The organism is Rhodoferax sp. P1_F3 (assembly GCF_056405715.1).
Window position 1 is genome coordinate 1 of the sequence record NZ_JBFUBO010000017.1, and the last position, 46050, is coordinate 46050.

Here is a 46050-nt window from a genome sequence, read left to right on the forward strand (position 1 = left end):
TCCACCACCAGTGATTTGAAGGTGATGACACCCCCCAAAACACCGAGCAGAATGCCCAGCACCAAAGGGAAGTAGCCTGGGCCCATGCGTGCCCCGTTGCCGATGGTGTAACCGCTGGCGCCCCAGGCAAAGGCCACGCCAACGCACATRAACATCAGGCCCGAGAAAAAGTCTTTTTGGCTTTGGATTTTCACGTTATGTCTCACTGATTATTTTTTGAAACGTGAAAGTGCTTAGTTTTTGATGGAGTTCAGCACCCGGTCGACCATGACGCCGGCCTGTCCGAGGTTGTTCATCGGGTCACAGAAGCCTTCCAACTGTTCGCGGGTCACGTGCTTGTTGATTTCGGGGTGCTCGGCCAACAGCTCGATCAAGTGCCGCTTCTGCTTGAGCGCTTCGCGGCAGATGTCGTACACCAGATCGTGCGCATATTCACGCCCGATGTAGGGGCCCATGCCCATCATCACGGCTTCGGACATGACGAGGCCATGGGTCATGTCAATGTTGCTGCGCATTTGCGCGGCGTCCACTTCCAATCCGGCCAGGATGAACTTGGTTTGCTTCAGCGCGCCGGACATCAGGCAGAAGATTTCGGGCATGGCCACCCATTCGATTTCCCAGGGGCCGGTGGAGCGCTCGTGGTCGGCCACCATGGCATCCATCAGGGATGCGGCCAACTGGCGCACTACCGAGATGTTGGCGTGAATGTAGAGGCAGGAAATCGGATTGCGCTTTTGCGGCATGGTGGAGGACGAGCCGCGACCGGGTGCATAGGGTTCGAACACCTCGGCGACCTCGGTTTGCATCAGCAGCTTCACGTCCATGGCGATCTTGCCCAGCGAGCCGCCCACGATGCCAAGGAAGGCGCCCACTTCTGCGAAGTTGTCGCGCACGGTGTGCCAAGAAATCAGCGGTTGGCCCAGGCCTAGTTCCTTCATGAGGCCGGCCTGGGTTTCCATGGCGCCGGTTTCCAGTGAGGACAAGGTGCCCGATGCACCGCCGAACTCACCGACCAGTACGCGGGGCTTGAGTTGTTGCAAGCGCTCGCGGTGACGCTCGATGCCCGCGAGGATGCTGGCCATCTTGTAGCCGAAGGTGATGGGGGTGGCTTGCTGCAGGTTGCTGCGGCCGATGATGGGCGTATCGCGGTGGGCCTTGGCCAACTTGGCGAGGGAGGCAGAAATGTCTTTCAAGTCGGACTCGACCAGGGCCAATGCCTCACGGATCTGGAGCACAGCGGCTGTGTCGGTGATGTCCTGGGTGGTGGCGCCCCAATGGCAGTACTCGCCCAGCTTGTCGCGGCAGTTGGCGTTGATCTGGTTAACCACCGCAATGATGGGGTATCCGATCTGCTCGGTTTTGGCTTTGAGCTTGGCCCAGTCGATCTGACTGAGTTCGCAGTTCTTCATGATTTCATCCGCTGCTTCTTTGGGGATGATGCCCAATTCCCCCTGCACTTTGGCCAAAGCACGTTCAATGTCGAGGTACTTTGCAGTGCGGTTTTCATCTGACCACACATGGCGCATGGCGGCGTCGCTGAACATATCGCTGAAGATTTTGGAGTCAATGATGGTGGAAGACATACTTTTTTCCTTCTGGTGAGACGTAGTAAATGGGAGGGGCGGCGTCAGGCGCCAACTTGGGAGAATTGCTGGAGGTCTAGGAGACGCAGGGCGCGCAAGTACACAGGCTTGTCGACCATCTTCCCGCTCACTTGAAGCGCTCCCGTGGGGCCATTGACTGCGTGGGCAGCATTCCAGGCAGCGACAACCTCCTGAGCCCATTGGACTTCTGCAGGCAGCGGCGCCAGGGCGTTGCGCACGCCGGCCAATTGCGAAGGATGTATGCACATCTTGGCGCCGAACCCGATGCGCAGGGCCTCTCGCATATCTGCTTGGGTGTGCTCGGCCAATAGAGAGGGTGTGACGCCAGCGACCGGCGCGGCAAGCCCTGCAGCCCGCGAGGCCAGCACCAGTTGCGAGGCTGCCAGCGTGAGCGTGGGGCTGTCGGCCGGAATGTTCAGGTCCACCATCAGATCCAATGCTCCCAGAGCGAGTCGTGTGACCGCTGCGTGGCTGGCTATGGATTGACAGGCTGCGATGCCGGCAGCGGTTTCGACCAGTGCAAGCAGTTCTGTGTCGGGGTGCATGGCGTCGCGCACCGCTTGCAGGTCCGCAGCGGTTTCTGCTTTGGCCAGCATGACCCCGCAGGCTGGCAGCGTGCGCAGCAGGGCGAGGTCGGCTGCAAAGCAGTCACTGCGGGTGTCATTGATGCGCACCATCAGCTGCTGGCGTGACAGCGTTGCGGTGGTGGTGTCTATCCATGCGTGGATCGATTGCCGGGCAACCGCTTTGTCTGCCGGGGCAACAGCATCTTCCAGATCCAGAATGACGCGCTCAGCCCCACTGGCCACCGCCTTGGAGAACCGCTCCGGGCGGTTGCCGGGAACGAAGAGGTAGGTGTAGGGGGAGGCAAGGCTCATGCTGCTCTCACACCGCGCCTTCGGTGCGCAAAGTCTCAATCTGGGCCGCCGTATAGCCGTAGTGGTTGAGGATGGCCTCAGTGTGCTGGCCCAGTGCTGGCACCGGGTCCATGCGCGCGGCGCCGTGCTGCCAACTGCCGGGGGGGATCAGGGCGGGGACCGTGCCTTTGGCCGTTTCTACCGTCGTCCAGCGCTGGCGAGCCTTGAGTTGGGGGTGTTCCCAGACTTCAGCCATGGTGTTGACTTGTGCATTCGCGATGCCGGCTTCTTCCAGGCGCTGTGCGACATCGGCCGCGGTGAGGCTGGCAAATGCTTGCAAGATCAGCGCTGATAGCTCCGCTCGCTGTGCGCTGCGCTTAGCGTTGCTGGAGAAACGCTCTTCGGTAGCGAGGTTCGGTTGGAGCAACACTTTGTCGCAGAAGATCTTCCATTCCCGCTCGTTCTGAAGTCCTAGCATGACGGTCTTGCCGTCACCTGCAGCAAACGGCCCGTAGGGATAAATGGTGGCGTGGCTGGCGCCGGTGCGCGCTGGCGGCGCTGCGCCTTCGAACGCGTAGTACAGCGGGTAGTTCATCCACTCGCCCAGGGCTTCGAGCATGGAGATATCGATGCGCTGCCCCTGCCCGGTTTGCTGGCGATGCATCAGCGCAGCCAGGATGTTGGTGTAGGCATACATGCCGGCAGCGATGTCGGCTATGGAGGGTCCCGCTTTGGAAGGGGTGTCGGGCGTGCCGGTGACCGAGACGAAGCCGGCCTCACTCTGGATCAGCAGGTCGTAGGCCTTTTTGTCCCGGTAGGGGCCGTCGCTGCCATAGCCTGAAATGTCACAGACGATGATGCCGGGCTTCACCTTGGCGAGCGCTTCGTACGACAGGCCCAACCTGGCTGCGGCACCGGGGGCCAGGTTTTGCACCACCACGTCAGCTTCTTCGATGATGAGGCGCATCAGGATCTTTTGCGCTTCTTCGTGTTTGACATCCAGGGTGAGGCTCTCTTTGGAGCGGTTGGTCCAGACAAAGTGGGAGGCCAGCCCGCGTACGCGTTCGTCATAGCCCCGGGCAAAGTCGCCGGTACCTGGGCGCTCTATTTTGATGACACGGGCACCCATGTCTGCCAGTTGCCGGGTAGCAAAAGGGGCCGCAATGGCGTGTTCCAGCGTGACAACGGTAATGCCTTGGAGTGGTTGCATAGCGATGAGAAGAAGAGATCAGAGTGCGGGTTTCAGGCAAGCGTTGCCGTGGCGTCCATGGTCAGATAACCCTCATGGTCTCTGCCCCACAAGCGCACAGTCTTGCCGTCGGCAGACGGCTCTGCGTGGACGGAGAAAGGATGGATGTCAAACGTCGGCCGTACGGCCTTGAATTCGAAGTGGCTCACAACGGCGTCCGGCCGCTTGCTGCGCAACAGGTCCATCAGCAACGTGGCAATCAGCGGGCCGTGGACGATGAGGCCGGGGTAACCCTCCACTTCGGTCACGTATTTCCGGTCATAGTGGATGCGGTGGCCATTGAATGTGAGCGCCGAATAGCGGAACAAGAGCACGTCATCCGGCACGATGTGGCGCTCCCATGCTGAGGCTGCCGGGGCAGGCGTGGGTGCGGGCACCACGTCATCCGGCCGGGGCGTATCACGGTAGACGATGTTGTGGTGTTCGGTCAGTGCGGGGCGGGCTTCGCCGTTGCGGCTGATCTCGTGGCGAACCTTCACGAAGATCAGATTGCCGGTGCGGCCCGACTTTTCTTTCACATCCACAATGGTCGAGGTGCGTCGCAGCGCATCACCGACCAACAGGGGCGCATGAAACGCGAAGTCACTGCCAGCCCACATTCTGCGAGGCAGTGGTACGGGAGGCAGGAAGCTCCCGCGCTTGGCATGCCCGTCGGCCCCGATCTCGGATTGCGCATACATTGGCAGAAAGTACAACCAGTGCCAGAGGTAAGGCAGTGGCGTGCCACTGGTGGGGCGCAGCCCGGCCAAAGGTGCGGGCCAATCGAGGGTGGCGGACAGCGCGGCGTACGGTGTTGCCGTTGCAAAGTCATCCACAGTCTCGCTGCGGCCGATCCAGTCTTGCAAATTCATGAGGGTCACCTGCTGTTCAATCGATCTGGATCTTGGCAGCAGTCACCACGGATTTCCAATGCGCGGCTTCTTTCTTGACAAAGGCTTTGAGTTGATCGGGCGTGCCGGTTTCGACTTCAGCCCCTTGGTCTTCAATCTTTTTCTCTGTGGCTTTGTCGTTGAGGACGGCGTTCATCTCCTTGTTCAGTTTGTCGATGATTGCCTTGGGTGTCTTGGCGGGTGCAAACATGGCGTACCACTGCGACATATTGACATTGGGAATACCTTGTTCCGTCAACGTGGGCACGTCAGGCATGACGATGGAGCGCTTTTCGCCTGCGATGCCCAGAGCGCGCAACTTGCCGCCTTTGATTTGCGGGTAGGCGGTGAACATGCTGGGGAACATGTACTGGGTGCTGCCGGCGATGGTGTCGACGATGGCAGGTGCCGAGCCTTTGTAGGGGATGCCCTGCACCTCCAGGCCTGCCGCCAGCCGGAACATCTCTCCGGCAATGTGGGGGGCGGTCCCGTTGCCGGCACTGGCGTAATTGAACGTGTTCGGTTTGGACTTGATCAATTGGACCAACTCTTTTACGTTCTTGGCGGGGACGCCGTTGTTCACCACCAAGACGGTGGGTGACGCAGCAACCATTCCAATGGGCTCGAAGTCGGCAACCGGGTCGTACTTCAGTTTTTGCAGGGCGGGGTTGATGCCGTGTGTTGCGATGTACCCGAACATGAGGGTGTAGCCGTCCGGGTTGGCTCGGGCAACGGCTTCCGATGCAATGGCGCCCGCAGCACCTGCCCGGTTTTCAATGATCACTGGTTGGCCCAATCGTGTGCTCAGCCCCTGGCCAATGATGCGTGCAATCGCGTCATTGGCGCCGCCTGCTGCAGTGGGGACCACGATGGTGATGGTTTTCTCCGGCCAAGCCTGGGCCAGAGCAGAGGTGACGGGAACGGCAAGTGCGCAGAACGCAACGGTGCTTGCAAACAGTTTTTTCGATGGCATGGCGTTGTCTCCTGGGTTTTGTGGATTGGATATTGCGCCTGGCCGATGGTTTTGTGAATTGCAACTTTTGCTAGTATTAGTGCATGGTACGCATTAATTTCGATTTGCAGCAACTGCAGGCTTTTGTGGCGGTGGCTGAACGGGGTAGCTTTCGCGCCGCCGCAGATGAGATTCATTTGTCCTCCCCAGCCTTGAGTCGGCGTATTGAAAGGCTGGAGTCCATCCTGGGCGCCAAGCTGTTCAACCGCACCACCCGGGAGGTGAAACTGACTCCTTTGGGGCGAACATTTCTGGAGCGTGCGCGTGCGGCACTGGATGATCTGGAGGCCGCCATGCTCGGCATTTCCGACATTGCCGGAAGCCGTACCGGCAGGGTCACCGTCGCATGCGTGCCCTCTGCCGCTTTGCACTTTCTGCCATCCGTGGTCAGCTCCTTCAGCGATAAATTTCCCGAGATCCGCATCCGTTTGATGGATGAAGCGGCCGGTCAGGTGCTGGCGAGTGTGCTGGCCGGTGAATGCGACTTCGGCATCAGTTTTATGGGCAGCCAGGTGCCGGGCGTGGATTTCCACCCGATTCACGATGATGAGTTTGTATTGGCAATGCCCCGGGGACATGCCTTGTCCCAACGGCGTTCTGTAGCCTGGGCAGACGTGTTAAAGGAAAAGCTGATTGCGGTAGCCCGCAGCAGTGGCAATCGTCAGCTGTTGGACGATGCATTGGCCAAGGCCGGGTGCAACCCTTCGTATCGCTTTGAGGTCAGCCACATTGCGACATTGCTGGGCATGGTGGAGGCGGGCCTCGGAATGGCGGCGGTGCCGAGGCTGGCACTGCCTGCAAGTCATCCTACGCTGGTGGGCGTGACCCTGCGAAAGCCTTCGGTATCCCGCCAACTTGGCCTCACTACTTTGCGCGGAGCGACGTTAAGCGCACCGTCGCAGGTGTTTTATGAGCACCTGCGTACGGCACTCCAGTCCAAGAAAAAGCCTACGGTGTCAGCGTGGTGGGCACCGCCTGGTCCAGAAGCCCGGGGTAGTCGCGGCTGAAGTGCAGGCCGCGGCTTTCGTGGCGGGCCTGGGCGCTCTTCACGATCAGGTCGGCCACCTGCACCAGGTTGCGCAGCTCCAGCAGGTCGCGCGAGACGTGGAAGTGGGCGTAGAACTCCTGAATCTCACCCTGCAGCAGCGCAATGCGGTGGGCCGCGCGCTCCAGCCGTTTGTTGGTGCGTACGATGCCCACGTAGTCCCACATGAAGCGGCGCAGCTCGTCCCAGTTGTGGGAGATGACCACGGACTCGTCCGAGTCGGTCACGCGGCTGTCGTCCCACACGGGCAGAGCCTGCGCCGGGGTGGTGGCAGTCTTGGCCAGTTCTTCGGCAATCCAGTGCGTGGCCGAGCGCGCAAACACCATGCACTCCACCAGCGAGTTGGACGCGAGGCGGTTGGCCCCGTGCAGGCCCGTGCAGGCCGATTCGCCCACGGCGTACAGGCCCGGCACATGGGTGCGGGCGGACAGGTCGGTCTGCACGCCACCGCAGGTGTAGTGCGCGGCAGGCACCACGGGAATGGGGTGTTTGGACATGTCGATGCCCAGCTCCAGGCAACGCGCGTAGATGTTGGGAAAGTGCTCCTGGATGAAGGCCAGCGGTTGGTGAGAGATGTCCAGGTAGACACAATCAAAGCCGCCCTTCTTCATCTCGAAGTCGATGGCGCGGGCCACCACGTCGCGCGGCGCGAGTTCGGCGCGCGGGTCATGCGCGGGCATGAAGCGCGTGCCGTCGGGCAGCAGCAACCGGCCGCCTTCGCCGCGCACGGCTTCGGTAATCAAAAAGCTTTTGGCATGCGGGTGAAACAGGCAGGTGGGGTGGAACTGGATGAACTCCATGTTCTGCACCGCGCAGCCCGCGCGCCAGGCTGCGGCAATGCCGTCGCCGGTGGCGGTGTCGGGGTTGGTGGTGTACAGGTAGACCTTGCCCGCGCCGCCGGTGGCCAGGATGGTGTGGGGCGCCTGGAAGGTGAGTACCTCATCGGTGTCGTCGTCCAGCGCGTACAGGCCCACACAGCGGTTGGGCACATCGGTCTGGCCGAGCTTGGCGGTGGTGATCAGGTCCACCAGCGTGTGGTGTTCAAACAGCGTGATGTTGGGGCTTTGTTTGACGCGCTCAATCAGTGTCTGCTGCACAGCCGCTCCCGTTGCGTCGGTCACGTGCACGATGCGCCGGGCGCTGTGGCCGCCTTCGCGCGTGAGGTGCAACTGTCCAGCATGGCCGGCTTCTTCCGAGAAGGGCACGCCCAGCTTTTGCAGCCAGGCAATGGCCTGCGGTGCCTGCTCCACCACAAACTGCGTGGCGGCCAGGTCACACAGGCCGGCACCCGCCACCAGCGTGTCGTCCACGTGGGCGGCAAAGCTGTCGTCCTTGTCCCACACCGCGGCAATGCCGCCCTGCGCCCAGCCGCTGGACCCTTCGCGCACCGCGCGCTTGGTCAGGATGGCGACCTTGTGCGTGGGCGAGAGCAAGAGCGCGGCACTCAGGCCGGCCAGGCCGCTACCGACGATGAGCACATCAAACGTTTGCTGGGAAGGAGAAGTGGGTGTGGTCATGCAATGGGAAGAAAAAGAGGGGAGGGCCGCCTAGAGGGTGCCCTGGTGGGTACGTTTGTACCAGCGTGTGGTGTCTTGCCACAGCGGTCGAGCCACCAGCAAGAGCAGCGTCAGTGCCAGCGGCACGGTGGTAATGAAGCCAATCGTCTTGAAGCCCATGGCGCCAGCCAGCGCACCGGCTACAAAGCTGCCAATCAGCAGGCTGTGCAGGCGCAGTTTCTGGATGTTGGCCTGCACGCGGTGGCCTTGCGGGTCGGCGTTGATATAGGCCATCTTGCCGAGTTCAATGCCCACGTCGGTGACCAGGCCAGTCAGGTGGGTGGTGCGAATTTCAGCGCGCGATATTTTGGTGATCACCGCGTTTTGCAGGCCCATGATGAAGCACAGCAGCGTGACGGTGAGCGGGGCAAAGAAGTAGGTGGCGTAGTTCATCACGCCACCAAACACGCCAAACACCAGCAACAGTGCGGCCTCCAGCACCAGCGGCAGGCCATAGGCCGCGTAGAGCTGGTGGCGCAGCCCCCAGTTGACGAGGATGGCCGTGGCCATGGCCCCCAGCACAAACGAGATCAGCATGGCCAGCCCGCTCAGCATCACATCGGTGTGGCCCAGCACCAAAGAGTCCACCACGGTGGAGACCACGCCGGTGACATGCGAGGTGTACTCGTGCACCGCCAGAAAACCGCCGGCGTTGGTGGCGCCGGCCACAAAGGCCAGCGTCATACCCAGGCGCGTGTTGGTCTGCGGCGTGCGCTCCGTATCAACCCAACCGTGGATCCAGGGGAACATGCGTCTGTGGTCCGATCGGGTGGCAGGGTTGTTTAGTGGATGCGCATGCCAGGCTGTGCACCGGGCCATGGGTTGAGGATGTAGATGCCGGGGTTGGCCTTCTCATCGCCATGGCTGGCCGCCATAACCATGCCCTCGGACACACCAAACTTCATCTTGCGCGGCGCCAGGTTGGCCACCAGCACGGTGAGCTGGCCCACCAGCTCTTCGGGCTTGTACATGCTGGCAATGCCGCTGAACACATTGCGGTGCCGGCCTTCCCCGGCATCCAGTGTCAGGCGCAGGAGTTTGGTGGAACCTTCCACCGCTTCGCAGTTGACGATTTTCGCAATGCGCAGGTCGATTTTGGCGAAGTCGTCGATGGTGATGGTCGTGGCAATCTCCTCGCCGCCAGGCACGGTTGCTACAGTTTCAGGAGCTGCTGGCACAGATTCCACGGGGGCTGAAGGCTCAAACAATGCATCCAATTGCTCGGGGGTGACGCGTTGCATCAGGTGTTTGTATGTACCGATTTGATGTCCTGCGGGCAGGGTATTGTGGATGTCTTCAAACCCTTGAGGGTTCTTCAGTTTTAGGAATTTCTCTGCCTCGTCGGACAGGGCGGGAAGAATTGGCTTGAGGTGCAAAGTGAGCAACCTGAACCACTCAACTACAACTGAGCAAACTCGATGGAGCCAAGCGGGGTCTGACGGATGTTCTGGATTTGCAAAATTCTTTGAGAGAACCCAAGGCTTGGCCTGATCCCAGAATTCATTGACTTCATCAGCCAGCTTCATGATCATTCTTGTCGCTAGGCCAAATTCGCGGGCTTCATAGGCCCTCAAAATGTTTGAACTTGTACTGCGAAAGTTCTCGATTACTACGTCGAAATACGGGCCGGTGGCCACATTATTTTGATATACCTGCCCAAGCTTCAATTCAGCAATACGACCATCAAAATGTTTGTGCAAAAAGCCTGCCGCGCGGCTTGCAATATTCACGTACTTGCCAATCAAATCTGAGTTCACACGCGCCATGAAGTCATCGGCATTGAAGTCGATATCTTCATTGCGCGCCGACAGCTTGGCGGCTAGGTAGTAGCGCAGCCACTCGGCGTTCATTCCCAGGCTCAGGTACTTGAGCGGGTCCAGGCCGGTGCCGCGGCTCTTGCTCATCTTCTCGCCGTTGTTCACGGTCAAGAAGCCGTGCACGAAGACGTTGTTGGGCGTCTTGCGGCCGCTGAACTTCAGCATGGCGGGCCAGAACAGCGTGTGGAAAGTGACGATGTCCTTGCCGATGAAGTGGTACTGCTCGGTGTCCGCCGCGGCCATGTAATCGTCAAAGCTGCGTGTGTCGCCGTGCTTGGCCTTGGGGCCGCCTTTGTCGAACCAGTTTTTCAGCGAGGCCAGGTAGCCCACGGGCGCGTCCAGCCACACATAGAAGTACTTGCCCGGCGCATCGGGGATCTCGATGCCGAAGTAGGGCGCGTCCCGGCTGATGTCCCAGTCGCCCAGGCCTTCGCTGGTAGTGCCGTCCGGGTTGGTGCGCACCGTGAACCATTCCTTGATCTTGTTCGCCACCTCGGGTTGCAGCTTGCCGTCTTGTGTCCAGTTCTCCAGAAACTCCACGCAGCGCGGGTCGGACAGCTTGAAGAAGAAGTGTTCGGAGTTCTTGAGTTCGGGTCGGGCACCGGACAACACCGAGAACGGGTTGATCAGGTCGGTGGGCGCATAGACGGAGCCGCACACTTCGCAGTTGTCGCCGTACTGGTCTTTGGCGTGGCACTTGGGGCATTCGCCCTTGATGTAGCGGTCGGGCAGGAACATGTTCTTCTCGGGGTCGAAGAACTGCTCAATAGTGCGTACTTCGATCAGGCTGCCATCGGCACGGTCGCGCAGGTCACGGTAGATCTGGCGGGCCAGCTCGGTGTTTTCGGGCGAGTGGGTGCTGTGCCAGTTGTCAAAGCTGATGTGGAAGCCGTCCAGGTACTGCTTGCGGCCGGCGGCAATGTTGGCCACGAACTGCTCGGGCGTGATGCCAGCCTTTTCGGCCGCAATCATGATGGGCGCGCCGTGGGTGTCGTCCGCGCCCACAAAGTTCACCGCATGGCCCTGCATGCGCTGAAACCGCACCCAGATATCGGCCTGGATGTATTCCATGATGTGGCCGATATGGAAGTTGCCGTTGGCGTAGGGCAGGGCGGTGGTGACGAAGAGTTGGCGGGGCATGGGGAAATCGACTTTCACGGAGGAACTGGGGATTTTAGTCGGGGGGGCCGGGTGCTTAGCCTGTGTGGGCTCTGGAGTGGAGTGGCTGGCTGTTTTGCTCCGTGTCCCCCGCCCGCTTTGCGGGCTCCTCCTTTACCTGCGCAAAACAGCCAACCACCCCACTCCTGACGTGGCGGAGTTGGTTCACCCGCAAAAAAACTTCGTAGCGGATGGGGTGGGGTGCGTGCCAAAGCGAGGTCAAGGAGGAGGCCGCAGGCCGGGGGACACGAGCGGCGGCACGTACCCCAGCCCAGCTGCGAGCCCAGAAAAGCAGCATCCTACAATCCCGCCCACCTTAACTCTACGTAGACGTCTATGCATGCAATGACCGCCATCAGCCCTTCTGACTTTCTGGCCCGCACGTTCCACACCATCGTGTTTGCCGGCGGTGGCAACCGCTGCTGGTGGCAGGCAGGCGCCGTAGAGCGGCTGTGTGAGCAGGCCAACTGGCAGGCGAAGCGGTTGATTGGGGTGAGTGCGGGTGCGGGTATTGCCACGGCGTTTGCCACGGGGCGGTTGAAAGAATCGTTGCGTGCAGGCGTGGAGCGTTTCAACAACACGCCCAAGAACATCATTTGGAGCGACCTGTTTAAAGGCAAACGTCCGTTTGTGCTGCCGCGCATTTACCCGGACTGGATTGAGAGCTTTCTGCAGACGGCGGATTTAAAAAAGCTACAAGGTGGCACGCTAAAGGTAGATGTGGCCATCACCCGCCCCATTCCCTTTTTGCCCGTGACCTTCTCCACCGTGGTGGCGCTGGCCTTGTATTCCACCGAGAAGTTTTGGCTCAAAACTTTCCATGGTCGCCTGCCGCACTGGGTGGGCCTGCGCTCGGAGTACCACGATTTGACTGACTGCCAGCATCTGGACGATGCGCGCAGCCTGCTGCTGGCCTCTGGTGCGGCGGTGCCCATCACGCCCACCCATAAAGTGAATGGACGCGCGGCGCTGGACGGTGGTTTTTACGACAACGTGCCACTACCGCAGGACCGCGCCGACGACGCCGGCACGCTGGTGCTGCTGACGCGCCACCGGGCCGACTTGCCCCAGGCGTTTGACTTCCAGGGCCGCACCTACTTGCAACCCAGCCGCCCGGTGGCCGCCATCAATATGGACTGCACCAGCGGCACCAATGTGCAAAGCACCTATGACCAGGGCCTGGAGGACGCCGGCACCTGGCTGCAGCGGGCTTAGTCCTTGAAGACAGGCGCCCGCTTCTGCATGTTCGCCGTCATCGCCTCGGTCAAGTCCTGGCTCATTAGCATGGCGGCGTTCCAGGTGGCGATGTAGTTCAGGCTGTCGGCCACGCTGTGGTCGCGGGCGTAGGTGATCATTTCCTTGGTGCCGCGGATGGACAGAGGGGACTTGGCGGCGATGGTGGCCGCGATCTCCTGCACGCCGGCGTACAGCGCCTCGCGGCTGTCAAACACGCGGTTCACCAGGCCGATCTGGCGCGCTTCTTCCGCGTCCAGCTTGCGGCCGGTGTAGGCCAGCTCGCGCGTGATGCCGTCGCCCACCAGCTTGGGCAGGCGCTGCAGGGTGCCCACGTCGGCGGTCATGCCGATGTCGATTTCCTTGATGCTGAAGTAGGCGTCTGCGCTGGCGTAGCGCATGTCGGCGCAGGTGATGAGGTCGATGCCACCACCAATGCAACCACCGTGGATGGCGGCCAGCACCGGCTTGCGGCAGCGTTCCAGGCTGGTCAGTGTGTCCTGCATGTCCAGAATCACGCGGCGCATGGCCTCGCGGGAGCGGCCGTCGCAGTCGTTGGCAATCTGGGCATTCATCCCCATCATCATCTGCAGGTCGATGCCCGCGCAGAACAGCTTGCCTTCGCCCTGCAGCACGGCCACACGCGCCTCGGGCGTGCGGTCCACCCACTCAAAGGCCTGGCGGATTTCCTGCCACATGGTGGCGTTCATGGCGTTGGCCTTGTCGGGCCGGTTCAGGCGCACGGTGGCGATGTGCGCGTCCAGCGTGACGCTGAGGGTTTCAAATTGCATGTCTGTCTCCTGTTTATCAGTGTTTTAGGCCGCTAGCCCCCGTGGAATATGCGCGAGCAGCTAGCAAAACCATAGCGTTTAATGCGAGTGCACTCAGACCTTGGCAGGCTTCATCATCGCCAGGTAGGGTGCCAGGCGCTTGCCCATCTCGTCGCCCAGGGCCTGCAAGCCACTCAGGGGCCGCACCATCACCTCAAAGTCCACGATCTTGCCCTCGGCGTCGAACTGCACCATGTCGATGCCCTTGAGGTCCTTGCCGTTCACTTGCGCGCTGAACTCCAGCACCAGGCTCAGCCCGTCGGCGCTGGCCAGCTCCCGGTGGTATTTGAAGTTCTCAAACACCTGAATCACATGGCCCAAGATGAGCTGCACCGCCTGCGCGCTAGGGTAGGGCGTGTGCGCCATGGGCGAGCGGAACACGGCCTTGGGGTGCAGGATGCTGGCCAACTCGCCCAGGTTCTTCTCCTCCACCATCTGGTGCCACAGCTTCAGGCTGGCGGCCACGGGCGCGGGCAGAGTTTGCTCTAGCGTGGGCGCTGCGCCCGCCTTGGGCGCCTCGGCCTTCTCGGCACCAAATGCCAGGGCCAGCTCGGTGCCCTGCTTGATGGCGCGCTTGGCGTCCAGCTCGGCGGCCACGTCGGCGCCGCCAATCAGGTGCACGGTCACGCCGGCCGCTTGCAGCGCGGCCTGCAGTTCACGCTGCGGGTCTTGCCCTGCGCAGATCACCACGTTGTCCACCGGCAGCACCATGTCCTTGTCGCCTACGGTGATGTGCAAGCCCGCGTCGTCCACCTTGCGGTAGGTCACGCCGTTCACCATTTCCACTTGGCGGTTCTTGAGGGATGTGCGGTGGATCCAGCCCGTGGTCTTGCCCAGGCCGTCGCCCACCTTGCTGGTCTTGCGCTGCAGCAGGTAGACCTTGCGCGGCGTCTTCTCAATGTGCGCGGGCTTCAGGCCACCGGCGTGGGCAAACGTGGTGTCCACACCCCATTCGGCAAAGAACTTGGCCTGGTCCAGGCTGGGGCTGGTGCCTTCGTGCAGAAGATATTCGGCGGTGTCAAAACCAATGCCGCCCGCGCCAATCAGCGCCACGGTCTGGCCCACGGGCTTCTTGTCGCGCAGCACATCCAGGTAGCCCAGCACCTTGGGGTGGTTGATGCCCTCGATCTCGGGCTTGCGCGGGCTCACACCCGTGGCCAATACCACCTGTTGGAAGCCAGCGGCCGTCAGGTCTTGCGCGCTCACGCGCTTGCCCAGTTGCAGCGTCACGCCCGTGGCCTTGATCTGCGTGCCGAAGTAGCGCAGCGTCTCGTAAAACTCTTCTTTGCCGGGCACCTGCTTGGCCACGTTGAACTGGCCACCGATCTCGCTGGCCGCGTCAAACAGCGTCACGTCATAGCCACGCTTGGCCGCTTCGGTGGAAAACGCCAGCCCCGCCGGGCCTGCACCCACCACGGCAATGCGCTCTTTGAGCGGCGCGGGCGTGGCCACCATCAGCGTCTCGTGGCAGGCGCGCGGGTTCACCAGGCAGCTGGTGATCTTGCCGCCAAAGGTGTGGTCCAGGCAGGCTTGGTTGCAGCCAATGCAGGTGTTGATGGTGTCGGCCTTGCCGGCCGCAGCCTTGGCCACAAAGTCGGGGTCCGCCAAAAAGGGGCGGGCCATGCTCACCATGTCGGCCATGCCGTCCGCCAAAATTTGTTCGGCCACCTCGGGCGTGTTGATGCGGTTGGTGGCCACCAGTGGAATCTTCACCTTGCCCTTGAGCTGCTGCGTCACCCAGGCGAAGGCCGCGCGCGGCACCTTGGTGGCGATGGTGGGAATGCGTGCCTCGTGCCAGCCAATGCCGGTGTTCAGGATGGTGACGCCGGCTGCTTCCAGCGCCTGCGCCAGCTGCACCACTTCTTCTTGGGTGGAGCCGCCTTCCACCAGATCCAGCATGGAGAGGCGGAAGATGATGATGAAGTTAGCGCCTACCCCCGCACGTGTGCGGCGCACGATCTCCAGCGGAAAGCGGATGCGGTTCTCATAGCTGCCGCCCCAGGCGTCGTCGCGGTGGTTGGTTTGACGGGCGATGAATTCGTTGATCAGGTAGCCCTCAGAGCCCATGATCTCCACGCCGTCGTAGCCCGCGCTTTGCGCTAGCACGGCGGCGTTGGCGTAGTCCTCAATGGTCTGCTCCACTTCCTCTGTGGTGAGCGCGTGCGGGCGGAAGGGGCTGATGGGTGCCTTCAGCGCACTGGGCGCCACCAGCTCGGGGTGATAGGCGTAGCGGCCAAAGTGCAGGATCTGCATGCAGATCTTGCCGCCCGCGGCGTGCACGGCCTCGGTCACCACCTTGTGCTTGTCGGCCTCTTTCTGGCTGGTCATGGCCGCGCCGCCGGGCATGGGGCGGGCGCGGTCGTTGGGGGCAATGCCGCCGGTCACGATGAGCCCGACACCGCCCTTGGCGCGCTCGGCATAGAAGGCCGCCATGCGCGCAAAGCCGTCGCGCGCTTCTTCCAGACCCACGTGCATGGAGCCCATGAGCACCCGGTTTTTGAGGGTGGTAAAGCCCAGGTCCAGCGGGGCGAGCATGTGGGGGTAGGTGGCGGTAGCGGTGGTCATGGGGCGGTCTCCTTCGTTGTTCGCGGTATTGTTTGAGTAGGCTGCGTAACTATGCAACCAGTTGCAGCAGTGTAGAAGTCTAGCTAAGTTTATGCAACTGGTTGCATAGTTAGAGTGCTGCCCTTAGACTCGCCCGCATGTCGCTTGCCCATGCCGTGCTCACCTCCCTCATCGAAAAACCGTCCTCCGGCTACGAGCTGGCGCGCCGCTTTGACAAGTCCATCGGCTACTTCTGGCACGCCACCCACCAGCAGATCTACCGCGAACTGGCCCGCATGGAAGAAAAAGGCTGGATCGTCTCCGACACCGCCCCCGACGCCGGCGCCACCCGCAAACGCGAATACAAAGTGCTGCCGGCCGGCCGTGCAGAGCTGGTGCGCTGGACGCAGGAGCCCACGGCCCCCATCGACCTGCGCGATGAGTTCATCGTGAAGCTGCGTGCCGATGCGGCGCTGGGCGAGGTGGATTTAAGTGGCGAGCTGCGCGCCCGCATTGCCCAGCACACCGAGAAGCTGGCGCACTACCGCGCCATTGAGGCGCGCCACTTTGCCGGAGGTGACGCCATGCCGCGTGCTGCAAGGTTGCAGCACCTGATCCTGAAGAAGGGGATCATGTATGAGGAGGGGAGCATCGCCTGGGCGCGGGAGGCGTTGGGGGTGTTGGAGGGCAGTTAGCTAGGGGCTTCCTCCAGTCACCTCATTCGGACAGCCGTATGGCACGTGGCTTGCTCGTCCGTTCGTAACGATTCGTTACGATTGCAATCCAATGCGGCCCATTTGAGGCTGTTCCAAAGAGGTCAAGGGCCAGCGCCATGTTGAACATTCTGAAAGCCTTGCTGCTGGTGATGGCGTGGGCCCTGTGCGGCTCCAGCCATGGCCAGCCCACCGAGATTTCCTTCTACTTTCCCATCGCCGTGGGCGGGCCCGTTGCCAAAAGCCTCTCGGCGCTGGTGGCAGATTTTGAAAAAGACAACCCTGACATCCGCGTCAAGCCGACCTACACCGGCACTTACAAGGACTCCATCGTCAAAGCGCTGACGGCCCATAGAAGCGGTACACCGCCGGATGTTGCCGTGCTGTTTGCGGTGGATATGTTCACGCTGATCGATGCCGGCGCCATCGTGCCATTCGACGATCTGGTGAGCAATGCCGACGATGTTGCCTGGATGCGCGGCTTCTACCCTGCGCTGATGGCCAACAGCCGCGCCGCCGGCCAGACCTGGGGCATTCCCTTCCAGCGCTCCACCATCCTGCTGTACTGGAACAAAGAGCTTTTCCGGCAAGCTGGGCTGGACCCGGACCTCCCACCGGCCAACTGGACCCAGATGGCCGACTTTGCGCAAAAGCTCACGCGGAGCGACGATGCGGGCAACGCCACACAGTGGGGGATACAGATTCCCTCTTCGGGTTTCCCGTACTGGTTGTTCCAAGGTCTGGTGACCGGCAATGGCGCTCAGCTCATGAATGAGGCCGGCACTAAAACCTGGTTCGATCGTCCCGCCGTGGTCGAGGCCCTGCAATACTGGGTGGACCTGTCGCGTACGCGCAAGGTCCACCCGCCCGGGGTCATTGAATGGGGGAACACGCCCAGCGATTTCCTCAGTGGCAAGGCCGCCATGATCTGGACCACCAGCGGCAACCTGGCCAATCTGAAGGCCAAGGCAGGGTTTGCCTTCGGCGTCGGCCCGCTGCCCGGCAACAAGCAGGCCGGTTCGCCCACGGGCGGTGGCAATTTTTACGTGTTCCGCAAAACCACGTCGACGCGGCAAAAAGCGGCGTTCCGATTCGTCCAGTGGATGGTCGCCCCCGAGCGCACCGCGCGCTGGAGCATAGATTCCGGCTACATCGGCGTGAGCCCGGCCGCCTGGGACACACCCACCATGAAGGACTACCTGATGGCTTTCCCGCAGGCGGCTGTCGCACGCAACCAGTTGTCACACGCCGTGGCGGAACTGTCTACGCACGAGAACCAGCGCGTCACACGGGCCCTGAACGCGGGGCTGGTCTCGGCACTCACTGGCGCCAAGACGCCACAAGAGGCCCTGAAGGACGCGCAGACGCAGGCCGAGCACATCCTGCTGCCCTACCAGCGTTAGGGCCTGTTCACCTATGCAAAACACCGCCCCCGCGCCATCCAGCGCACCCCGCAAAGCCCTGCCAGCACTCGGGCGCCTGCGTTTTTTGAGCTATATGCTGCCGGCTGTGGTGCTGGGCCTGGCGCTGACCGCCACCTGGTTTTTCTGGGAGCGCGAACGCCGGGAGATCGGGCAGGTTCTGCAGGGCGAATTCGACGCGCGCGTGCGCGAGACCACCAGCCTGTTCCGGGAGCGCATGCTGGCCTATGAGCAGGCGCTGCGTGCCACCCACGGCCTGTTCTCCACGTCTGACAACGTGCAGCGCGGCGACTTCCAGTCCTTTGTCGCCAACCTGCGCATCCAGAACCATCCGGGGCTGCAAGGCATGGGCTTTGCGCTCATCGTGCCGTCGGACGAACGCGAGCGGCATATCGCCGCCATACGCAGCCAGGGCTTTCCGGCTTACACGGTGCAGCCGCCAATCGATACCGGTGCCAGCACGTCGGCGCTGTATTTCGAGCCCAGCGGCTCCTCGTTCCTCAGCACGCTAGGAACGGATTTTTTTCTGGAACCCTCGCGCCGGCCCGCGATGGAGGCCGCGCGCGACAGCGACAGCATCGCGATTTCCAACAAGGTGAAGCTGCCCGAAGAGGATGCCGCCCAGGTACAGGCCGGCTACCGCATGTACCTGCCGGTCTACCAGAACGGCAAGCCCCACAGCACCTTGGCCGAGCGCCGTGCCCACATCAAAGGCTGGATCTACGCGGCCTTCAGCATGGATGGCTTGATGGACAACATCCTGGGCGAGCGCGCCAACATCACGGTCGAGGTCTATGACGGCGCCGGGCAGGACGATGACCAACTGATAGATACCTACAGTGACCGGGTGGGCGGCGAGTCGACGCTCACGCTGTTCTACACGACGCAGCAGGTCGAAGTGGGTGGCTATGGCTGGACTCTGACGGCCCACTCGCTGCCCAACTTCACCACCGAGATTGCCATCAGCCGGCTGCAATGGGTTGCGCGGCTGGGCGTGGTGGCCAGTGTGATGGCGGCGCTGCTCACCTGGTTTGTGCTGAGGCGCCGCATGCGGGGAATGCGCACCGCCGCCGCCCTGCGCATTGCCAAGGAGCAAGCCGAGGCGGCCAGCCATGCCAAGTCGCAGTTCCTGGCGGTGGCCAGCCACGACCTGCGCCAGCCTATCCAGGCGCTGAGCCTTTTTGTTGCCACGCTGCAGGCCATGTCCAAGCGCGTCGAGCTGACAGGCGCCGAGGTGGGGCACATCGCCGCCCGCCTGCAAATGGCGCTCAACGGCCTGGGGCGCCTGCTTAACGGCCTGTTTGATCTGTCGCGCCTGGACAGTGGCACCGTGACCGTCACCCGGCGGCCGGTGGACATGGCCGACTTGCTCACTGAAGTCGGCAACGCCTTTGCAGGCCCCGCACAGGCCAAGGGACTGGACTTCCGGGTGGTGATGCCGCACGGTTTGTGGGTCGAGACCGACCCGTTGGTGCTGGCGCGTGTGCTATCCAATCTGGTGGCCAATGCCGTGCGCTATACCGAACAAGGCCGCATTCTGGTGGGTTGCCGACGGCATGCGCAGCATGTGGAGCTACAGGTGCTGGACACCGGTATCGGCATTGCGCAGGAAGAATGCGACCGGATCTTCGGCGAGTTCTACCAAGTGCCCAATGTGGCGCGCGACCGCGAGCACGGCCTCGGCCTGGGGCTGGCCATCGTCTCGCGCTCGGTGCAATTGCTGGGCGGGCAGATCCAGGTGCGGTCCGCGCCCGGCAAAGGCTCGGTGTTTTCCGTCATGCTGCCGCGTGCCCCTGCGCCCGAGCTTCCGGTTTCACGCCCCGCAGACCCGCAGGGGCCATTTGTGGGCAGTGTGCTGGTGATCGACGACGACCCCGAGCTGCGCGAATCCATGCAACGCCTGTTGGTGGAATGGAAATATTCCGTGCTGGTGGCCGCCTCGCTCGAAGACGCGCTGGCCCTTGCCGGCAGCCACCAGGATGACATCCGGCTCATTCTTTCGGACTACCGCCTGGCAAGCGACGTCACCGGCATCCACGCCATCGAAGCGGTGACGCGCCGCTTGGCACGCAAAGTGCCTGCGGTGATCATCACCGGTGACACCTCGGCGCAGCCGATTGCTGAGGCCGCGCAGCACGGCCTGCGGCTGGTCTATAAACCGGTGGAGCCGCAAGTGCTGGCCGACCTGATGAGCAGCATTCAATGAGCAACTTCATGACTTTCCCAACCGGCGTTGCCACCCACATCATTCTTGCTGAAGACCACGTGCTGATGCGTGAGGGTCTGAAGATGCTGCTGTCCACCCAGCCCGGCTTCGAAGTCGTCGCGGAAACCGGCGACGGCCGGGCCGTCGAGGCGCTGGTGCGGCAGTTCCGCCCCCAGTTGCTGCTGCTGGACCTGGGTCTGCCGGGGCTACACGGTGTGGACGTCGCCGCCGCCATCAAGGCCGAGTTCGCGGAATCCGTCAAGGTGCTGGTGTTGACCGGCGACCTGCAGCCGCATTCCGTGGGGCAGGCGTTGGCGGCGGGTGCCGACGGTTATGTGCACAAGAGCGAGGACAGCACAGAACTGCTGCAGGCGGTACACGCGGTGCTGGCCGGTCGTCAGTACGTCAGCCGCAACATCGCCGCAGTGTTTCTGCCGCGTCCCCTGCGTTCTGACGCCACGGGCCACGAACCGGTGGCCACCCCGCGCGAACGCGAAACCATGTCGCTGGTGGCGAGCGGGCTGAGCAACCTTGAAATCGCGGAGCGGCTGTTCATCGGCGTGGAGACGGTGCGCACGCACCGGAAGAACCTGATGGAGAAATTCTCGCTGCGCAACGCGGCAGAGATTACAGCCTACGCTGTGCAGCGCGGTTACTACACGTTGTCCTGAACGAGGAGCTGATGGATGACAGAAACAACAAAGCCCGGCGAACCGGGCTTTGTTGTTTTTGCAGTGCCGGTTAATGTGGACCAGCGCCGCTTTATCCGCCTATCAGGCAGCCAGCTTGGCGATGCTGTTCGCAGCTTCGCCCAAGGCTTCTGCCTTCTTGGCGTCGCCCATGGCCACGCCTTCGGCGCGCACAAAGCGCACGTCGGTGATGCCCAGGAAACCGAAGACGGTTTGCAGGTAGCTCTCTTGGTGTTCAGCGGCACGGCCCCAGTCGTTGGTGGAGTACACGCCGCCGCGGGTGGAGGCCACGATCACGGTCTTGCCGACGGCCAGGCCTTTGGGGCCGGTCTCGGTGTAGGCGAAGGTGCGGCCGGGTTGGGCGATGCGGTCAATCCAGGCCTTGAGCTGGCTTGGGATGCTGAAGTTGTACAGTGGTGCGCCCACCACGATCACGTCGGCGGCCAGGAATTGGGTCACCAGCGCTTCGGAGATGGCGTTTTCACGCTTTTGCACGTCGCTCTGCGCAGCGCCCGCGGGTGCGCGAAAGCCCAAGGAATCGGCAGACAGATGGCTCGGGGTGTCCACGGCCAGGTCCAGATAGTCCACGGTGGTGCCGGGGTGGTTGGTGACCCACTGGGCCACAGTGTCTTTGGTCAGTTGGCGGGAAATGGAGCCGCCGCTGAGGATGCTGGAGTCGATGTGCAAGAGTTTCATGACAGGTCCTTGAAGAGGGAGTGGTTCAATGGGACTAGTGTCTTTGAAAGTCGAATAATTGATAAGTCGGCACATTTGCGTTAGATTGTCCTGAATTTGGAACAATGAAGGGCTGGATATGCACGACACCAACGACATGCTGTACTTTGCCGAGGTGGTGGAGCGGGGTGGCTTTGCGGCCGCCGGACGGCACTTGGGGCTTCCCAAATCCAAGCTTTCGCGCCGCGTGGCCGAGCTGGAGGCGCGCCTGGGCGTGCGCCTGCTGCAGCGCACCACGCGCAAGCTGTCTCTGACGGAGGTGGGCGAGGTCTACCTGCGCCACTGCATCGCCATGCGCGATGCGGCCGAGGCCGCTGCCGAGGCGGTGGAGCAGGTGCAGACCGAGCCGCGCGGCACGCTGCGCATAGCCTGCCCGGTGACGCTGGCCCAAACCACGGTGGGCCCCATCATGGCGCTCTTCCTGGCGCGCTACCCGCAGGTGCGGGTGGACATGCGCGTGAGTAACCGCGTGGTGGACCTGGTGGAAGAGGGTGTGGACGTGGCGCTGCGCGTGCGCGGTACGCTGGACGACAGTGGCAGCCTGGTGGTGAAGAAGCTGGGCGAATCGGCCACCGTGCTGGTCGCCAGCCCGCTGCAGCTGGAGCGCCAGGGGCGGCCCACGTCCATGGATGACTTGGCGCGCATGGACACGATCTCCATGTCAGCCGTGGATGGCCGTGCCACTCTGGTGCTGCAGGGGCCCGATGGCGCCATCCACCCGCTGGTACACCGCCCCCGCTACGTGGCCGATGACCTGCTGACCCTGAAATACGCAGCGCTGCAGGGCACGGGCATGTGCTTTCTGCCCGACTACATGTGTCGCCGCGAGATGGAGGAGGGCCGCCTGGTGCACGTGCTGCCGGGCTGGGCGCCACCGCGCGGCATCTTCCACGCGGTGTACCCATCGCGCCGCGGCATGGTGCCGGCGGTGCGGCGGTTTCTGGACTTCTTGGGGGAATACACCAAAGGCGAAGGCATGCCCATGCTGCCGCCGGGTTGCCCGTCCACTGTGTGATCGCTTAGCGCAGGCGCAGCGGGTCCTGGCGGCGCTCGGGCCGTTTGGGGGGCTCGGCCGGGGTCAGGCTCCCGGGGCTGGTCACGGCGTCGGGGTCCACCCAGTTAAAGAATTTACAGACTTCGGCGCGCTGCGCCTGGGCGTCGGCGTAGCCCAGCGACATCAGCTCAGTGGTGTAGCCACTCTCAAACAGCAGGTAGCTGGCCAGTGCGGCGCCTTTCACATCGGCCTTGGCAGACGACACGCCCACGCCGCCCAGCATGGTGCGTACGGCGCGCGGCAGGTCGCCCACGTGGCGCGCGGCCACCGCGTCCAGCCGCTGGCTGGGGGCAATCACCAGCAGTTCCACCGGGCGCAAGGCGCTGGCCTTGCGGGCCTCGGCAGGCACCAGGTTGATGGTCTGGTTGATGCGGCGCACCCGCTCCACATCCACGGCCAGCGCGTCCAGAAAGATGTTGGACAGCGCGTGGCCGGCAATTTGTGCAATCGTGGGGTAGCTGTTGGTGGTGTGCAGGTGGGCCTCGTTCTTGGGCTCATGCATGCGGCCAGCCCCCACCACCAGTATGCGCTCTGCTCCTAAATGAATAGCGGGTGAGACTGGCGCGCTTTGCCGCATGGAGCCGTCGCCAAAGTATTCGGTGTGGCCCTGGATGTGCAGCTCGGTGGCTGGGAATACAAACGGAATGGCCGACGACGCCAGCAGGTGGGCATGGGTGATCTTGCTGCGCACGGCCAGGCGCTGGCTGCGCACCCAGGGCATGAGGCGCTTGTCGCCCTCAAAAAACGTGATGTGGTCGCCCGAGCTGTAGCTGGACGCGGTGACCGCAAAGGCCTGCAGGTGGCCGCGGCGAATCAGGTGCGGCAGGCGCTCCAGCGGCACCAGCTTTTGCAGCAGCTCGCCCAGCGGCGCGTTGTCCAGCAGTGACTTGGGCTTCACGCGCCGCCACTTGGCCAGCAGCCAGCCCAGCGACAACAGAGTGAGCCAGGTGGCGCCCGAGCGCAGCATGCTCAAGTGGTCGGCACGGTACACCTGGTCGGCGTGGAAGTTGCGCCAGGTGTGGGCAATCATGCGCACCGTGGCGTCGAAATTGTCCGCTCCGCAGGCCAGCGCCGCGGCGTTGATGGCGCCTGCCGAGGTACCTGCAATGATGGGAAAGGGGTTGGGCTGGTCGCCCGCGCCGCAGGCCAGGCGGATGTCGGCAATGGCTTCGAGCACGCCCACCTGGTAGGCCGCGCGGGCGCCGCCACCGGTCAACAACAGGCCGTTGGCGGGCAGGGGGGGCGGTCGGGTGTCCATGGAGCCATTATGAAAAGCCCCATGGGCTTGTAAACAGTTAAATGCGCGGGGTAAACCCTAGCAGTTCGATAGACTCCCAGCATTCAGGAGTTTTCATGTCCGCTACCGACCAAGCCATTCTGGGCGCCTTGCAAGGCGTCATCGACCCCAACACCCAGCAAACCTTTGCCAGCGCCAAGGCCCTCAAGAACCTCGCCGTGCAGGGTGGCGAGGTCCGCCTGGGCCTGGAAATCGCCTATCCGTGCAAGAGCCAGTGGCCTGCGATGGTGGCGGTGCTCACCGCTGCCGCCCAAGCCGTGCCCGGCGTGACCAGCGTGCAGATCACGCCCAGCACCAAGGTCGTTCCCCATGCGGTGCAGCGCGGTGTGCAGCTGCTGCCCGGTGTGAAGAACATCGTGGCCGTGGCCTCGGGCAAGGGCGGCGTGGGCAAGAGCACCACTGCGGCCAACCTGGCGCTGGCTTTGGCCGCCGAGGGTGCCACCGTGGGCCTGCTGGACGCTGACATTTACGGCCCCAGCCAGCCCATGATGATGGGCATCGAAGGTCGCCCCGAGTCCGACGATGGCAAGACCATGGAGCCCATGCACAACCACGGCGTACAGGTCATGTCCATCGGTTTTCTGGTGGCGCAGGACGAAGCCATGATCTGGCGCGGCCCCATGGCCACGCAGGCGCTGGAGCAGCTGCTGCGCCAGACCAACTGGAAAGATCTGGACTACCTCATCGTCGACATGCCGCCCGGCACCGGCGACATCCAGCTCACGCTGAGCCAGCGCGTGCCCATGACCGGCGCCGTGGTGGTGACCACGCCGCAGGACATTGCGCTGCTGGATGCCAAGAAGGGCATCAAGATGTTCGAGAAGGTGGGCGTGCCCATTCTGGGCATTGTGGAAAACATGGCGGTGCACGTGTGCACCAACTGCGGCCACGTGGAGCACATCTTTGGCGCTGATGGCGGCAAGAAGATGGCCGAGGGCTACGGCATGGACTACCTGGGCTCCTTGCCCCTGGCCCTGCACATCCGCGAACAGGCCGACAGCGGCCGTCCCACGGTGGTGGCAGACCCCGACGGTGAAGTGGCCAACATCTACAAGGGCATGGCGCGCCAGGTGGCGGTGAAGATCGCGGCGCAGGCCAAGGACTTCTCCAGCAAGTTCCCCACCATCACGATCAGCAAGAACAGCTAAGCAGCTACCAAAAGCGTAGCGCCTGGGTGCTGTCCTTGCGGCCGTCGCTGCGCGGTTCGCGCGTGGGGGTGCCCAGCACCACCCAGCCCACCAGGGTCTCGCCGGGTTCGCAGAAGGCCTGGATCAGGTGCGGCGCGCGGGCCTTGTCACCACTAAGCATCTTGCCGGCAAAGCCCAGCGCATGCGCCGCGTTCAAAAAGTTGGTGACCGCGCCGCCCACACACATCCACTGTTCATGCGCAGGCACCACCGGGTGGCCCAGGTCGATGCGCGCCAGCACCGCCACGGTGACCGGCGCACGCAGCGCGCGCTCACGCTCAATCGCCACGCCCTCGGCATCCTTGCCCTTGTTCTGGGCATGGGCTGCAAACAGTTCGGCCAGGCGCAGCCGGGCCTCCCCTTGCACCACCACCAACCGAAACGGCACCAGCTCCGCATGGTCGGGCGCGCGCAGGGCGGCGGCCACCATCTGCTGCAGCTGGACGGCATCGGGGCCGGGTTCAACCAGGTGTTTTACGCCCAGCGAATAGCGGTGGAGTAGGGTGGTCAGGGCGGCGGCTTGCGTCATGGTGGGCAAGAATAGCAGGGCGCCCCGCATAATCGTTGCGCCGTAACCCGTTGGACGTAGTGACATGAATTTGCTGGCTTCCATGAAATACCTGGTGGCGCTCAATGAGCATCGCCACTTCGCGCGCGCGGCCGAGGCCTGCCATATCACGCAGCCCGCGCTGTCGAATGCCTTGCGGGCGCTGGAGGAAGAATTCAACGTGGTCATCGTGCGCCGGGGGCGCACCTTTGCCGGGCTCACGTCCGAGGGCGAGCAGGTGTTGGCCGCAGGGCAACGCATGCTGCATGAGCAGCAGGTGTTGCAGCAGTCCCTCAAAAGCACGGCTGACAGCCCGGCCGGTGGCCTGGTCATCGGGACGGTGCCCACGGCGGTGCCGATCGCGGCGCGCTTTGCGGCCATGTTGCAAGCGCGGCATCCGGCGATCATGCCCGTGGTGCTCTCGCTAAGTTCCTCAGAGCTGGAGACCCGGCTCGACAACCTGTCGATCGACCTGGGGCTGGGCTACACCGACCGCATGGGCCTGGGCGGTGCCAAGCTGCTGGCGCTGCCGCAGTACATCGAGCACTATTTTTTGCTGCGCCGTGCAGCCCAGCCGCACCCGCACGAGCTTCAAATTGGCGAGCCCATCAGTTGGCAAAGCGCAGCGCAGCAGCCCCTGTGTTTGCTGACACCAGAGATGCACAACCGCACCATCGTCAATGCCGCCTTTGCCAGTGCGGGCTGCACCGTCACAGCCATCATCGAGACCAACTCCATCCTCACCATGGCGCTCAGCGTGGTGGCAGGCCAGGTGTGCAGCGTGATGCCCGGTGCGTTGGTGGCTGCCGTGCGCGGCTACCGCGAGCTGGAAGCCTTGCCGCTGGTGAGCCCGCAGGTGCGCACACCCATTGGTTTCATGCGCCATGCACAGGTGCGTCTCTCCAGGGCGATGGAGGCTGCGCAGGTGTTGGCGCAAGATGGCGCCTGGTTACGCCATGCCGCGGCGCATAGCGGGCTTTTGGTGTCGTTTTAATTTGATTTGAAGCAATAAAACTGGTGTAAAAACGAGGCTCCGCATGCCGGGGGTTTGCAGGGGTGTTTCGTGTTCGGCGATGGCCCTGCAGTTTTGGATTGGACACCGATGTTTCCTTTTACCGGTCCCGCACGGCGGGTCAAAGTGGCAGCCCGCAAATTCGCCGAGGTGCTGCCCGATGCCTTCTCACTGGACGGCCACCAGCGCGTGACAGTGCAGGATCGCCAGGTGGCCCTGTTACGCAATGGCCAGCGGCCCCTCAACCTCGACTTCGCATTGCCGGATGGCTTCAGCCAGTCCACCGGCTTGGTGGCCACCGTGTTTGCACGCGATGGCGATGACTTCATTCGCGTTACCACCTCGGTGCGCAAGCAAGATGGTGAGCGTGCCATAGGCACGCCACTGGACCGCTCCCAGCCAGCCTATGACGATGTGCTGCAAGGCCGCGCGCACCTGGGCTACGCCACCATTTTTGGTAAGCAGTACCTGACGCACTACGAGCCCGTCAAAGACGCTTCGGGTCGAATCATCGGCATCCTGTTTGTGGGGCTGGACATCACGGCTTCGCCCGGCATGGGGTTGTCTGCTGCCATGGCATGGCGCATCTCAGTGGTGTATGGCCTGGTGCAAACCGTGCTCTTGGGGGTGACGGGACAACTGCGTAACCCCACTGATTGGGTGATAGGCGGCGTCATGATGGCGCTGCTGTGGACCTGCACTTACCTGCTGATGAACCACTTTGTTGCCCTGCCACTGCGCGCAGGTCGGGCCGCCTCGCAACGCGTGGCGTCGGGTGATCTGACCCGGCAGGTGCACGTGAGCTCCAGTGACGATGCCGGCCAGATTTTGTTAGCCATTAACAGTATCAACATTGGCCTGACCTTGTTGATGGGCAAGGTCCGTAGCTCTACCGCCATCGTGGCTATGGGTACCAGCGAAATCGCTGATGGCAATATGGACTTGGCCAATCGCACGGAAAAGCAAGCGGGCGAAGTGAATGCCGCAGCCTCGGCGGTGCATGAATTAACGTCCACCGTTGCGCACACGGCTGACCAGGCCGCGCAGCTCAACAGCCTGGTCGCGTCTGTTTCCGGTGTCGCCAGCAACGGTGGCGATGTGGTGCAGCAGGTCGTTCGCACCATGGGGCAGATCTCTGCTAGCGCCAACAAAATCAACGACATCATTGGCCTCATCGAAGGCATCGCATTTCAGACCAATATTCTTGCTTTGAATGCTGCCGTGGAAGCAGCCCGTGCTGGTGAACAAGGCAGGGGCTTTGCAGTGGTGGCCTCTGAAGTGCGCAGCCTGGCGCAGCGCTCGTCCGGCGCAGCCCGTGAGATCAAGGACCTGATCGGTGCCTCGGTCAATAGTGTGGCGGCGGGCAGCGATCTGGTGGATAAGACGCGTCAGGCCATGGAGCACATTACCGGCGCCATTTCTGAAGTTGTGAGTTATATCGATGGCATCGCCCAGGCCAGTCAGGAGCAGCGTGCAGGCATTGAGAGTGTTAACCGCAGCGTCTCCGCGATCGATCAGATGACGCAACAAAACGTTGCATTGGTAGAGAAAGCGGCCGCCGCGGCCCTGAAGATGCGTGACCAAGCCCACACACTGGGTGCCGCGGTAGACAGTTTTAAAACCCACCGCTAAATGCCGCGATGCAGCATTTAGTTTTTGAATCAATGCATGTGATGAATCAATTGGATTCATCCGGCTTGACCTGTGACACTCGCGCCCGCCACGTTGGACGATGGTGAGCCAGTGTTTTCATCAATCGCAAAGGAGATTCAATGTCTGGATTACTCGATAAGGAACGGATCATTGCCGGCCCCGGCTTCAACCGTTGGTTGGTACCGCCGGCTGCACTGGCCATTCACCTGTGCATCGGGATGGCCTATGGCTTCTCGGTGTTCTGGCTGCCGCTGTCCAAGGCGCTTGGCATCAAGGAGGCCATCAAGTGCGGCCCTGACGTCGGCTTTTGGGGTCAGTTGTTCACCACCAGTTGTGACTGGCAAATCTCCACCCTGGGCTGGATGTACACCTTGTTTTTCGTGCTGCTGGGCTCCAGCGCTGCCACCTGGGGCGGTTGGCTAGAGCGCGCTGGGCCACGCAAGGCCGGTGTGGTGTCCGCACTGTGCTGGTGCGGCGGCATGCTGATATCCGCCATCGGTATCAAGACCCACCAGTTTTGGTTGATGATTCTGGGATCTGGCGTTATCGGGGGCATTGGCCTGGGCTTGGGATACATCTCGCCCGTATCGACGCTGATCAAGTGGTTCCCGGACCGCCGCGGCATGGCCACCGGTATGGCCATCATGGGCTTTGGTGGTGGTGCCATGATCGGCTCCCCGTTGGCCGCTGACCTGATGAAGTACTTTGCCACCCCCACCGATGTGGGCGTGATGCAGACCTTTGTGGTGATGGCGCTGGTGTACTTTGTGTTCATGATGGCCGGTGCCTTTGGCTACCGTGTGCCTGAAACCGGCTGGAAGCCCGCAGGCTGGACCCCACCGCCCGCGCAAGTGAACAATGCCATGATCACGCAGAAACATGTGCACGTGAAAAAGGTCTGGGGCATTCCCCAGTTCTGGCTCATCTGGATGGTGCTGTGCATGAACGTGAGCGCCGGCATTGGTGTGATCGGCATGGCCTCTCCCATGTTGCAGGAAGTTTTTGGCGGCACCCTGATTGGTGTGCAAGCCAAATTCGGCGAGCTGGACAAAACCCAGTTGGCCGCGATTGCCACGGTGGCCGCAGGCTTTACCGCGTTGCTCTCGCTGTTCAACATCGGTGGGCGCTTCTTCTGGGCCAGCCTGTCAGACAAGCTGGGTCGCAAGATCACCTACATCGTGTTCTTCGTGTTGGGTGGCCTGATGTACTTCAGCGTGCCTGGTAGCGCGGCGGCGGGCAGCATCGTGCTGTTTGTGGGTGCGTTTTGCGTGATCTTGAGCATGTATGGCGGTGGTTTTGCCACGGTGCCAGCTTATCTGGCTGACATCTTCGGCACGCAGATGGTGGGCGCCATCCACGGCCGCTTGCTGACCGCCTGGGCCACGGCCGGTGTGTTGGGCCCTGTGGTGGTGAACTACATGCGCGAGTACCAACTGGGCTTAGGCATTCCGCGTGAACAGGTCTATAACCAGACCATGTACATCCTGGTGGGCATGTTGGTGGTGGGCCTGATCTGCAACCTGCTGGTGCGTCCGCTGGACAACAAGTGGTTCATGACCGACGCCGAACTGGCAGCAGAGAAAAAGCTGGCGCACGAGCGTGCGGCGGCATCGGAAGTCGGCGCCAGCTCCGGCGGCGCAGACACCATTCCTGCTGGTGTGGTTGTCTTTGCCTGGCTGGCCGTGGGCCTGCCACTGGCATGGGGCGTGTACCGCACCCTGCAAAGCGTCGCCAAGTTCTTTGCTTAAATTGTTAGATTCCACAGGAACGCCATGACTGCAACCGTACCCGCACCGCATATTCCCGTCGTGGCACTGGCCACGGTGGACGATATGCGCGACCGCATCCGCCGCAAGAGCAAGCTCAAAGGCCGACAGCCTGAAGATGACGCGATGGCCGACGTGCGGGCGCTGGTGGGTACGGGGCCGCACCGGCGTGACCTGTTGATCGAACACCTGCACAAGCTCAACGACGCCTACCGCTGCCTGCACGACAGGCACCTGGTGGCCTTGGCCAAGGAGATGAACATCCCCATGGCCGAGGTCTACGAGGTCGCCACCTTCTACCACCACTTCGAGGTGGTGCGGGGCGACGAGACGGTGCCGCAGTTGACCGTGCGGGTCTGCGATGGACTGAGTTGCGAAATGGCGGGCGCCCAGGATTTGCTGGCGCGCCTGCCCACCTTGTTGGGCAACGCCGATGTGCGTGTGATACCTGCACCCTGCCTGGGCCGCTGCGAGCAGGCGCCGGTGGCCGTAGTGCATCAGAACCCGGTGCCCATGGCGACGGCCGAGGCCGTGGTTGCATTGACTAAATCGGCTGCAGCCCGTCATCCATCTGCACAAGCCGCTACACAATTTGTAGCGCACCAATTTGCTGAAAAACCGGTGTCACCCCCTGCGCATGCCGTGCAGGCTGCGCCCGACTATGCCGGCTACGACACCTACCGTGCCCAAGGCGGCTATGCCTTGGCCGCGGCCTTGGTGAATGGGGAGCATGACGCCGAGAGCGTTATCCAGGCCATGGAAGCGTCGGGGCTGCGCGGCTTGGGCGGTGCAGGTTTTCCGGCCGGGCGCAAGTGGCGCATCGTGCGCGACCAGCCAGCCCCCAAACTCATGGCCGTGAACATCGACGAGGGCGAACCCGGTACCTTCAAAGACCGCACCTACCTGGAGCGCGACCCGCACCGCTTTCTGGAGGGCCTGTTGATTGCCGCCCAGGTGGTGGGCATAGAGTCCTGCTACATCTACCTGCGCGACGAATACCACGGCTGCCGCGCCATTCTGGAGGACGAGCTGGCCCAACTGCGTGCCAACCCGCCGTGCCCGCTGCCCACCATTGAATTGCGCCGCGGTGCCGGCGCCTACATCTGCGGCGAAGAGTCCGCCATGATCGAGAGCATCGAAGGCAAGCGCGGCGAGCCACGCATGCGCCCGCCCTATATCGCCCAGGTGGGCCTGTTTGGCCGGCCCACACTGGAGCACAACTTTGAGACCCTGTACTGGGTGCGCGACATTGTGGAAAAAGGCGCAGACTGGTTCAGCGGCTTTGGCCGCAATGGCCGCAAGGGCCTGCGCAGTTTCAGCGTCAGCGGCCGTGTGAAGTACCCCGGCGTCAAGCTGGCTCCAGCCGGCATTACGCTGACCGAATTGATTGACGAGTACTGCGGTGGCATGCAAGACGGCCACACCCTCTATGCCTACTTGCCTGGTGGCGCGTCAGGCGGCATTTTTCCGGCCAGCCATGCCAATGTGCCGCTGGACTTTGACACACTGCAGCCGCATGGCGGCTTCATCGGTTCGGCAGCAGTCATCGTGCTGGGTCAGCATGACAAAGCGCGCGACGCCGCGCTGAACATGATGCGATTTTTTGCCCATGAGAGCTGCGGCCAGTGCACCCCCTGCCGCGTGGGCACGGCCAAGGCGGCCAAGCTCATGGAAGCGCCAGTGTGGGACAACACCACGCTGGAGGATTTGAACGTGGTGATGACCGACGCCTCCATCTGTGGTCTCGGCCAGGCCGCACCCAACCCGGTGCGCTGCGTGCAGAAATACTTTCCGCAGGAGATTGCATAAATGAACGCACCTGCCAAACCCATCGAAGTGATGCCCCAGGTGATTACCTTCTACCTCGACGGAAAGCCCGTCGAAGCCTTTGAGGGTGAGACCATTCTGAAGGCTGCCGAACGCAGCGGTGTCTGCATTCCCCACCTTTGCTACAAGGACGGCCTGCGTGCCGACGGCAATTGCCGCGCCTGCGTGGTCGAGATCAAGGGCGAGCGCACGCTGGCCCCCAGCTGCTGCCGCACCGCCACTGCGGGCATGGAAGTACAGGCCACGAGCGAGCGCGCCGTCAAGAGCCAAAAGATGGTGCTGGAGATGCTGCTCTCCGACATGCCGGACACCGGCTACAAATGGAACGAGAAAGACGAATCGCAGCAGCACGGCGAGTTGAGTGACTGGGCCGCGCGCATGGAGGTGCAGGTGCGCCCCGAGCTCAAGGCCCTGCGCCGCGCGCAGCCCAAGGCCGATGTGTCGCACCCCGCGATGGCCGTGAATCTGGACGCCTGTATCCAGTGCAACCGCTGCGTGCGTGCCTGCCGCGAAGAACAGGTCAACGACGTGATCGGCTACGCGCTGCGCGGCAGCCACAGCGAGATCGTGTTTGACCTGAACGACCCCATGGGCGACAGCACCTGCGTGGCCTGCGGCGAATGTGTGCAGGCCTGCCCGACGGGCGCGCTGATGCCCAAGACACAAGTGGGCTCGCAAATCGTCGACAAGAAGGTGGATTCCGTCTGCCCGTTTTGCGGTGTCGGTTGCCTGTTGACCTACAACGTCAAGGACAACCTCATCGTCAGTGTGGACGGGCGCGATGGCCCGGCCAACCACAGCCGCCTGTGTGTGAAAGGGCGCTTTGGCTTTGATTACGCGGCCAACCCGCAGCGCCTGACCGTGCCGCTGATCCGCAAGGCCGGTGTGCCCAAAGACCCTGAGGCGCTCAACCACCTGAACCGCGATACCGCCGACTGGTCCGATGTGTTCCGCGAAGCGACGTGGGAAGAAGCCCTGGCCCTGTCCGCCGGTGGTTTGCAACACCTGCGCGACACCTTTGGCAAGAAGGCCCTAGCAGGCTTTGGCTCGGCCAAGGGCAGCAACGAAGAGGCCTACCTGTTTCAGAAGCTGGTGCGCACCGGCTTTGGCAGCAACAACGTCGACCACTGCACCCGCCTGTGCCACGCTTCCAGCGTGGCCGCTTTGCTCGAAGGCGTGGGCTCGGGCGCGGTCAGCAACCAAGTGAATGATGTGGAGCATTCGGATCTGATCTTTGTGATCGGCTCCAACCCCACGTCCAACCATCCGGTGGCCGCCACCTGGATGAAGAACGCGGCCAAGAAGGGCGCCAAGATTGTGCTGGCCGACCCGCGCATCACCGACATTGGCAAGCATGCCTGGCGCACGCTGCAGTTCAAGGCCGACACCGATGTGGCCATGCTCAACGCGCTCATCCATGTGGTGATCGAAGAGGGCCTGGCGGACCAGGACTTCATTGCCAAACGCGCCAGCAACTACGAGGCGTTGAAGGAAAACGTCAAGGGCTACAGCCCCGAAGCCATGGAGCCCATTTGCGGCATTCCTGCGCAGACGATTCGCGAAGTGGCGCGGGAGTTCGCCAAGGCCAAGGGCGCGATGATTTTGTGGGGCATGGGCATCAGCCAGCACGTGCACGGCACCGACAACGCGCGTTGCCTCATTGCCCTGGTCACAGTGACCGGCCAGATTGGAAAGCCTGGCTCAGGCTTGCATCCACTGCGCGGCCAGAACAATGTGCAGGGCGCGAGCGATGCGGGCCTGATCCCCATGATGTACCCGAACTACCAGCGCGTGACCAACAAGGCCGCGCATGACTGGTTTGAGGATTTCTGGGGCATGAAGCTGGACAACCAGCCGGGTTACACCGTGGTCGAAATCATGCACAAGGCGCTGGTCGACGACAGTGACCCGCACAAGGTGCACGGCATGTACATCATGGGCGAGAACCCGGCCATGAGCGACCCCGACCTGAACCATGCGCGCCACGCGCTGGCGTCGATGAAGCACCTGGTGGTGCAAGATATTTTCATGACCGAGACCGCCTGGTTGGCGGATGTGGTGCTGCCCGCCACCGCCTGGCCCGAGAAAGATGGCACGGTCAGCAACACCGACCGCATGGTGCAGCTCGGCAAGAAGGCGATTGACCCGCCGGGCCAAGCCAAGCCTGACCTGTGGATCCTCCAGCAGATCGCCAAGCGCATGGGACTGAACTGGAACTACCAGGGAGCGAGCGATGGCGTCGCCGCAGTCTATGAAGAAATGCGCCAGGCCATGCACGCCGCCATCTCCGGCATCACCTGGGAGCGCTTGCAGCGCGAGTCCAGCGTGACCTACCCCTGCCTGAGTGCGGACGATCCTGGGTCGCCCACGGTGTTCATCGACAGCTTTGCCACCGACGACGGCCGTGTGCACCTTGTGCCTGCCGACATCATTCCGGCCAATGAGCGGCCCGACGCCGAGTTCCCGTTTGTGCTGATCACCGGCCGCCAGCTGGAGCATTGGCACACCGGCAGCATGACGCGCCGCGCCACCGTGTTGGACGCCATTGAGCCCATGGCGACCGCCTCCATGTGCGGTGACGATCTGCAAGCTCTGGGTCTACATCCTGGCGACGTGATCACGGTGGAGTCACGCCGTGGAAAAGTCGCCATCCATGTGCGGCGGGACGATGGCACGCCCAAGGGCGCAGTGTTCATTCCATTCGCCTATTACGAGGCAGCCGCCAACCTGATGACCAATGCCGCGTTGGACCCGTTTGGCAAGATTCCCGAGTTCAAGTACTGCGCCGTGGCCATCCGCCGGGGTGGCGTGCCCGCCGTCGTGAGCGGCTATGGTGTCAATGCGGCACCAGCACCAGTGCAGTAAGCCGTAAGCACCATGTCCCACGCCTTGCCCCGCCTTACCCAAGCCCGTGCGCCGCTGACGCACCGCATTGAGGTGACCAACGAGCATGGCGAGCAACAGGCGTTGGACATTCCGGCCGAGCGGCCCTTGACCGTCTATGTGGACAAGCGTGAGCTGGTGACGCTGATGACGCTGGGCGAGCGGCCCGAGTGGTTGGTGCTGGGCTACCTGCTGAACCAGCGCCTGGTGCCAGATGCCAGCGCGGTGGAGTCGATCACCGTGGACTGGGAGGTGGGCGCTGCTGCGGTGAAAACACGCGCTGGCATTGTCGACATCGCCCAAAAGACCGCCAAACGCGTGGTCACCACGGGCTGCGGCCAGGGCAGCCTGTTTGGTGAGGTCATGGAGCACATCGAAGGCGTGCAACTGCCCGCCACCACGGTGACCCGCTCGCAGGTTTACGCCATCGTCAACACCATCCGCCTGCAGGACAGCACCTACAAGTCGGCCGGTTCGGTGCACGGTTGTGCGCTGTTCCGCGGTGAGGAGCGGCTGCTGTTTGTGGAAGACGTAGGGCGGCACAACGCCATCGACGCCATCGCCGGATGGATGGCACTGCAGGCCCTTGGCACCACACCGTTGGTCACAGAAGGCCTGGTGTTTTATACGACCGGCCGCCTGACCAGTGAGATGGTCATGAAGGCCGCGCAGATGGGAATTGCCGTGGTCATCTCGCGCAGCGGCATGACGCAGATGGGCCACGCGGTGGCGCAGAGCCTGGGCCTGTGTGCCATTGGCCGCGCGCTGAACAAACGCTTTTTGTGCTTCAGCGCACCAGAGCGCCTGCAGCTCGACACCGTGGCCCTGCCCGCGACGGAAGAGGCGCCCATTTGAGTTCTCTGGGGGACAGCGCGCACGCCGCCTGGCAGTTGGTGGTTTCGGCCGACCCCATGTTGCTGTCTATCGTGCTGCGTTCGCTCACGCTCAGCGCCAGTGCCACGGCCATCGCGTTTGTCCTTGGCACGGTGCTGGGCTCCTGGTTGGCGGTCGGTCGCTTTGCCGGGCGCACGGTGTTGCTGGCCGTGCTCAACACCTTGTTGTCCTTGCCGTCCGTGGTGGTGGGGCTGGTGGTGTACCTGCTGCTGTCGCGCTCCGGGCCGCTCGGTTACCTCGGCTGGTTGTATTCGTTCAAGGCCATGCTGCTGGCGCAGACCGTGCTGGTGCTGCCCATCGTGGTGGCCCTGGTGCGCCAGGTGGTGGAAGACGCACACACCGCGCACGGCGAGCAACTGCACTCGCTGGGCGCCGGGCCACGCCTGACCGGCTTGCTACTGGCCTGGGATGAGCGCAACGCCTTGCTCACCGTGGCGCTGGCCGCCTTTGGCCGCGCCATTGCCGAGGTGGGCGCGGTGATGCTGGTGGGTGGCAATATCGACGGCTTCACCCGTGTCATGACCACCGCCATTGCGCTGGAAACCAGCAAGGGCGATCTGCCGCTGGCCATGGGTCTGGGCCTGGTGCTGCTGGCCGTGGTGCTGGTGCTGCAAATGCTGATTGCCGGCCTGCGTGTCTGGATGGGCGTCGCCCATGCTGTGCCGGTGGCGACGCGTTCGCAAGGGGCGCTCTGAGATGGCGGTGCTTTACCAACTGGACGACGTGCAGGTGGTGCTGGCCTCCACGCGGGGCGCACCCCCGGCGCTGGATGGCGTGTCGCTGCACATTGCCGCGGGTGAACGCGTGGCCCTGGTCGGCTCCAACGGCAGCGGCAAATCCACGTTGCTGCGCGTGTTGCATGGCTTGCTGGCGCCCACTGCGGGCACGGCCCAGCGCCAGGCAGGTTTGAAGCAGGCCATGTTGTTCCAGCGCCCGGTGCTGCTGCGCCTGTCGGTGCAGAACAACCTGGCGTTGGCCCTCTGGTTGCGCGGCAGGGGCTGGCGCGCCGCCCGCCAAGCCGCGTCGCAGGCCTTGACTCACGCAGGCCTGCAAAGCGTGGCGGCGCGTAGCGGCCGCCAACTGTCGGTGGGGCAAACCCAGCGTGTGGCGCTGGCACGTGCGCTGGCATTGGAGCCCGAGGTGCTACTGCTGGACGAACCCACTGCCAGCCTGGACCCGCACTCCAAACGCCTGGTAGAGGCCGCCGTGCAGGCCTACGGCGGCACCACCGTGTTTGCCAGCCACAACCTGGGCCAGGTCAAGCGCCTGGCAACCCGCGTGGCGTATCTGGAGCAGGGCCGGGTGCTGGCCGATCTGCCCGTGACCGAATTTTTTGACCAGGACCGCTTGCTGGCGCATTCCGCCGCGGCGGCCCATTTTGTAAAAGGAGAGGCCATTTCATGAGTGGTTTTAAAAGAAATAAACCTCTAGCTCCCGTGCGCATTGCGCTGGCAGCTATTGTTTTTGTAGCGTCTGGTTTTGCGTCGGCCCAGTCGCTGGTCATGGCGTCCACCACATCCACCGAGCAGTCGGGCCTGTTTGCCCACCTGCTGCCGGCCTTCAAGGCGGCCACCGGTTTGGACGTGAAGGTGGTGGCCGTGGGTACCGGCCAGGCCATCGACATGGGGCGCCGTGGCGACGCCGATGTGCTGTTTGTGCACGACCAGGCGGCCGAAGAAAAACTGGTGCAAGAGGGTTTTGCCACCAAGCGCCTGCCGGTCATGTACAACGACTTTGTGCTGGTGGGGCCTGCCAATGACCCAGCCCGCGTGCGCGGCAAAGATATCGTGTCGGCCTTCCAGAAGGCAGCAGTGGGGCCAGCAGCCTTCATCTCGCGCGGTGACCGCAGCGGCACCCACGCGGCCGAGCTGCGCTACTGGAAGCTTGCGGGCCTAGACGCCCCCAAGTTCGCCAACTACAAAGAGTGCGGCTGCGGCATGGGGCCGGCACTCAACATGGCGGCCTCCCTGGGCGCCTATGTGCTGACCGACCGCGGCACCTGGCTCAATTTCCGCAACCGCGCCGACCTGGCGGTGCTGGTGGAAGGCGACAAGCAGTTGTTCAACCAATACGGCGTGCTGCCGGTGAACCCGGCCAAACACCCCCATGTGAACGCAGTCGGGGCCGCCAAGTTTGTGGAGTGGGTCACCTCGCCAGCAGGCCAGGGCGTGATCGCCAGCTACAAAATCGGTGGCGAGCAGCTATTCTTCCCCAATGCCAATCCCTGAATCTTCTGCGACCTCTGCCTTTGCCCTCAGTGACGTAACTGCCCTGGTGCTGGCGGGTGGGCGCGGCCTGCGCATGGGTGGCGTGGACAAGGGTTTGCAACCCTTTCGCGGCCAGCCCATGGCCCAGCACGCGCTGCAACGCCTGGCCGCCCAGCAGGGTGGACCACAACAAGGTCTTCACAGCGTACTGATCAATGCCAACCGCAATGCCGAGGACTATCTGGCCTTGGGCGAAGCGGCGTGGGGCGCTGGTCGGGTGCGTGTGTTTGCCGACCGCGTGCAAGATTTCTCCGGTCCGCTGGCCGGTTTTCAGGCCGGGCTGGACCTGTGCACCAGCCCGCTGCTGCTGACCGTGCCGTGCGACAGCCCGTTGTTCCCGCTGGACCTGGCACAGCGCCTGCTGGACGCGCTCAACGCGGCCCGAGCCGACATTGCCGTGGTGCAGGCGCCGGAGGCAGGGCGCGATGGCCAACTCAGCCTGCGCAGCCAGCCCGTCTTTTGCCTGATGAAGGCGAGCCTGCTGGGCAACCTGACCGAATTTCTGGATGGCGGTGGCCGCAAGGTCGACGCCTGGACTGCGCAGCACCGCGTGGTGCAGGTGCCCTTCAACCTGGCGGGCGACGACCCCCACGCGTTTGCCAATGCCAACACGCTGGACGAACTGCGTCTGCTGGAAAACACATGACGACTTCTTTGGACGACATTGCCCGCTCCCTGCAAGGCTACGACCCGCAGGCCCTGAAGATGGACGACGCCAACGCCTTCATCGCCCGCTTGGTGGCGCCGGTGCAGGGCGTGGAGACATTGCCGCTACGCCAGTGTGCGGGCCGCGTGCTGGCGCAGGATGTGGTGTCGCCCATCTCGGTGCCCGCGCATGACAACTCGGCGATGGATGGCTTTGCCTTCAGCGGTGCGCTGTTGCAGCCCGGCCAGGCCCTGGCCCTGCGCAGTGTCGGTACCGCCTTGGCCGGCAAGGCCTGGGTGGGCACTGTGGGCGCGGGCGAATGCCTGAAGGTGATGACCGGTGCCATATTGCCGAGCGGGCTGGACACCGTGGTGCCGCAGGAGTTCACAAAACAAGAAGACGATGTGGTGCACATCCCCACCGACATCTTGAAAGCTGGCGACAACCGCCGCCTGCGCGGAGAAGACCTGCTGCAGGGCGGTGTGGCGCTACCAAAAGGAGAGCTGCTCACGCCCGCTGCACTGGGGCTGGCGGCCAGTTTGGGTCTGCAGAGTTTGCAGGTGGTACGGCGCTTGCGTGTGGCCTATTTGTCCACCGGCGACGAAGTGCTGTCGGTGGACGAGCCGCTGCGCGAAGGCGCGGTATTTGACAGCAACCGCTACACCGTCACCAGCCTGCTGGACCGCCTGGGCTGCGAGGTGATTGAGCTGGGTGTGGTGCGCGACGAACCGGCTGCGCTGGAGGCTGCGTTTCGCAGTGCCGCCGCGCAGGCCGATGTGATTTTGAGCAGTGGAGGGGTGAGCGTGGGTGAGGCCGATTTCACCAAGGGCATGATGGCCAAGCTGGGCGATGTGGCCTTCTGGCGCATTGCCATGCGCCCGGGGCGCCCCTTTGCTGTGGGCCGCATTGGCAACACCGTGTTGTTTGGCATGCCCGGCAACCCGGTGGCGGTGATGGTCACGTTTTTGACGTTGATACGTCCGGCGCTGTTGCAAATGATGGGCGCACGGCCTCAGCCCTTGCCGCTCTTACAGGCGCATAGCCAGGAACCGGTGCGCAAGAAAGCTGGCCGCACCGAATACCAGCGCGGCATCGTCAGCACTGCACCAGACGGTCGCTTGCAGGTGCGCACCACCGGCAACCAGGGGTCTGGTGTGCTCAGCTCCATGGTGCAGGCCAACGGGCTGATCGTGCTGCACCACGCCCAGGGCCATGTGGCGGCGGGCGATTGTGTGGATGTGATGATGTTTGATGGGGTGATTTAAGCCCCGTGGCGGGCGATGTGCGTACCCGGCCCACAAGGCTTGTGGCGCGCAGACAGTGTGGATCAGGGAGTACAAATAATGAGTGAACAGAAAATTGAGTTGTACGACGGCCCGGCTGGTGGCTGGGGCGCTTTGCGCAGCGTGGGCCAGGCCCTGTTGCGGCAGGATATTGCGATTAAAGGTGCCAAGACGCTGCTGTCAGCCAATCAGCCTGATGGCTTTGACTGCCCGGGCTGTGCCTGGCCGGACCGCAACCACGCCTCTACGTTTGAGTTTTGTGAGAACGGCGCCAAAGCCGTTGCCGCCGAAGCGACAGCCCGGCGGGTGACCCGCGAATTCTTCGCGCAGCACAGTGTGGCCGAGCTGGCCCTGCAGAGCGACTTTGCGCTGGAAGACCATGGCCGCCTCACCGAGCCCATGGTCTATGACGCCAGCACCGACCACTACCGCCCCATCAGCTGGGACGACGCGTTCGGCCTGATTGCCAGGCATCTCAATGCCTTGCCGGACCCCAACCAGGCGGCGTTCTACACCTCTGGGCGGGCCAGCAACGAAGCGGCATTTTTGTACCAGCTGTTTGTGCGTCAGTACGGCACCAACAACTTTCCCGACTGCTCCAACATGTGCCACGAGCCCAGCGGGACCGGCATGCGCGAGAGCATCGGTGTGGGCAAAGGCACGGTCACGCTGGACGACTTCACCCAAGCGGATGCGATCTTCATCTTCGGCCAGAACCCCGGCACCAACCACCCCCGCATGCTGGGTGAGTTGCGCCAGGCGGCCAAGCGTGGCGCGCGAATTGTGAGCATCAACCCCATGCGCGAACGCGGGCTGGAGCGCTTTGCCGACCCGCAGGACAAGCTGGAGATGGCTACCCTGCGCGACACCCCCATCAGCAGTCACTACTTTCAGCTGCGCATTGGCGGCGATTTCGCCTTCGTCAAAGGCATGATGAAAGCCTTGGTGGAGTGGGACGACCAGGGGCGCCCGGTGCTGGACCGCGCCTTCATTGCCGAACACACCATGGGTTTTGACGCACTGCTGCAAGATCTGCGCGCCGAGTCTTGGGAGCTGCTGGAGCGAGAGTCCGGTCTGAGCGCGGAGCAGATATGCAGCGCCGCAGATGTCTATGCCAAGGCCGGCAGCACGATTGCGTGCTGGGGCATGGGCATCACCCAGCACCAAAACTCGGTGGCTACCATCCAGATGATCGTCAATCTGCTGCTCATGCGCGGCAACATCGGCCGGCCCGGTGCCGGCCCTTGCCCGGTGCGCGGGCACAGCAATGTGCAGGGCGACCGCACCATGGGCATCTGGGAGCTGCCGCCCCAGTCGCTGCTGCAAAGCCTGGAGCGGGTCTTCGGCTTCACACCTCCACAGAAGCCTGGACTGGACACGGTGAGCACCATACGCGCCATGTTGGATGGCAAGGTCAAGGTGTTCATTGCCTTGGGTGGCAACTTTGCCGCTGCCACGCCTGACACGGTCCAAACCTGGAAGGCCTTGCGCCAGTGCGACCTGACCGTGCATGTCACCACCAAGCTCAACCGCAGCCACATCGTGCACGGGCGGGATGCCCTGATCCTGCCGTGCCTGGGCCGTACCGAGATGGACATGCAGGCCGGCGGCCTGCAAGGCGTGACTGTGGAAGACTCCATGAGCATGGTGCACATCTCCATGGGCATCAACCCGCCGGCAGCGCCGCAGCTGTTGTCCGAGCCCGCCATCGTGGCCCGCATGGCTGCAGCCACTTTGGGCGCACGCAGCAACACGCCTTGGCAGTGGCTGGTGGAAGACTATCGCCGCATCCGCGACAAGATTGCCGAGGTGTTTGTCGACTTTGCAGACTTCAATGCCCGCGTGAGCGTGCCCGGTGGCTTCCGCTTGCGCAATACCGCCAGCGAGCGGGTGTGGGCCACGGAACCTGGCAAAGCAGTGTTCAAAACCCATGCGGTACCTGTTGATACCCCCTTGCACCAGGCCCGCCAACGCAAGGGCGATGCCACAGTGTTCGCCTTGATGACGACCCGCTCTCACGACCAGTACAACACCACCATTTATGGCAATGACGATCGCTACCGCGGTGTGTTCGGCCAGCGCCGCGTGGTGTTTGCCAACGAGCAGGACATCCGCGAACTCGGCATGAAGGCTGGCGATTGGATCGATTTTGTGACCGTGTGGGAAGACGGCGATGAGCGTCGCGCCGAAGGCTTCAAGCTGGTGGCATACAACATCCCCCGCGGTTGCGTGGGGGCGTATTACCCTGAGACCAACCCTCTGGTGCCGCTGGAATCGGTGGCTATTGATGCGGGCACACCGACGTCCAAGTGCATCCCGGTGCTGATGCTGCCGCACAAGGCAGCGGCATGCTGACGGAGCTGCAGCAAACCTTGCTATGGACGCTGTACCGTGCGGCCAAGCCAGTGTCCTTGCCCAGGTTGGGCAAACAGCTGGGCTTGAGTGGCAGTGTGGTGATGCGTTCCCTGGCCACCCTGGGGGATGCGGCGGTGGCCGGCCAGGCCGGCCCAGGTTGGGTGCACGTGGAGATGGCCGATAGCCGCTGGACCGCCAGCCTGACGGAGGCCGGACAGGTGCTGTGTGCGGAGCAAGACCATGCGCCATGAAAGTCGCACGCCGGCGCTGAGCACCTGCGCCGTAGACCGCTGGCCGCAAGACGGGCAAACCACCGACTTGCTTGCAGCGGAAGTGCCGGTGGCGCTGGAGTTCAATGGCATTTCGCACGCCGTCATGCTGGCCACCCCGCAGGATCTGGAGGCGTTTGCGCTGGGCTTTGCCTTGACCGAGGGCATTCTCGATACACCTTCGCAGTGCTATGGCATCGAGGTGGAGTCGGTGCACACCGATTCGGTGCAGGGGCTGACCGTGAGGTTGGAGATTGCGGCTGCCTGTTTCCAGCGCCTCAAGCTGCAGCGCCGCAGCCTGGCGGGCAACACCGGCTGCGGGTTGTGTGGTGTGGAGAGCTTGGCAGCATTGGGCCCCCCCTTGCTTGCCATGCCGCGCCAACCTTGGCTGGCTGCTTTGACGGTGGATGCCTTGCTGCGCGCCTCCAACGCCTTGCCTGAGCGCCAGCTTTTGAACCAGGCGTGCGGCTCATTGCATGCTGCTGCTTGGGTCAGCCCGCAGGGTGAGTTGCTGGAGGTCATGGAAGACGTGGGTCGACACAACGCGCTCGACAAACTATTGGGCTACCGCGCCCGGCACAACACCTTGCAGGAGCCGGGCTTTGTGCTGATGACCAGCCGCGCTAGCCACGAACTGATCCGCAAATGTGTGCGCATGGGTGTGGCCGCTATGGCCGCCATCTCCGCCCCGACAGACTTTGCGGTGGACATGGCCACCCGCAGCGGCCTGCAGCTGTGGGGGCTGGTACGCGGGCAGCGGGCGGTGCGCTACACCGCCTGAGCCGGCGCATAGGCCTTTGCAAACACAGGGGCAGCAGTGTCTCGGGAATAATGCTTCGGTGTTCCCTGGTCCTGGGAGGCCGGTTTGAAATTGTCTTTTTTTGCGCTGGGCTGGCGCACCCTGTGGCGCGATGTGCGCTCTGGCGATCTGCGCCTGGTCATCGTGGCCGTCACCCTGGCCGTGGCCGCCCTCACTGCCGTGGGCTTTTTTGCCGACCGCCTGCAAGGCGGCTTGCAGCGTGATGCGCGCCAGCTGCTGGGCGGTGACGCCGTCATCTCCAGCGACAACCCGCCGCCCGAGGCCTTTGAGGCCATGGCCCGTTCGCTCCAGCTCTCTGTCGTCCACACGCTGGGCTTTCCGACCATGGCGCGCGCCAATGACGCGCAAGGCGGCGCAGCCAAGCTGGTGGCCCTCAAGGTGGTGGAGCCCGGCTACCCGCTGCGCGGCAGCCTGCGTGTGAGCAGCGCGGCCGATGCGCCCGACGCTCCCACCAAAGACACGCCTGCCAAAGGCCAGGCGTGGGTGGATGCTGCGTTGCTGGAAGCCATTGGCCTCAAGGTGGGTGACCCCCTGCTGCTGGGCGACAGCCAGTTCACGGTGAACAAGATCATCGTGATCGAACCCGACCGCGGTGGTGGCTTCATGAACTTTGCGCCACGCGTGATGATCACGCGGGCCGACCTGCAGGCCACAGGCCTGGTGCAGCCCGCCAGCCGCCTGAACTACCGCATGGCCGTGGCCGGCAATGAGCCCGCGGTGCGCAAGTTTGTGGTGTGGGCCGACGCGCAGGTGAAGACCGGCGGCGTGCGTGGCGTGCGGGTCGAGTCGCTGCAGAGCGGCCGCCCCGAGATGAGCCAGACGCTGGACCGCGCCAACAAATTCCTGAGCCTGGTGGCGCTGTTGGCCGCATTGCTGAGTGCGGTGGCCGTGGCACTGGCCGCGCGTGCCTTTGCCACCAACCATCTGGACGACTGCGCCATGCTGCGCGTGCTGGGCCTGTCCCAGCGCACCATCGCCAGCGCGTACGCCTTTGAGTTCGCGCTGGTGGGCCTGTTTGCCAGCGCCTTGGGCGTGCTGATCGGCTTTGGCGTGCACTACCTGTTCGTGGCGCTGCTGGCCGGGCTGGTGGATGCGGCGCTGCCTGCCGCATCGCTGTGGCCCGTGGCGCTGGGGCTGGGCATGGGCCTGACCCTGCTGATGGCCTTTGGCCTGCCGCCCGTGCTGCAGCTGGCCCAAGTGCCCGCGCTGCGCGTGATCCGCCGCGACGTGGGCAACCTGCGCCCCGCGTCCGTTGGCGTGCTGGCCATTGGGGTGGCGGGCTTTGCGGCGTTGCTGCTCACGGTCAGCAGTGACCTCATGCTGGGCCTGATAGCCGTGGGCGGCTTTGCCGCTGCGGTGCTGGTGTTTGCGGGTCTGAGCTGGGTGGCCGTGAAGCTGCTGCGCCGCAGTGTGAATGAGGCCACGGCACCGCGCTGGCTGGTGCTGGCCACGCGCCAGGTGTCGGCCCGCCCGGTCTACACCGTGGTGCAGGTCAGCGCGCTGTCCGTGGGCCTGCTGGCGCTGGTACTGCTGGTATTGCTGCGCACGGATCTCATCAGCAGCTGGCGCCGGGCCACACCACCCGACGCGCCCAACCGCTTCGTCATCAACGTGATGCCCGAGCAGTCCGATGCCTTCCAGAAGGCGCTGACCGACAGCGGTGTGGCCAAGTTCGACTGGTACCCCATGATCCGCGGCCGCCTGGTGGCGGTGAACGGCAAGGCCATCTCGCCCGATGACTTCACGGAAGACCGCGCCAAGCGCCTGGTGGACCGCGAGTTCAACCTCTCGCACAGCGCCAAGAACCCGCCGCACAACCTGGTGGTGGGCGGGCAATGGACCGAGAACGAAGAGGGCGCGGTGAGCGTGGAAGAGGGTATTGCGAAAACGCTGAACCTGAAGCTGGGCGACAGCCTGCGCTTTGATGTGGGCGGCATGCAGACCGAGTCCAAGATCACCTCGCTGCGCAAGGTGGACTGGGGCTCCATGCGGGCCAACTTCTTCGTGATGTACCCGGTGGCCGTGCTCAAGGACGTGCCCAGCACCTTTATGGGCGCCTTCAAGGCACCCGAGACCAAGGGCTTTGACAACGCGCTGGTGCACCAGTTTCCCAACGTGACCAATGTGGACATGACCAGCACCATCAACCAGGTGCAGCGCGTGCTGGACCAGGTGATCCGCGCGGTGGAGTTTCTGTTCGGCTTCACGCTGGCCGCTGGCCTGGTGGTGCTGTTTGCCGCGGTAACGGCCACGCGCGAGGACCGCGCACGCGAGTTCGCCATCATGCGCGCCGTGGGCGCGGGCAGCAGCCTGCTGCGCCAAGTGCAGCGCACCGAGCTGGCGGGCGTGGGTCTGCTGGCGGGCTTTCTGGCGTCCATCGTCGCCGCGGCCGTGGGCTGGGCGCTGGCGCGCTATGTGTTCGAGTTCGACTGGACCGTATCACTGTGGGTGCCGCTGCTGGGCGCGCTGGCCGGCGCGGTGCTGGCGCTGGCCGCGGGCTGGTGGGGCCTGCGCGATGTGCTGCGCCGCCCGGTGGTGGAGACCCTGCGCCGCGCGGCGACCTGAAGACACTATACTTTTGATAGCTGCTCGCGCATATTCTGTGGGGGGCGCGCTCAAATCCAAGTGCAACACGAAGGTAGTTTATTGGATTGATTGAGTTGGCTCTTCGAGCTTGGCCAGCCAACCACTGTAGACCTCATGCGGTGTGCACCAGTCCAGTGTTTTCCTGGGTCGGCCATTCATCAGGTCC

The 46050-nt window shown here is 63.3% G+C and carries 36 protein-coding genes and 2 pseudogenes; 23 read left to right on the plus strand and 15 right to left on the minus strand.

The annotated features are described in order from the left end of the window. The 6 genes from AC1DZ5_RS20255 to AC1DZ5_RS20280 all read right to left on the minus strand — a co-directional run. On the minus strand, positions 1–194 hold a 194-nt coding region (locus AC1DZ5_RS20255), incomplete at its 3' end, for a tripartite tricarboxylate transporter TctB family protein (protein ID WP_477892400.1). Positions 195–233: 39 nt separating this feature from the next. Further along, positions 234–1583, minus strand: coding sequence for a 3-carboxy-cis,cis-muconate cycloisomerase (pcaB, locus tag AC1DZ5_RS20260; protein WP_477892402.1), 1350 nt, complete (start codon positions 1581–1583; stop codon positions 234–236). A gap of 44 nt (positions 1584–1627) precedes the next feature. Continuing rightward, the gene (locus AC1DZ5_RS20265) at positions 1628–2482 is read right to left on the minus strand and encodes an HpcH/HpaI aldolase/citrate lyase family protein (protein WP_477892404.1); all 855 of its coding nucleotides are present in this window, start codon (positions 2480–2482) and stop codon (positions 1628–1630) included. A 7-nt stretch (positions 2483–2489) separates the two neighbouring features. Continuing rightward, complete coding sequence (locus AC1DZ5_RS20270; protein WP_477892406.1) at positions 2490–3671, minus strand: CaiB/BaiF CoA transferase family protein; 1182 nt, start codon at positions 3669–3671, stop codon at positions 2490–2492. Between the two features lie 32 nt (positions 3672–3703). Further along, positions 3704–4561, minus strand: coding sequence for an HTD2 family dehydratase (locus AC1DZ5_RS20275; protein ID WP_477892408.1), 858 nt, complete (start codon positions 4559–4561; stop codon positions 3704–3706). Positions 4562–4577: 16 nt separating this feature from the next. Beyond that, the gene (locus tag AC1DZ5_RS20280; protein ID WP_477892410.1) at positions 4578–5552 is read right to left on the minus strand and encodes a Bug family tripartite tricarboxylate transporter substrate binding protein; all 975 of its coding nucleotides are present in this window, start codon (positions 5550–5552) and stop codon (positions 4578–4580) included. 83 nt (positions 5553–5635) lie between these two features. Between AC1DZ5_RS20280 and AC1DZ5_RS20285 the strand changes: the two genes are divergently transcribed. Beyond that, positions 5636–6598 (plus strand): LysR substrate-binding domain-containing protein, encoded by a 963-nt coding sequence (locus AC1DZ5_RS20285; protein WP_477892412.1) that lies wholly within the window; start codon positions 5636–5638, stop codon positions 6596–6598. Here the strand turns inward: AC1DZ5_RS20285 and nadB are convergent. From nadB to metG, 3 genes are read right to left on the minus strand one after another with little or no spacing between them, the layout of a single operon-like run. Further along, the gene (gene nadB, locus AC1DZ5_RS20290; protein ID WP_477892414.1) at positions 6540–8153 is read right to left on the minus strand and encodes an L-aspartate oxidase; all 1614 of its coding nucleotides are present in this window, start codon (positions 8151–8153) and stop codon (positions 6540–6542) included. The genes AC1DZ5_RS20285 and nadB overlap by 59 nt on opposite strands. A 30-nt stretch (positions 8154–8183) precedes the next feature. Continuing rightward, positions 8184–8942: a YoaK family protein gene (locus AC1DZ5_RS20295; RefSeq protein WP_477892416.1), complete on the minus strand. Its 759-nt coding sequence runs from the start codon at positions 8940–8942 to the stop codon at positions 8184–8186. 32 nt (positions 8943–8974) lie between these two features. Next, positions 8975–11149, minus strand: a complete 2175-nt coding sequence (gene metG, locus AC1DZ5_RS20300; protein WP_477892418.1) for a methionine--tRNA ligase — start codon at positions 11147–11149, stop codon at positions 8975–8977. Positions 11150–11503: 354 nt separating this feature from the next. Here metG and AC1DZ5_RS20305 point away from each other — a divergent pair, with 354 nt between their 5' ends. Beyond that, positions 11504–12382 (plus strand): patatin-like phospholipase family protein, encoded by an 879-nt coding sequence (locus AC1DZ5_RS20305; RefSeq protein ID WP_477892420.1) that lies wholly within the window; start codon positions 11504–11506, stop codon positions 12380–12382. Here the strand turns inward: AC1DZ5_RS20305 and AC1DZ5_RS20310 are convergent. Together AC1DZ5_RS20310 and AC1DZ5_RS20315 are read right to left on the minus strand one after the other, a co-directional pair. After that, positions 12379–13191, minus strand: coding sequence for a crotonase/enoyl-CoA hydratase family protein (locus AC1DZ5_RS20310; protein ID WP_477892422.1), 813 nt, complete (start codon positions 13189–13191; stop codon positions 12379–12381). The two genes, AC1DZ5_RS20305 and AC1DZ5_RS20310, sit on opposite strands and share 4 nt — an antisense overlap. Before the next feature lie 582 nt (positions 13192–13773). After that, positions 13774–15795, minus strand: a pseudogene (locus AC1DZ5_RS20315) (oxidoreductase); the annotation flags it as partial. Between the two features lie 137 nt (positions 15796–15932). Here AC1DZ5_RS20315 and AC1DZ5_RS20320 point away from each other — a divergent pair. The 4 genes from AC1DZ5_RS20320 to AC1DZ5_RS20335 all read left to right on the plus strand — a co-directional run bounded on the left by AC1DZ5_RS20320 (position 15933) and on the right by AC1DZ5_RS20335 (position 20785). After that, a complete protein-coding gene (locus AC1DZ5_RS20320) occupies positions 15933–16469 on the plus strand; it encodes a PadR family transcriptional regulator (protein WP_477892424.1) in 537 nt (178 codons plus the stop codon). 137 nt (positions 16470–16606) lie between these two features. Next, the gene (locus AC1DZ5_RS20325) at positions 16607–17890 is read left to right on the plus strand and encodes an ABC transporter substrate-binding protein (RefSeq protein WP_477892426.1); all 1284 of its coding nucleotides are present in this window, start codon (positions 16607–16609) and stop codon (positions 17888–17890) included. A 13-nt stretch (positions 17891–17903) separates the two neighbouring features. Beyond that, positions 17904–20114, plus strand: coding sequence for a CHASE domain-containing protein (locus AC1DZ5_RS20330; RefSeq protein ID WP_477892428.1), 2211 nt, complete (start codon positions 17904–17906; stop codon positions 20112–20114). Further along, positions 20111–20785, plus strand: a complete 675-nt coding sequence (locus AC1DZ5_RS20335; protein ID WP_477892430.1) for a response regulator — start codon at positions 20111–20113, stop codon at positions 20783–20785. The genes AC1DZ5_RS20330 and AC1DZ5_RS20335 overlap by 4 nt, the downstream gene beginning before the upstream one ends. Before the next feature lie 102 nt (positions 20786–20887). Here the strand turns inward: AC1DZ5_RS20335 and AC1DZ5_RS20340 are convergent, their stop codons facing one another. Then, the gene (locus AC1DZ5_RS20340; protein ID WP_477892432.1) at positions 20888–21499 is read right to left on the minus strand and encodes an FMN-dependent NADH-azoreductase; all 612 of its coding nucleotides are present in this window, start codon (positions 21497–21499) and stop codon (positions 20888–20890) included. A gap of 118 nt (positions 21500–21617) precedes the next feature. Here AC1DZ5_RS20340 and AC1DZ5_RS20345 point away from each other — a divergent pair, with 118 nt between their 5' ends. Further along, entirely contained in the window at positions 21618–22553 is a 936-nt protein-coding gene (locus AC1DZ5_RS20345; protein WP_477892434.1) for a LysR family transcriptional regulator, read from the plus strand. A 4-nt stretch (positions 22554–22557) separates the two neighbouring features. On the opposite strand, the gene AC1DZ5_RS20350 is transcribed toward AC1DZ5_RS20345, so the two are convergent. After that, positions 22558–23850: a patatin-like phospholipase family protein gene (locus AC1DZ5_RS20350; RefSeq protein WP_477892436.1), complete on the minus strand. Its 1293-nt coding sequence runs from the start codon at positions 23848–23850 to the stop codon at positions 22558–22560. Between the two features lie 95 nt (positions 23851–23945). Here AC1DZ5_RS20350 and apbC point away from each other — a divergent pair, with 95 nt between their 5' ends. Beyond that, on the plus strand, positions 23946–25037 hold the full coding sequence (apbC, locus tag AC1DZ5_RS20355) for an iron-sulfur cluster carrier protein ApbC (protein ID WP_477892438.1): 1092 nt from the start codon (positions 23946–23948) through the stop codon (positions 25035–25037). A gap of 4 nt (positions 25038–25041) precedes the next feature. Here the strand turns inward: apbC and AC1DZ5_RS20360 are convergent, their stop codons facing one another. After that, positions 25042–25605 carry a nitroreductase family protein gene (locus tag AC1DZ5_RS20360; RefSeq protein WP_477892440.1) on the minus strand — a complete coding sequence of 188 codons (564 nt, stop codon included), beginning with the start codon at positions 25603–25605 and terminating at the stop codon, positions 25042–25044. 64 nt (positions 25606–25669) lie between these two features. Between AC1DZ5_RS20360 and AC1DZ5_RS20365 the strand changes: the two genes are divergently transcribed. The 15 genes from AC1DZ5_RS20365 (at position 25670) to AC1DZ5_RS20435 (ending at position 45863) form a co-directional block, all read left to right on the plus strand. Beyond that, positions 25670–26617 carry a LysR family transcriptional regulator gene (locus AC1DZ5_RS20365; protein ID WP_477892442.1) on the plus strand — a complete coding sequence of 316 codons (948 nt, stop codon included), beginning with the start codon at positions 25670–25672 and terminating at the stop codon, positions 26615–26617. Between the two features lie 108 nt (positions 26618–26725). Next, the gene (locus AC1DZ5_RS20370; RefSeq protein ID WP_477892444.1) at positions 26726–28267 is read left to right on the plus strand and encodes a methyl-accepting chemotaxis protein; all 1542 of its coding nucleotides are present in this window, start codon (positions 26726–26728) and stop codon (positions 28265–28267) included. Positions 28268–28407: 140 nt separating this feature from the next. Further along, positions 28408–30036: an OFA family MFS transporter gene (locus AC1DZ5_RS20375; protein ID WP_477892446.1), complete on the plus strand. Its 1629-nt coding sequence runs from the start codon at positions 28408–28410 to the stop codon at positions 30034–30036. Between the two features lie 24 nt (positions 30037–30060). Further along, positions 30061–31863 (plus strand): NADH-ubiquinone oxidoreductase-F iron-sulfur binding region domain-containing protein, encoded by a 1803-nt coding sequence (locus AC1DZ5_RS20380; protein WP_477892448.1) that lies wholly within the window; start codon positions 30061–30063, stop codon positions 31861–31863. Beyond that, positions 31864–34746 (plus strand): formate dehydrogenase subunit alpha, encoded by a 2883-nt coding sequence (fdhF, locus tag AC1DZ5_RS20385; protein ID WP_477892450.1) that lies wholly within the window; start codon positions 31864–31866, stop codon positions 34744–34746. 12 nt (positions 34747–34758) lie between these two features. Then, positions 34759–35619, plus strand: a complete 861-nt coding sequence (locus AC1DZ5_RS20390; protein ID WP_477892452.1) for a formate dehydrogenase accessory sulfurtransferase FdhD — start codon at positions 34759–34761, stop codon at positions 35617–35619. Beyond that, positions 35616–36353, plus strand: a complete 738-nt coding sequence (locus AC1DZ5_RS20395; protein ID WP_477892454.1) for an ABC transporter permease — start codon at positions 35616–35618, stop codon at positions 36351–36353. Before AC1DZ5_RS20390 ends, AC1DZ5_RS20395 begins: the two co-directional genes overlap by 4 nt. Position 36354: 1 nt before the next feature. Further along, positions 36355–37062 (plus strand): ATP-binding cassette domain-containing protein, encoded by a 708-nt coding sequence (locus AC1DZ5_RS20400; protein WP_477892456.1) that lies wholly within the window; start codon positions 36355–36357, stop codon positions 37060–37062. Next, entirely contained in the window at positions 37059–37886 is an 828-nt protein-coding gene (locus AC1DZ5_RS20405; protein ID WP_477892458.1) for an ABC transporter substrate-binding protein, read from the plus strand. Before AC1DZ5_RS20400 ends, AC1DZ5_RS20405 begins: the two co-directional genes overlap by 4 nt. Beyond that, entirely contained in the window at positions 37873–38571 is a 699-nt protein-coding gene (mobA, locus tag AC1DZ5_RS20410) for a molybdenum cofactor guanylyltransferase MobA (RefSeq protein ID WP_477892460.1), read from the plus strand. The genes AC1DZ5_RS20405 and mobA overlap by 14 nt, the downstream gene beginning before the upstream one ends. Beyond that, entirely contained in the window at positions 38568–39836 is a 1269-nt protein-coding gene (moeA, locus tag AC1DZ5_RS20415) for a molybdopterin molybdotransferase MoeA (protein WP_477892462.1), read from the plus strand. Before mobA ends, moeA begins: the two co-directional genes overlap by 4 nt. A 78-nt stretch (positions 39837–39914) precedes the next feature. Further along, a complete protein-coding gene (locus AC1DZ5_RS20420) occupies positions 39915–42209 on the plus strand; it encodes an FdhF/YdeP family oxidoreductase (RefSeq protein ID WP_477892464.1) in 2295 nt (764 codons plus the stop codon). Next, positions 42203–42460 carry a hypothetical protein gene (locus AC1DZ5_RS20425; RefSeq protein WP_477892466.1) on the plus strand — a complete coding sequence of 86 codons (258 nt, stop codon included), beginning with the start codon at positions 42203–42205 and terminating at the stop codon, positions 42458–42460. Before AC1DZ5_RS20420 ends, AC1DZ5_RS20425 begins: the two co-directional genes overlap by 7 nt. Continuing rightward, on the plus strand, positions 42450–43259 hold the full coding sequence (gene fdhD / locus AC1DZ5_RS20430; protein WP_477892468.1) for a formate dehydrogenase accessory sulfurtransferase FdhD: 810 nt from the start codon (positions 42450–42452) through the stop codon (positions 43257–43259). The genes AC1DZ5_RS20425 and fdhD overlap by 11 nt, the downstream gene beginning before the upstream one ends. Before the next feature lie 84 nt (positions 43260–43343). Beyond that, positions 43344–45863 carry an ABC transporter permease gene (locus AC1DZ5_RS20435; protein WP_477892470.1) on the plus strand — a complete coding sequence of 840 codons (2520 nt, stop codon included), beginning with the start codon at positions 43344–43346 and terminating at the stop codon, positions 45861–45863. A 78-nt stretch (positions 45864–45941) separates the two neighbouring features. On the opposite strand, the pseudogene AC1DZ5_RS20440 reads toward AC1DZ5_RS20435, so the two are convergent. After that, positions 45942–46050 (minus strand): annotated as a pseudogene (locus AC1DZ5_RS20440) (IS30 family transposase); the annotation flags it as partial.

Bases quoted from the DNA above. Each gene is read 5' to 3' on its own strand.
- AC1DZ5_RS20420 (WP_477892464.1), top strand. From the start codon at position 39,915: ATGAGTGAACAGAAAATTGAGTTGTACGACGGCCCGGCTGGTGGCTGG.
- AC1DZ5_RS20390 (WP_477892452.1), top strand. From the start codon at position 34,759: ATGTCCCACGCCTTGCCCCGCCTTACCCAAGCCCGTGCGCCGCTGACG.
- AC1DZ5_RS20405 (WP_477892458.1), top strand. From the start codon at position 37,059: ATGAGTGGTTTTAAAAGAAATAAACCTCTAGCTCCCGTGCGCATTGCG.
- AC1DZ5_RS20345 (WP_477892434.1), top strand. From the start codon at position 21,618: ATGCACGACACCAACGACATGCTGTACTTTGCCGAGGTGGTGGAGCGG.
- AC1DZ5_RS20400 (WP_477892456.1), top strand. From the start codon at position 36,355: ATGGCGGTGCTTTACCAACTGGACGACGTGCAGGTGGTGCTGGCCTCC.
- AC1DZ5_RS20380 (WP_477892448.1), top strand. From the start codon at position 30,061: ATGACTGCAACCGTACCCGCACCGCATATTCCCGTCGTGGCACTGGCC.
- AC1DZ5_RS20280 (WP_477892410.1), bottom strand. From the start codon at position 5,552: ATGCCATCGAAAAAACTGTTTGCAAGCACCGTTGCGTTCTGCGCACTT.
- AC1DZ5_RS20320 (WP_477892424.1), top strand. From the start codon at position 15,933: ATGTCGCTTGCCCATGCCGTGCTCACCTCCCTCATCGAAAAACCGTCC.
- AC1DZ5_RS20305 (WP_477892420.1), top strand. From the start codon at position 11,504: ATGCATGCAATGACCGCCATCAGCCCTTCTGACTTTCTGGCCCGCACG.
- fdhD (WP_477892468.1), top strand. From the start codon at position 42,450: ATGCGCCATGAAAGTCGCACGCCGGCGCTGAGCACCTGCGCCGTAGAC.
- fdhF (WP_477892450.1), top strand. From the start codon at position 31,864: ATGAACGCACCTGCCAAACCCATCGAAGTGATGCCCCAGGTGATTACC.
- AC1DZ5_RS20265 (WP_477892404.1), bottom strand. From the start codon at position 2,482: ATGAGCCTTGCCTCCCCCTACACCTACCTCTTCGTTCCCGGCAACCGC.
- AC1DZ5_RS20295 (WP_477892416.1), bottom strand. From the start codon at position 8,942: ATGTTCCCCTGGATCCACGGTTGGGTTGATACGGAGCGCACGCCGCAG.
- AC1DZ5_RS20425 (WP_477892466.1), top strand. From the start codon at position 42,203: ATGCTGACGGAGCTGCAGCAAACCTTGCTATGGACGCTGTACCGTGCG.
- AC1DZ5_RS20275 (WP_477892408.1), bottom strand. From the start codon at position 4,561: ATGAATTTGCAAGACTGGATCGGCCGCAGCGAGACTGTGGATGACTTT.
- AC1DZ5_RS20325 (WP_477892426.1), top strand. From the start codon at position 16,607: ATGTTGAACATTCTGAAAGCCTTGCTGCTGGTGATGGCGTGGGCCCTG.
- AC1DZ5_RS20370 (WP_477892444.1), top strand. From the start codon at position 26,726: ATGTTTCCTTTTACCGGTCCCGCACGGCGGGTCAAAGTGGCAGCCCGC.
- pcaB (WP_477892402.1), bottom strand. From the start codon at position 1,583: ATGTCTTCCACCATCATTGACTCCAAAATCTTCAGCGATATGTTCAGC.
- AC1DZ5_RS20270 (WP_477892406.1), bottom strand. From the start codon at position 3,671: ATGCAACCACTCCAAGGCATTACCGTTGTCACGCTGGAACACGCCATT.
- AC1DZ5_RS20335 (WP_477892430.1), top strand. From the start codon at position 20,111: ATGAGCAACTTCATGACTTTCCCAACCGGCGTTGCCACCCACATCATT.
- apbC (WP_477892438.1), top strand. From the start codon at position 23,946: ATGTCCGCTACCGACCAAGCCATTCTGGGCGCCTTGCAAGGCGTCATC.
- AC1DZ5_RS20375 (WP_477892446.1), top strand. From the start codon at position 28,408: ATGTCTGGATTACTCGATAAGGAACGGATCATTGCCGGCCCCGGCTTC.
- mobA (WP_477892460.1), top strand. From the start codon at position 37,873: ATGCCAATCCCTGAATCTTCTGCGACCTCTGCCTTTGCCCTCAGTGAC.
- AC1DZ5_RS20350 (WP_477892436.1), bottom strand. From the start codon at position 23,850: ATGGACACCCGACCGCCCCCCCTGCCCGCCAACGGCCTGTTGTTGACC.
- AC1DZ5_RS20340 (WP_477892432.1), bottom strand. From the start codon at position 21,499: ATGAAACTCTTGCACATCGACTCCAGCATCCTCAGCGGCGGCTCCATT.
- AC1DZ5_RS20285 (WP_477892412.1), top strand. From the start codon at position 5,636: ATGGTACGCATTAATTTCGATTTGCAGCAACTGCAGGCTTTTGTGGCG.
- AC1DZ5_RS20310 (WP_477892422.1), bottom strand. From the start codon at position 13,191: ATGCAATTTGAAACCCTCAGCGTCACGCTGGACGCGCACATCGCCACC.
- AC1DZ5_RS20330 (WP_477892428.1), top strand. From the start codon at position 17,904: ATGCAAAACACCGCCCCCGCGCCATCCAGCGCACCCCGCAAAGCCCTG.
- nadB (WP_477892414.1), bottom strand. From the start codon at position 8,153: ATGACCACACCCACTTCTCCTTCCCAGCAAACGTTTGATGTGCTCATC.
- moeA (WP_477892462.1), top strand. From the start codon at position 38,568: ATGACGACTTCTTTGGACGACATTGCCCGCTCCCTGCAAGGCTACGAC.
- AC1DZ5_RS20360 (WP_477892440.1), bottom strand. From the start codon at position 25,605: ATGACGCAAGCCGCCGCCCTGACCACCCTACTCCACCGCTATTCGCTG.
- metG (WP_477892418.1), bottom strand. From the start codon at position 11,149: ATGCCCCGCCAACTCTTCGTCACCACCGCCCTGCCCTACGCCAACGGC.
- AC1DZ5_RS20365 (WP_477892442.1), top strand. From the start codon at position 25,670: ATGAATTTGCTGGCTTCCATGAAATACCTGGTGGCGCTCAATGAGCAT.